The organism is Pedobacter psychrophilus (genome assembly GCF_001652725.1).
In the GTDB taxonomy this organism is placed as follows: Bacteria; Bacteroidota; Bacteroidia; order Sphingobacteriales; family Sphingobacteriaceae; genus Pseudopedobacter; species Pseudopedobacter psychrophilus.
Genome location: NZ_LWHJ01000022.1, coordinates 749,730 through 806,008, shown reverse-complemented (window position 1 = coordinate 806,008; position 56,279 = coordinate 749,730). Strand labels below are relative to the sequence as shown.

Annotated in this window: 50 protein-coding genes, 1 tRNA gene and 1 other RNA gene; 22 read left to right on the top strand and 30 right to left on the bottom strand. The window is 31.5% G+C overall.

Going from position 1 to position 56,279, the window contains the following annotated elements:
* Nucleotides 1–645 precede the first annotated feature (645 nt).
* The 6 genes from A5893_RS08415 to A5893_RS08390 form a co-directional block, all read right to left on the bottom strand.
* Entirely contained in the window at nt 646–1,503 is an 858-nt protein-coding gene (locus A5893_RS08415; protein WP_068822080.1) for an AMP nucleosidase, read from the bottom strand.
* A gap of 46 nt (nt 1,504–1,549) precedes the next feature.
* Nucleotides 1,550–2,791, bottom strand: coding sequence for an ATP-dependent Clp protease ATP-binding subunit ClpX (gene clpX, locus A5893_RS08410; RefSeq protein ID WP_068822079.1), 1,242 nt, complete (start codon nt 2,789–2,791; stop codon nt 1,550–1,552).
* The gene (locus A5893_RS08405) at nt 2,784–3,491 is read right to left on the bottom strand and encodes an ATP-dependent Clp protease proteolytic subunit (protein ID WP_068822078.1); all 708 of its coding nucleotides are present in this window, start codon (nt 3,489–3,491) and stop codon (nt 2,784–2,786) included. Before A5893_RS08405 ends, clpX begins: the two co-directional genes overlap by 8 nt.
* 166 nt (nt 3,492–3,657) lie before the next feature.
* Entirely contained in the window at nt 3,658–5,001 is a 1,344-nt protein-coding gene (tig, locus tag A5893_RS08400; protein WP_068822077.1) for a trigger factor, read from the bottom strand.
* Nucleotides 5,002–5,074: 73 nt separating this feature from the next.
* Nucleotides 5,075–5,156 (bottom strand) — tRNA-Leu (locus tag A5893_RS08395).
* A 208-nt stretch (nt 5,157–5,364) separates the two neighbouring features.
* Complete coding sequence (locus A5893_RS08390; protein ID WP_068822076.1) at nt 5,365–6,153, bottom strand: ABC transporter substrate-binding protein; 789 nt, start codon at nt 6,151–6,153, stop codon at nt 5,365–5,367.
* Nucleotides 6,154–6,178: 25 nt separating this feature from the next.
* Between A5893_RS08390 and A5893_RS08385 the strand changes: the two genes are divergently transcribed.
* Nucleotides 6,179–7,552 carry a hypothetical protein gene (locus A5893_RS08385; protein WP_068822075.1) on the top strand — a complete coding sequence of 458 codons (1,374 nt, stop codon included), beginning with the start codon at nt 6,179–6,181 and terminating at the stop codon, nt 7,550–7,552.
* A 45-nt stretch (nt 7,553–7,597) separates the two neighbouring features.
* On the opposite strand, the gene kdsA is transcribed toward A5893_RS08385, so the two are convergent.
* A complete protein-coding gene (gene kdsA, locus A5893_RS08380; RefSeq protein WP_068822131.1) occupies nt 7,598–8,407 on the bottom strand; it encodes a 3-deoxy-8-phosphooctulonate synthase in 810 nt (269 codons plus the stop codon).
* Nucleotides 8,408–8,644: 237 nt separating this feature from the next.
* On the bottom strand, nt 8,645–10,834 hold the full coding sequence (gene recQ / locus A5893_RS08375) for a DNA helicase RecQ (RefSeq protein WP_068822074.1): 2,190 nt from the start codon (nt 10,832–10,834) through the stop codon (nt 8,645–8,647).
* A gap of 95 nt (nt 10,835–10,929) precedes the next feature.
* Between recQ and A5893_RS08370 the strand changes: the two genes are divergently transcribed.
* Both A5893_RS08370 and A5893_RS08365 read left to right on the top strand, forming a co-directional pair.
* Nucleotides 10,930–11,895 (top strand): KpsF/GutQ family sugar-phosphate isomerase, encoded by a 966-nt coding sequence (locus tag A5893_RS08370; RefSeq protein ID WP_068822073.1) that lies wholly within the window; start codon nt 10,930–10,932, stop codon nt 11,893–11,895.
* 10 nt (nt 11,896–11,905) lie between these two features.
* Nucleotides 11,906–12,991: a mannose-1-phosphate guanylyltransferase gene (locus A5893_RS08365; RefSeq protein ID WP_068822072.1), complete on the top strand. Its 1,086-nt coding sequence runs from the start codon at nt 11,906–11,908 to the stop codon at nt 12,989–12,991.
* A gap of 62 nt (nt 12,992–13,053) precedes the next feature.
* Here A5893_RS08365 and A5893_RS08360 read toward each other — a convergent pair whose 3' ends face one another.
* Nucleotides 13,054–14,388, bottom strand: a complete 1,335-nt coding sequence (locus tag A5893_RS08360; RefSeq protein WP_068822130.1) for an NfeD family protein — start codon at nt 14,386–14,388, stop codon at nt 13,054–13,056.
* Between the two features lie 18 nt (nt 14,389–14,406).
* Here A5893_RS08360 and A5893_RS08355 point away from each other — a divergent pair, with 18 nt between their 5' ends.
* Genes A5893_RS08355 through A5893_RS08345 form a run of 3 tightly spaced genes read left to right on the top strand, consistent with a single transcriptional unit; the run spans nt 14,407 to nt 16,736 of the window.
* Nucleotides 14,407–15,156, top strand: coding sequence for a DUF4905 domain-containing protein (locus A5893_RS08355; RefSeq protein WP_068822071.1), 750 nt, complete (start codon nt 14,407–14,409; stop codon nt 15,154–15,156).
* A 16-nt stretch (nt 15,157–15,172) separates the two neighbouring features.
* On the top strand, nt 15,173–16,108 hold the full coding sequence (locus tag A5893_RS08350; protein WP_232456827.1) for a DPBB and LysM peptidoglycan-binding domain-containing protein: 936 nt from the start codon (nt 15,173–15,175) through the stop codon (nt 16,106–16,108).
* Nucleotides 16,098–16,736: a uridine kinase family protein gene (locus A5893_RS08345; RefSeq protein ID WP_068822070.1), complete on the top strand. Its 639-nt coding sequence runs from the start codon at nt 16,098–16,100 to the stop codon at nt 16,734–16,736. Before A5893_RS08350 ends, A5893_RS08345 begins: the two co-directional genes overlap by 11 nt.
* Nucleotide 16,737: 1 nt before the next feature.
* On the opposite strand, the gene A5893_RS08340 is transcribed toward A5893_RS08345, so the two are convergent.
* Nucleotides 16,738–18,183 carry a DUF2079 domain-containing protein gene (locus A5893_RS08340; protein ID WP_068822069.1) on the bottom strand — a complete coding sequence of 482 codons (1,446 nt, stop codon included), beginning with the start codon at nt 18,181–18,183 and terminating at the stop codon, nt 16,738–16,740.
* Between the two features lie 202 nt (nt 18,184–18,385).
* Between A5893_RS08340 and A5893_RS08335 the strand changes: the two genes are divergently transcribed.
* From A5893_RS08335 to A5893_RS08305, 7 genes are all read left to right on the top strand, one after another.
* Nucleotides 18,386–19,108, top strand: a complete 723-nt coding sequence (locus A5893_RS08335; protein WP_068822068.1) for a DUF4290 domain-containing protein — start codon at nt 18,386–18,388, stop codon at nt 19,106–19,108.
* A gap of 85 nt (nt 19,109–19,193) precedes the next feature.
* Nucleotides 19,194–20,498, top strand: coding sequence for a UDP-N-acetylglucosamine 1-carboxyvinyltransferase (murA, locus tag A5893_RS08330; RefSeq protein ID WP_068822067.1), 1,305 nt, complete (start codon nt 19,194–19,196; stop codon nt 20,496–20,498).
* 151 nt (nt 20,499–20,649) lie between these two features.
* Nucleotides 20,650–21,471 (top strand): DUF547 domain-containing protein, encoded by an 822-nt coding sequence (locus tag A5893_RS08325; protein ID WP_198342289.1) that lies wholly within the window; start codon nt 20,650–20,652, stop codon nt 21,469–21,471.
* 32 nt (nt 21,472–21,503) lie between these two features.
* Nucleotides 21,504–22,823, top strand: coding sequence for an NAD(P)/FAD-dependent oxidoreductase (locus tag A5893_RS08320; RefSeq protein ID WP_068822066.1), 1,320 nt, complete (start codon nt 21,504–21,506; stop codon nt 22,821–22,823).
* A 25-nt stretch (nt 22,824–22,848) separates the two neighbouring features.
* Nucleotides 22,849–24,387 carry a 4Fe-4S binding protein gene (locus tag A5893_RS08315; RefSeq protein WP_068822065.1) on the top strand — a complete coding sequence of 513 codons (1,539 nt, stop codon included), beginning with the start codon at nt 22,849–22,851 and terminating at the stop codon, nt 24,385–24,387.
* Nucleotides 24,387–25,091 (top strand): glycosyltransferase family 2 protein, encoded by a 705-nt coding sequence (locus A5893_RS08310; protein WP_068822064.1) that lies wholly within the window; start codon nt 24,387–24,389, stop codon nt 25,089–25,091. Before A5893_RS08315 ends, A5893_RS08310 begins: the two co-directional genes overlap by 1 nt.
* Before the next feature lie 15 nt (nt 25,092–25,106).
* Nucleotides 25,107–26,567: a cellulose synthase family protein gene (locus A5893_RS08305; RefSeq protein WP_068822063.1), complete on the top strand. Its 1,461-nt coding sequence runs from the start codon at nt 25,107–25,109 to the stop codon at nt 26,565–26,567.
* Between the two features lie 72 nt (nt 26,568–26,639).
* Here A5893_RS08305 and A5893_RS08300 read toward each other — a convergent pair whose 3' ends face one another.
* The 3 genes from A5893_RS08300 to A5893_RS08290 all read right to left on the bottom strand — a co-directional run bounded on the left by A5893_RS08300 (nt 26,640) and on the right by A5893_RS08290 (nt 31,161).
* Complete coding sequence (locus A5893_RS08300) at nt 26,640–27,227, bottom strand: LOG family protein (RefSeq protein WP_068822062.1); 588 nt, start codon at nt 27,225–27,227, stop codon at nt 26,640–26,642.
* Nucleotides 27,228–27,259: 32 nt separating this feature from the next.
* The gene (locus tag A5893_RS08295; RefSeq protein ID WP_068822061.1) at nt 27,260–28,153 is read right to left on the bottom strand and encodes an aldo/keto reductase; all 894 of its coding nucleotides are present in this window, start codon (nt 28,151–28,153) and stop codon (nt 27,260–27,262) included.
* A 98-nt stretch (nt 28,154–28,251) separates the two neighbouring features.
* Entirely contained in the window at nt 28,252–31,161 is a 2,910-nt protein-coding gene (locus tag A5893_RS08290) for a TonB-dependent receptor (RefSeq protein ID WP_068822127.1), read from the bottom strand.
* 312 nt (nt 31,162–31,473) lie between these two features.
* Between A5893_RS08290 and A5893_RS08285 the strand changes: the two genes are divergently transcribed.
* Nucleotides 31,474–31,917, top strand: a complete 444-nt coding sequence (locus A5893_RS08285; protein WP_068822060.1) for an RrF2 family transcriptional regulator — start codon at nt 31,474–31,476, stop codon at nt 31,915–31,917.
* A gap of 65 nt (nt 31,918–31,982) precedes the next feature.
* Here A5893_RS08285 and guaB read toward each other — a convergent pair whose 3' ends face one another.
* Entirely contained in the window at nt 31,983–33,452 is a 1,470-nt protein-coding gene (gene guaB, locus A5893_RS08280; protein WP_068822059.1) for an IMP dehydrogenase, read from the bottom strand.
* Between the two features lie 150 nt (nt 33,453–33,602).
* Here guaB and rnpB point away from each other — a divergent pair.
* From rnpB to A5893_RS08260, 4 genes are all read left to right on the top strand, one after another.
* Nucleotides 33,603–33,989: RNase P RNA component class A (gene rnpB, locus A5893_RS08275), an RNA gene on the top strand.
* Between the two features lie 91 nt (nt 33,990–34,080).
* Nucleotides 34,081–35,472: a sigma-54-dependent transcriptional regulator gene (locus A5893_RS08270; RefSeq protein WP_068822058.1), complete on the top strand. Its 1,392-nt coding sequence runs from the start codon at nt 34,081–34,083 to the stop codon at nt 35,470–35,472.
* 80 nt (nt 35,473–35,552) lie between these two features.
* Nucleotides 35,553–35,906, top strand: coding sequence for a tRNA-binding protein (locus A5893_RS08265; RefSeq protein ID WP_068822057.1), 354 nt, complete (start codon nt 35,553–35,555; stop codon nt 35,904–35,906).
* An 83-nt stretch (nt 35,907–35,989) separates the two neighbouring features.
* On the top strand, nt 35,990–37,105 hold the full coding sequence (locus A5893_RS08260; RefSeq protein WP_068822056.1) for an AI-2E family transporter: 1,116 nt from the start codon (nt 35,990–35,992) through the stop codon (nt 37,103–37,105).
* 68 nt (nt 37,106–37,173) lie between these two features.
* Here A5893_RS08260 and hemF read toward each other — a convergent pair whose 3' ends face one another.
* The 4 genes from hemF to A5893_RS08240 form a co-directional block, all read right to left on the bottom strand.
* Nucleotides 37,174–38,085, bottom strand: a complete 912-nt coding sequence (gene hemF / locus A5893_RS08255; RefSeq protein ID WP_068822055.1) for an oxygen-dependent coproporphyrinogen oxidase — start codon at nt 38,083–38,085, stop codon at nt 37,174–37,176.
* Between the two features lie 7 nt (nt 38,086–38,092).
* On the bottom strand, nt 38,093–39,889 hold the full coding sequence (locus A5893_RS08250) for a chloride channel protein (RefSeq protein WP_232456826.1): 1,797 nt from the start codon (nt 39,887–39,889) through the stop codon (nt 38,093–38,095).
* Nucleotides 39,879–41,102 (bottom strand): MFS transporter, encoded by a 1,224-nt coding sequence (locus tag A5893_RS08245; protein WP_068822054.1) that lies wholly within the window; start codon nt 41,100–41,102, stop codon nt 39,879–39,881. Before A5893_RS08245 ends, A5893_RS08250 begins: the two co-directional genes overlap by 11 nt.
* 99 nt (nt 41,103–41,201) lie before the next feature.
* Nucleotides 41,202–41,801, bottom strand: coding sequence for a fasciclin domain-containing protein (locus A5893_RS08240; protein ID WP_068822053.1), 600 nt, complete (start codon nt 41,799–41,801; stop codon nt 41,202–41,204).
* Between the two features lie 158 nt (nt 41,802–41,959).
* Between A5893_RS08240 and A5893_RS08235 the strand changes: the two genes are divergently transcribed.
* Nucleotides 41,960–42,496 carry an iron-containing alcohol dehydrogenase gene (locus A5893_RS08235; protein WP_068822052.1) on the top strand — a complete coding sequence of 179 codons (537 nt, stop codon included), beginning with the start codon at nt 41,960–41,962 and terminating at the stop codon, nt 42,494–42,496.
* Here A5893_RS08235 and A5893_RS08230 read toward each other — a convergent pair.
* The 10 genes from A5893_RS08230 to A5893_RS08185 all read right to left on the bottom strand — a co-directional run bounded on the left by A5893_RS08230 (nt 42,493) and on the right by A5893_RS08185 (nt 50,859).
* Nucleotides 42,493–43,317, bottom strand: coding sequence for an alpha-1,2-fucosyltransferase (locus A5893_RS08230; RefSeq protein ID WP_068822051.1), 825 nt, complete (start codon nt 43,315–43,317; stop codon nt 42,493–42,495). The two genes, A5893_RS08235 and A5893_RS08230, sit on opposite strands and share 4 nt — an antisense overlap.
* Before the next feature lies 1 nt (nt 43,318).
* Nucleotides 43,319–44,674 (bottom strand): flippase, encoded by a 1,356-nt coding sequence (locus A5893_RS08225; RefSeq protein WP_068822050.1) that lies wholly within the window; start codon nt 44,672–44,674, stop codon nt 43,319–43,321.
* Entirely contained in the window at nt 44,671–45,642 is a 972-nt protein-coding gene (locus A5893_RS08220) for a hypothetical protein (protein ID WP_198342288.1), read from the bottom strand. The genes A5893_RS08225 and A5893_RS08220 overlap by 4 nt, the downstream gene beginning before the upstream one ends.
* On the bottom strand, nt 45,639–46,529 hold the full coding sequence (locus A5893_RS08215) for a glycosyltransferase family 2 protein (RefSeq protein ID WP_232456825.1): 891 nt from the start codon (nt 46,527–46,529) through the stop codon (nt 45,639–45,641). The genes A5893_RS08220 and A5893_RS08215 overlap by 4 nt, the downstream gene beginning before the upstream one ends.
* Nucleotides 46,529–47,308, bottom strand: a complete 780-nt coding sequence (locus tag A5893_RS08210) for a glycosyltransferase (RefSeq protein ID WP_068822048.1) — start codon at nt 47,306–47,308, stop codon at nt 46,529–46,531. Before A5893_RS08210 ends, A5893_RS08215 begins: the two co-directional genes overlap by 1 nt.
* Nucleotides 47,309–47,361: 53 nt before the next feature.
* Nucleotides 47,362–48,258, bottom strand: coding sequence for a glycosyltransferase family 8 protein (locus A5893_RS08205; protein ID WP_068822047.1), 897 nt, complete (start codon nt 48,256–48,258; stop codon nt 47,362–47,364).
* A 75-nt stretch (nt 48,259–48,333) separates the two neighbouring features.
* Nucleotides 48,334–48,882 (bottom strand): hypothetical protein, encoded by a 549-nt coding sequence (locus A5893_RS08200; protein WP_068822046.1) that lies wholly within the window; start codon nt 48,880–48,882, stop codon nt 48,334–48,336.
* The gene (locus A5893_RS08195) at nt 48,882–49,220 is read right to left on the bottom strand and encodes an STAS domain-containing protein (RefSeq protein ID WP_068822045.1); all 339 of its coding nucleotides are present in this window, start codon (nt 49,218–49,220) and stop codon (nt 48,882–48,884) included. The genes A5893_RS08200 and A5893_RS08195 overlap by 1 nt, the downstream gene beginning before the upstream one ends.
* Nucleotides 49,221–49,222: 2 nt before the next feature.
* Nucleotides 49,223–50,347: a fused response regulator/phosphatase gene (locus A5893_RS08190; RefSeq protein WP_082911370.1), complete on the bottom strand. Its 1,125-nt coding sequence runs from the start codon at nt 50,345–50,347 to the stop codon at nt 49,223–49,225.
* Nucleotides 50,348–50,349: 2 nt separating this feature from the next.
* Nucleotides 50,350–50,859 (bottom strand): hypothetical protein, encoded by a 510-nt coding sequence (locus A5893_RS08185; protein WP_068822044.1) that lies wholly within the window; start codon nt 50,857–50,859, stop codon nt 50,350–50,352.
* 58 nt (nt 50,860–50,917) lie between these two features.
* Between A5893_RS08185 and A5893_RS08180 the strand changes: the two genes are divergently transcribed.
* The 3 genes from A5893_RS08180 (at nt 50,918) to A5893_RS08170 (ending at nt 54,551) form a co-directional block, all read left to right on the top strand.
* Nucleotides 50,918–51,829 (top strand): glycosyltransferase family 2 protein, encoded by a 912-nt coding sequence (locus A5893_RS08180; RefSeq protein ID WP_068822043.1) that lies wholly within the window; start codon nt 50,918–50,920, stop codon nt 51,827–51,829.
* Nucleotide 51,830: 1 nt separating this feature from the next.
* The gene (locus tag A5893_RS08175; protein WP_068822042.1) at nt 51,831–53,000 is read left to right on the top strand and encodes a glycosyltransferase family 2 protein; all 1,170 of its coding nucleotides are present in this window, start codon (nt 51,831–51,833) and stop codon (nt 52,998–53,000) included.
* A gap of 111 nt (nt 53,001–53,111) precedes the next feature.
* On the top strand, nt 53,112–54,551 hold the full coding sequence (locus tag A5893_RS08170) for a M20/M25/M40 family metallo-hydrolase (RefSeq protein WP_068822123.1): 1,440 nt from the start codon (nt 53,112–53,114) through the stop codon (nt 54,549–54,551).
* A gap of 178 nt (nt 54,552–54,729) precedes the next feature.
* Here A5893_RS08170 and A5893_RS08165 read toward each other — a convergent pair whose 3' ends face one another.
* Together A5893_RS08165 and A5893_RS08160 are read right to left on the bottom strand one after the other, a co-directional pair.
* Nucleotides 54,730–55,713 carry a WD40/YVTN/BNR-like repeat-containing protein gene (locus tag A5893_RS08165; protein WP_157687527.1) on the bottom strand — a complete coding sequence of 328 codons (984 nt, stop codon included), beginning with the start codon at nt 55,711–55,713 and terminating at the stop codon, nt 54,730–54,732.
* 39 nt (nt 55,714–55,752) lie between these two features.
* Nucleotides 55,753–56,184: a DUF2147 domain-containing protein gene (locus A5893_RS08160; RefSeq protein WP_068822040.1), complete on the bottom strand. Its 432-nt coding sequence runs from the start codon at nt 56,182–56,184 to the stop codon at nt 55,753–55,755.
* Nucleotides 56,185–56,279 lie beyond the last annotated feature (95 nt).

Sequence of the window (56,279 nt, the reverse complement as noted above, 5' to 3'; positions counted from 1 at the left end):
TCGGAATCGCTCCGATTGTGTTTCCCTTTTGTTCGGGGTGCAAAGATGTGGTTATTTTATTTAACTTCCAAATCTTTTTTTTTATTTTTTAAAGCCTTTCGGATTAAAAATTTCCGCTTTTAACGGGTTGCAAAAGTGTATTAATTTATTGTATTAAACAAATTAATTTAAATATATTTTTATGTCATGTTACATATAAATATCTCTAATTATTTAACTGTTTGCTGCTTATTTCAATATACTGCAATCCTTGCGTTTGCGGAGTGCAAAGATGTGGTTTTTAACTTTAAAACACAAGTCTATATTATCTTTTATTTAAAATATTTATTAACAAGATGATAATGTGATGTAATAATTTAAATAATGATATTATTCAAATACTGCATTCTAAGCATGGTTAAATTTTGAGCGAATCATTTGATTGCTATTTAATAAGTAACTTTTATAAATAGTGAGATAATTTAAAATATTTGGAAATTCTTATTTTATGGTACTGTATGATTACAACCAAGTTAAATTTATTATTCTTGAACAGTCTTCAACCAAATAAATCGGATGGTAATTGAAATGCCCCTTTTGAGAGGGGCATTGGATCAAGTTGAGGGCTACAATTACCGAAGAATGGTATCAGCACCTTCACAAAATCTAAAATTTAAGATGTTTAACTGTTTGTCCTTTATTAATGAGTTGTAATAGAGAATCTATTCCTATTCTTAAATGAGATTCGATATGTTCTGCTGAAGTTTTTGAAGAGTCGTTTTCTGCAGTTTTAACTCCTTCTGGAATCATTGGCTGATCTGAAACTAACAATATTGCACCAGTAGGTATTTTATTGGCAAAGCCAGTAACAAATACAGTTGCAGTTTCCATATCTACAGCCATTGCCCTTAATTCTTTAAGATATTTTTTAAACTCGCGATCATGTTCCCAAACTCGGCGATTGGTTGTATATACCGTACCCGTCCAATAATCACGAGAATGTTCTCTAATAGTAGTTGAAATTGCTTTTTGAAGTGCAAATGCAGGAAGTGCAGGCACTTCGGCAGGCAAATAATCGTTTGATGTACCTTCACCACGAATTGCTGCAATTGGTAAGATAAGATCACCTATTTGATTTTTCTTTTTTAAACCTCCACATTTACCCAAAAATAATACTGCTTTAGTTGTAATTGCTGTTAACAAATCCATCATAGTAGCCGCTAATGGGCTTCCCATGCCGAAGTTTATGATTGTTATTCCGTTTGCAGTTACGCTTTGCATTGGCTTATCTAATCCATATATAGGAGCATTATCATGCCATTCGGAAAATAATTGAACATATTTTGAAAAATTGGTTAGTAATATATACTGCCCAAATTCATTCAACGGTCGACCAGTATATCTTGGAAGCCAATTAGCGACAATGTCTTCTTTAGATTTTAATCCTTTTTTTATTGGTGACGAAACCTCTTTATGAGATTGACTTTCAGTTGGATTCTTCTTAATATCTTTTTCTTCGTTCATAAAATTATGTTTTAAAAAAAATCCCGATTCTATCGGGATTTTTGTGTTATGCTGCTTTTAATTTTTTAATGTCTGATTTTTCAAATTGCTCCCTGGCATAATTCAGATCTATTATTAGTTTTTTATCATCATGCTTTTGCGAGGGCATTTCAAACATGGCATCTATCATAATTGCTTCGCAGATTGAGCGCAATCCTCTTGCCCCTAATTTGAACTCCATTGCTTTATCAACAATAAACTCGAAAACGTCTTTTTTAAATTCTAGTTGAATATTTTCGTAACTGAATAATTTAGTGTATTGTTTAACCAATGAATTTTTTGGCTCTGTTAGAATACATAATAAGGTTTCCCTATCAAGTGGATTAAGGTGAGTTATTACTGGAACCCTGCCAATCAATTCGGGAATCATCCCAAAAGCTTTTAAATCTAATGGTGTAATGTATTTATATAGGTTTTTTAAATCAACATCATCATTATCAGCTTTAAATTTATAACCAACCGTTTGGGTTCTTAGTCTATTAGCAATTTTTTTCTCGATGCCATCAAATGCTCCACCACATATAAATAAAATATTATTGGTATTTACTGGGATCATTTTTTGATCAGGATGTTTTCTACCGCCTTGAGGCGGAACATTTACAATTGTTCCTTCTAAGATTTTTAATAATGCCTGTTGAACACCTTCACCAGAAACATCTCTTGTAATAGAAGGGTTATCGCTTTTACGAGCTACTTTATCAACCTCATCAATATAAACAATACCTCTTTCTGCTGCATTAACATCATAATCTGCAGCTTGCAATAATCTAGTAAGTATGCTTTCTACATCCTCACCAACATAACCCGCTTCAGTTAATACTGTAGCATCGCATATGCAAAAAGGAACATTTAAAATTTTTGCGATAGTCTTAGCTAGTAATGTTTTACCAGTGCCAGTCTCTCCTACCATCATGATGTTAGATTTTTCAATCTCTACTTCATCCTTACCAATTTTTTGATTTAATCTTTTGTAGTGATTGTAAACGGCAACAGCCAGTACTTTTTTAGCATCGTTTTGACCAATAATATATTGATCAAGGTGTTCTTTTATTTCTAATGGTTTTAGCAAGGTAAGCACAGGGCTCATATTTTTACCCTTTTTCAAGGTTAGCTCCTCTGCCAAGATATCATTTGCTTGTCCGACACATTTATCACAAATATGCGCATCTAACCCAGCAATAAGCATTAAGCTATCTTGCTTGCCAGCACCACAAAACGAACATTTTATATCTTTTTGATTTTTAGTCATTATTTTTTTCTGAATTTGCCACTAATATCTCATCAACCATACCAAAATCTTTAGCTTCTTCCGCTTTCATCCAATAATCTCTATCTGAAGCTTTCTCTACCCATTCGTAAGTTTGACCAGAGTGTTTTGAAATAATATCGTAAAGTTCTTTCTTCAGTTTTAGCATCTCACGCAAATTGATTTCCATATCAGATGCTACTCCTTGTGCGCCACCAGATGGTTGGTGAATCATGATGCGAGCATGAGGCAATGCAGCTCTTTTACCTTTTGTACCAGCACACATTAAAACTGCACCCATAGAAGCTGCCATTCCTGTACATATTGTTGCAACATCTGGAGAGATGAACTGCATGGTATCATAAATACCTAAACCTGCATAAACAGAACCACCTGGAGAGTTGATGTAAATTTGTATATCTCTTTTAGCATCTGCAGACTGTAAGAATAACAATTGTGCTTGGATGATATTTGCATTTTGATCATAGATTGCATCACCTAAAAAGATGATACGATCCATCATTAATCGAGAAAAAACATCCATTTGAGCAACGTTTAACTGACGCTCTTCTATAATATAAGGAGTCATTCCTTGAGGTCTGAATATTCCTTGAGTATTATTGATGTATTTATCTACATGTAAACCTCCAATTCTGTGGTGTTTTACAGCATATTTACGAAATTCATCTTTATCTATATTCATGTCTTATTGTTGTATTAGAATTTGTTTAATATTATAACGCCAAATTGAATAAATGTTTTGATAAATGCTAAAATGCTTATCAATTATAGGTAAAATTTTTGATTTTAATATATATGTAAAAGGCAACCTAAATAGGTTGCCTTTAAAAATTTACACCTTGTTTGGTTTACTTCAATTCTTGAAATTTATTATAGTCAATATCTTGCTTATCTAAAGTGATTACTGTCTTTAAGTAATCAAAAACTTTTTGGGCTTTTACTTCATCAAAAATACGATTTGCATTCTCTTTATCCTGTAAAAATTGAGCAGTATATTGACCTAACTGTTCTTCTGAAAGTGCCTGAGGACTATACATTCTGAATTGAGCATCTAATCTTATTTTTGCTAATTGATATACATCTTCATATTTGATTTCAATCTTTTGGTCTTTCATGATTTTGTTCTCAACCAATGTCCAACGTAAGTTTTTAGCAAAATCATTGTAACCGCTTTCTAATTCCTCATTATTAACTTCTTTATTTGCAACCTTTAACCAGCGTTTTAAAAATTCATCTGGTAAAGGCATTGTTGCTTTTTCTGAACCATATTTATATAAATCTGCAGCTAATTTTTTATCAGCATCCTGAGCCATCATTGATTCTAGCTCTTCAGTTATTTTTGCTTTAAATTCTTCCTCAGTTGTTACTGAGTTTTCTCCAAAAAGTTTGTCGAAAAATTCTTGATTTAAATCTGATTCTTCTAATCTGTTGATATTTTTTACAGTCAGTTTAAATTTAGATTCTGGAATAATTGGATTTTCTTCTTCTAGTTTTAATATTTTTATTAATAATTTTTGATCATCAACAGCAGTTACTAAATCAAAAGACTCAATAACATCTCCTTTTTTTAATCCGATAAGAGATTTTAATATGGTAGCATCTTTAACGGCATCTAACCTTAGAGAAGTAGTTACGTTGATTCCATTTTCAAACACAGAACCATCGGCGTTAAGCTGAATAAATTCTCCAAAAATCACATCTCCATCGGCAACAATTTCTGGATTGGTCATTTTACCATAGCTTCTTCTAATGCTTTTTGTACGAGCCGCTAATGTTTCATCATCAACTTTAATATTATATTGAGTTAATTTATCTTTAGCAGAAAATTCTACATTAACCTCTGGAGCTAAACCTAAATCGTAATTAAAAACAAACTCATCATTAAAATCCCAGTTAAATGAGGCATCATCCTGCTTAGGTAAGGGCTGACCTAATATTTCAATTTCGTTTTGTTGAATATAATTATTTACAGCTTCTGAGAGCATGGTATTTATCTCCTCTACCAAAATGCTTTTACCGTACATTTTTTTTACATGCGCTGGAGGAACCATACCCGGGCGAAAACCTGGAAGTTTCATTTTTTTTGCCTGATCCTTAATTTTTTTATTTACTGCCTCTTGATAATCATCTGGAGTAATTTTAACGGTAACAATTGAGTTTAAGTCGTCAGTTTTTTCCTGTGTAATATTCATTATGTGATATTTTCTTTTTCGGTTTGTGTGATACAAAAATCCCTCCCATTTTGTGGGAGGGATTGGATTTATGTGCGGAAGAAGGGACTCGAACCCCCACGCCGTGAAGCGCCAGATCCTAAGTCTGGTGCGGCTACCAATTACGCCACTTCCGCATTTAGGATTTTTCCAATATTAGGTGTTTCTAATTTGGATTGCAAAGATAGGATTTGTTAAGATTATTGCAAGAGATTAGATGGATTTTTTTTCGTGATTGCACCAATTTAAAAGATTTCACAGATTATGTTCTTGATTACACAAATTTAACGGATTTCACAGATTAGTTTCTTGATTTCACAGATTTAAAGTATCTCACAGATATAATTAAAAAGATTTCGGTAGATTTTGAAAATATGATACGGCTTTTAATAATCTGCTGCCATACCAACTAAACATTTCTCCATCCACCAATTTTATTTTTGCATATGGCCATATTTGCTGGAAATTTTTAATGTGTTTTTCTTTAAATGGATAAGGTTCGGACGAAAGGAAAACCACTTCTGGATTTAAGCCTTTTAACTCTAAATCTGAAAATGTAGGATATCTATTTTCTTTAATTAAGTTTTTTAATCCGCAATATTTAAGCATCTCATTAATAAATGTTTGTTGTCCGGCTAACATATTTGGATTTTGCCAGATGAAATATATTGTTGATTTAAGTTCGTTTTCATTTATACTTATATTATTAAAAAATTGTAGAATATTTTTAGAAAGATTTATTGATTCTTGTTTTTTATCAACCATCTCCCCTATTGTCTCAATCATATTTATTGCATCATCAATATTGAAAATATCACTCATCCAAACAGGAAATTCTTTGGTTAAAATTTCGATTTCTTCTTTTTGGTTTTCTTCTTTATTACCAATGATTAAATCAGGTTTTAATTCTCTTATTTTATTTAAGTCGAGATTTTTTGTTCCGCCTATTTTGGTTGTGTTTTTAAATTTATCTTTGGGATGAATACAAAACTTAGTAATACCAACAATATATTCATTTAAACCTAAATCAAACAGTAATTCTGTTTGCGAAGGAACAAGTGAGATTATCCTTTTTGGAGGAAAATTGATTTTGACGGTTCGATTTAATTGATCTTTAAACGTTTTTGTATTCATTTAATAATGATGGGATCAGCAATTAATGGATAAGATTAATAATAAATTTTCTTTTGGTTGGGTTTTCTTATCAGGATTAATAACCACTGGAATTCTAAATTTAGGATATTTTAATTCAGATAGAAAAGATATTCTTTCTATTTGGGTAGGATTCTCCTTTCTTTTCATATCCTACTTCATTATTTTATATAAGTTTAATAACCCATCTATGAGATGGCAAAATAATTATTTAGCCATAATCAGTAGAGTAATCTTACTATTCTCTGTCCCTATTTTGAGTGATGATTTTTACCGGTTTATTTGGGATGGCAGCCAAATATTACATGGAATTAATCCTTTTAGTTACACACCAAAAGAGTTGATGTCTTTTAAATATGATTGGGTGGATACTTTGTTATTCCAAAAGATGAACTCCCCAAATTATTTTTCTGTTTATCCTCCAATTAATCAAGTTATTTTTATGCTGAGTGCCATTCCCGGAAAAGGAAACTTATTAGGCTCGGTTGTAATTATGAGAGTTTTTCTCATACTTTTTGATTTTGGAAATATTTATTTTATCCGGAAGCTGTTAACTTATTTTAAAAAGGATGAAAGGTTGGTTTTTCTTTATGCTTTAAATCCATTAGTGATTATAGAGTTTATTGGTAATCTACACTTTGAAGTGGTGATGATATTTTTTACGTTGTGGAGTATTTGGCTTTTATTAAATAATAAATGGATTCTGAGCTCAGTGATATTAGGCTTGGCGGTTTGTACCAAATTATTACCAATTATTTTTCTGCCTCTTTTTATTAGATACATTGGATGGAAAAAAACAATTTATGCAGGTATTATTTGTGGATTTGTAGTCTTGATTTTGTTTTTACCTTTTATTCATAACCTAAAATTGTTAGAAAATTTAATCTCAAGCATTCAACTTTATTATGGAAAATTTGAATTTAATGGAAGTATTTATCAAATTTTAAAAGCAGTTGGATGGAAATTTTTAGGATATAATCCGATTGCTTTTACCAGTAAAATTTTGATTGGACTTTCATTAATAGGTTTCTTGATTTCTTATTTAAAAAGCAAGAACATTTTAGAAGGCATTTTTTGGGTGATGTTTACCTATTGTATATTTGGAGCAATTGTACACCCTTGGTACATTTTAATTTTAGTTGCTCTAACTCCATTTGTAAAATGGAGGTTTGCTTTGATATGGTCTGTTTTAATTTGCTTGAGTTATTACACTTATCGTGTTGAGCCTTATGATGAGAGTTTGTGGTTGGTTTTGGTTGAGTATATTATTTTAGGATTGTTTATGATTTGGGAGATTTTTTATAGTCGTGATACCACAGATTTTAAAGATTACACAGATTCAATGCAAAGTTTTAAAGGTGATGTAATCAAGAAAGATTAAACTTATTAAGTTGAATTTTTAATAAGCTTAATCTTTTTTTATTCTCTATAAAATTGATTGCCTTACTCTTATTAATTTTTTCAGTAAATCTTCCAATAAAGTTAAATCTAACATGTTTGCGGCGTCAGATTTTGCATTTTTGATATCGTCGTGGGTTTCAATAAACAGACCATCTGCACCAACTGCTATTGCTGCCTTTGCGATGGTTTCAATTAAAGCAGGTTTGCCGCCCGTAACTCCTGAAGCCTGATTTGGTTGTTGTAAAGAATGTGTGCAATCCATCACTACAGGTACGTTGAAAGATCTCATTTCTGGTATTCCTCTATAATCCACAATCAAATCTTGGTAGCCAAAAGTATTACCTCTATCGGTTAAAATAACATTGTTATTGCCACTTTCTATAATTTTATCAACTGCAAATTTCATAGAACCGGCGGATAAAAATTGACCTTTTTTCACATTTACAAATTTTCCTGTTTCTGCTGCTGCAACTAATAAATCTGTTTGTCTGCAAAGGAAAGCTGGGATTTGCAAAACGTCAACATAAGCGGCTGCCATTGCTGCATCCGTACTTTCATGAATATCTGTTACGGTTGGGACATTAAATTCTTTGCCGATTCTTTCAAGAATTTTAAGCGCCTTTTCATCTCCAATCCCTGTAAAGGAATCTTTTCTAGATCTATTTGCTTTTTTAAAAGAACCTTTAAATATGTAAGGAATTTCTAGTTTATCCGTAATGGTTATTATTTTTTCCGCTATCCTTAAAGCAATATCTTCTCCCTCAATTGCGCAAGGGCCTGCCATTAAAAAGAAATTTTGAGTATTGGTATATTTTAATTTGGGGATGTTTAACATCTTTTTAATGATTGAGGAATGAATTTTGAATGAATGAAGATAATAATGAATTTTGAATCTAATTATAGTTTTGAATTTTGTAGGATTTGCGTTAGGGATAGGAACGGCATCTTCGCCAGCAGTCGGACTGGCTTTTTTTGTTCTTACAAAAAAATAAAGTGGATAGCCCGTTAAAAACGCCCAAATTATTATTTTAAACATTTCCAGGATAGCCCAATAATATCCCTAATTAATAAATTAATTTCCTAATTCCGACATAAATTTAATGCGCATCAACTGTATTTCTTCTCTGTTGTAATCATCAGAACCCAATTCTGATAATGCATCATCTATTGAGTCTACTTCGGCTGTTTTAAAATAGTCAAAAACTTCGTCTTGCCTGTCTTCATCAATAACTTCATCGATGAAATAATTAAGATTAAGCTTTGTGCCTGAGCCCACAATAGACTCTACTTCTTTTAAAATATCCTCATAACTGATACCCTTTGAAGCTGCAATGTCTTCTAAAGATATATGCCTATCGATATTTTGAATAATGGAAACCTTTAGCGCAGACTTATTTGCAGTAGTTTTTACAACAAAATCTATCGGACGATCAATGTCATTATCTTCAACATATTTTTTTATTAACTCTATAAAAGTAGTACCAAATTTTGCGGCTTTCCCGTTTCCAACTCCAGAAATATGTTTTAGCTCATCCATATTAATTGGATAATGTGTACACATTTCGTCTAAGGATGGGTCTTGAAATATAACAAATGGAGGTAAGTTTTTTTGTTTGGCAATTTTTTTACGCAAATCTTTAAGCAATTGCAAAAGTTGCACATCAACTGCTCCACTTCCTTGTTGTGCAGCATTATCCTCATCGCTTTGTGCACTTTCCATTTCCCTATTCATGATGAAACGCAATGGATATGGACTTTCTAGAAATTTCTCACCAGATTTAGATATGCGCACTAATCCAAAATTATCAACATCTTTAATAATAAAATTATCTAATAAAGCTTGTCTTAAAACAGATTTCCAAAGTAGTAAACCTTGTTCTTTTCCAATTCCAAAAAACTCGCTTTGATGATGTTTATAAGATTGAATCTGAGCTGTTTCTAAACCTAAAAGAACGTTTATAATATATTGATCATCAAACTTATCTCCATTTTCTTGAATAAAAGTTAAGACTGTTTTTAAATAATCTTCTGCACTAAAATGCTCTTTCTTTGCCCTACAATTATCGCACATATTATTGCAGCCAACTTCATTAAAGTTCTCTCCAAAATAATGTAAAATCTGCTTTCTTCTGCAAACAGCAGATTCTGAGTAATCAATTACCTCTTTTAATATTTGTGTACCAATTTCACGTTCAGAAACCGGTTTATCTTTCATAAATTTTGCTAGCTTATCTACATCTTTCTCTGAGTAGAAAGCCACACAAATTCCTTCTCCACCATCTCTGCCTGCCCTACCCGTTTCCTGATAGTAGCCTTCCATACTTTTCGGGATATCATGATGAATTACATAACGAACATCTGGTTTATCTATCCCCATTCCAAAAGCAATGGTTGCTACAATTACATCAACATCTTCCATCAGGAATTTATCTTGAGTATCTGCTCTAACTTTTGGCTCTAAACCAGCGTGATATGGTAAAGATTTTATACCATTAATTGATAAGGCGTTGCTTACTTCTTCTACCTTTTTACGGCTTAAGCAATAGATAATGCCAGATTTACCAGAATGACTTTTAATATATTTTACAATTTCTTTAATTACATCTCTTTTTGGGCGTACATCATAAAATAAATTTGGCCTGTTAAAAGAAGATTTGAATAAGTTAGCATCCGTCATCCCTAAATTCTTCTGAATATCATATTGAACTTTAGGAGTAGCTGTAGCAGTTAAAGCGATTAAAGAAATATTTTCTCCAATATTATTTATTACTTGCCTTATTTTACGATATTCTGGTCTAAAATCATGACCCCATTCAGATATACAATGTGCCTCGTCAATGGCTACAAAAGAAATCGTTAATAATTTTAAAAAGTCTATATTATCTTGTTTTGTTAATGATTCAGGCGCAACATAAAGCAATTTTGTTTCACCGGCTAAAACATCTTCCTTAACTTTTAATATTTCAGATTTGTTAAGTGATGAGTTTAAAAAATGTGCAATATTATCACGACCACCAAAAGCTCTTAACTGATCTACTTGATTTTTCATTAAAGCAATAAGTGGGGAAATAACCAAGGCAGTTCCTTCACTCATTAATGCTGGTAATTGATAACATATAGATTTACCTCCGCCAGTTGGCATAATTACAAATGTGTCGTTTTTCTCTAAGATGCTGTTTATGATAGCTTCCTGATCGCCTTTGAAATTGTCAAACCCGAAAAAAGTTTGTAGGTTGTCTATTAAAGATTTTTTAATCTGCATTATTAAAGTCAAAAAAAACAGTCCATACTGATTTTAGACATCAAAATAACATATTTTTGTGAAATAATAATATTTTAATTATAAACTTTTACAATTTGAAATCAGTACAAGAAATATTAGAGGTTGCAAAAAAAACAATTTTAACTGAGGCAAATGCTATAGAACAACTTCTTAAGCAATTAAAACCCGATTTTGCACATCTAACTCTTGCCATATTAAACTTAAAAGGTAGGGTAATTATTACAGGTGTTGGAAAAAGTGCTATTATTGCTCAAAAAATAGTTGCTACATTTAATTCTACAGGCACACCCGCTATTTTTATGCATGCTGCAGATGCGATTCATGGTGATCTTGGAATTATACAAAAAGACGATCTTGTTTTGTGTTTATCTAAAAGCGGCAATACTTCTGAGATAAAAGTTTTGATTCCGCTATTGAAACAAGGAAATAACAAATTAGCTTGCTTTGTTGGTGATACCCAATCGTTTTTAGCCCAACAATCTGACTTCGTAATTGATGCAACTATAGAAACAGAAGCTTGTCCACATAATTTGGCACCAACCACAAGTACTACAGCTCAGATGGTTTTAGGCGATGCTTTGGCAATCTGTTTGTTAGAATGTAGATCATTTACAAAAGACGATTTTGCTAAATATCACCCTGGAGGAGCTTTAGGTAAAAAACTTTATTTAAAGGTTAGCGATTTATGCGCACAAAACGAAAAACCCGAGATAGAAATTACTGCTAATGTGAAAGAGGCTATTTTAGAAATTACTAAAAAAAGACTAGGTGTAGTAGCAGTTATTAATGGTAAAGAATTGGCTGGTGTAATTACAGATGGCGATTTAAGAAGGATGATGGAAACTTATAATTCATTTGAAAACTTAAAAGCAGTAGATATTATGAGTAAAAACCCAAAAACTATAGATGCCAATGAAATGGCTGTTAATGCTTTAGCAATGATGAAGCAATTTAACATTACTCAACTTATTGTAAAAAAAGATAATATATATAATGGAGTTGTACATTTGCATGATTTACTAAAAGAAGGAATTATTTAAACCAATTATAATGAATAAAAATAATTATGCTTTAATTATGGCCGGTGGTGTGGGAAGCAGGTTTTGGCCTGTTAGTCGTACTACGTATCCTAAACAATTTTTAGATGTTTTAGGAACCGGAAAAAGCTTGATTCAAAATACTTTTGAAAGATTTAAAAAAATTGTACCTGTAGAGAACATCTATATTTTAACCAACGAAAATTACTTTGATTTGGTTAAAGAGCAATTGCCAGAATTAATAGACAATCAGATAATTGGGGAACCAATTATGAGAAATACAGCTCCTTGTATTGCTTATGGTTGTTATAAAATTAAACAGTTAGATAAAGATGCCCAAATTGTTGTCGCACCTTCTGATCATTTAATTTTAGAGACTGAAAATTTTGTTAATATCATTAATAAAGCCCTGGTTGCCAGTAAAGAACATAAGTGTTTAATTACTTTAGGAATAAAACCTTCTCGTCCAGATACAGGTTATGGATATATACAATATTCTGAAGAAACGATTACTGATAATTTGCATAAAGTTAAAACCTTTACAGAAAAACCGTCTTTAGAAATAGCTCAAACTTTTTTAGATAGCGGAGATTTTTTATGGAATTCTGGAATTTTTATTTGGAGCGTAGGAGAAATTATTAAAGCTTTTGATACTTATTTACCTGACATGAGCGAGATTTTTAGAGATGGGAAATCTCATTATAACTCTAAATCAGAAAAAGAATTTATTCAGTCTGCTTTTCAAAAATGCACCAATATTTCTATCGATTATGGGATCATGGAAAAAGCGGATAATGTATATGTAATGCCATCAGAATTTGGATGGAGTGATTTAGGAACCTGGTCTTCTGTTTATGATTTGGCTGATAAAGATTACGTAGGCAACGCTGTCATTAATGCAGAAAAGGTGGTCATGTACAATTCATCCAATTGTATGGTAAATGTACCTCAAGATAAAGTAGTTATCTTAAACGGATTGCATGATTTTATTGTGGTAGAATCTAATAATATGTTGATGATTTGTCCAAGAAGCGAAGAACAACATGTTAAACAAGTTGTTGCGGATGTTAAACATAAATTTGGTATAAAGTATATTTAACAATATTAAAATCAAAAGGTCATTCTCTATAATAAGGAGAATGACCTTTTTTTATTCTACAATTAAGAAACCTTCCTCACCACCAAATTATAATTCTCGATTTTAGAGATAATAATATCGGTTCCATGATCAATATAACCATCATCAGAAACGGCATCAAACCATTCGCCATCGATATCTATCCTTCCAGAAGGACGCAAATCTGTTTTTGCAAAACCTCGCTTTCCTAACAATTCTATCCTTGGTTTTTTAACTTGATAACCTTCATTTGATTGCTGCTCATCATTTAAAACCAATCTTTGGAAAGCGCCAGACTTTAAAATATTTCCTCCAAAAATCACAGATAAAGCGATTGCTGCGATCATCGAAGCCAAAACAATTAAAAAAGATTGTGTTATTCGTTCGCTTCCGCTGATGCTGAGGTCAAAAAAGTCGTTTAAAATCAAGCTCATAGCTAATCCAATAATAATAAATATAATTCCCAAAATGCCTAAAACCCCAAATCCTGGAATTAAGAATATTTCTAATATCAACAAAACCACTCCCCCAACAAATAATAAAATTTCCCAATTAGCGGCTAGTCCTTCAACATAAAGTGGCGCAAAAAACAGTAATGACGCAACAATTGTTACCAAAAGCGCAAAACCAATTCCCGGTGCTTGCAACTCGAAATAAATTCCTCCAATAATTAAAAGTATTAAAATACTGCTTACGGCTGGGTTTGTTAAAAATCCAATAATAAAATCTACTGTGGTAGGCTGATATTCTGTTTTTTGAAAATTAGAAATCCCTTCTTTTGCTAAAACATCACTTATCGAGCTTGCTTCACCATTACAAAAACCATTTGCTATGGCTTCATTAGTGGTAAATGTTAATACTTTACCTTTCTCGTTGATATCTTTTATTTCCACATTAGGATCAACAAAAGCCTCTGCAATTTTTGGATTTCTTCCTTTTGCTTCTGCAGTTGTACGCATTAAGCCACGCATATAAGATTGATATTTTTCAGGTAAAACTTCACCATTTCCATTTACCACGCTTGCGGCACCAATACTAGCACCACGAACCATATAGATTTTATCACAAGCGATAGAAATTAACGCCCCAGCAGATGCTGCATTATTATCAATATATACTATCGTTTTCAAATTACTATTCAAAATTTTTGTGCGGATAGAATCGGCATAATCTAACAAACCGCCGTAAGTATTCATATCAATAATCATTACGGTGGCGCCATTTTGTTTTGCAGCTTCAAATGCTTTCTTAGTAGCTCGCCAAGCTGCAGGATTTATTTCTTCTTTTAAATTTAACTGATAAACCTTAGTTTGCGCCAAAATATTAGTGCTGCTAAAGCATATTATTAAAAATAAAATTCCATTAATTATTCTTTTCATAATTTTTGCATCAAAAAGATGATTTCCTCTAAATATACTGCAAAGCATTTACACTCACCCAAATCAAATCAAATTATTTGGAAAATAATTTTAGATGATGACAATGAAACAATAGTATGGGAAAGCAGAACGAATGATAAAAAAGTATTTTTTAATTCTTATGATTTTATAGGGCATAAATATCTCTTACAAGATTTTTATTTGGAGGATGATTGGCTTTTAAATATTCAAACTGTTAAAAATCAGATACTTTATCTTTCAGGTTTTGAAAGTGAATTTTCGCCTGTGCAAAAGGGAATAATCGCATTAGATTTAAAATCGAAAAAAGTTTTATGGCAAAATTTTAGCGTAACTCTGCAACAATTTACCCAGCAAGGATTGGTTGTTTTTGACCCAAGGGTTAATCCTAGAAAATATAAATTGTTAAATTCTGATAATGGCGAGTTAGTAGAAACTGTTGTTTTGGAAGATTTAATTTTTTTAAAATCTTTAAATAATGAGATTATTTTACCGAAAATTATTGATGAAAATTTAGATTTGGAAACTAAACACCAACTGTTTTATAAAGATTTAGAGATTTTATCAGGTTATAAACCACAAGGAAATCATTTTGACCAATACCTCATCGTTAAAAAAAACGATGCTGTTTTATTTGAAGACATCATTAACCAAGCCATAACAAAGAAGAGTTTTGATACGTTCTTTATCTGGCAAAGCAAACTGATTTTTATTAAAAACAAATCAGAAATTGTGAGTTATTTAGTATAATTGCAAAATTTTTAAAATGAATAAAAATCATTTCATGAATTATAAAAACCTCCTATTTTTTATATTTTTCTTGTCCATAATTTCTGTAAAAGCGAGTTCTTTTAGGGATTCTATTGGTGTGGAAAATCTAAATGGTAAAAAACTGATATTACACAAAGTAGAACCTAAACAAACTTATTACGCAATTGGCAGAAGATATGGTGTTAGCCCTCAGGTTATTATGGAATATAATAAAAATGCGAGTTTACAACCATCGGAAATAATAAAAATACCTACACAAATTCCTTTCAATAGCCCTCCTACAGTTTTTACTTCAACTCCTCCTAAAAAAGATAAAGAGACAGATAAAACTAAAGAAATAACACACAAAGTGACAGCAGGCGAAACGCTTTACAGCATTGCTAGTAAATATAATATGCGTGTGGATGATCTTAAACTTTTAAATGATTTAAAATCTAGCAGCTTAACTATCGGGCAAAAATTAAAAGTAATTTCTAACGAAAAAGTTAGCTTAACACAAGAAGTAGAAGTTAATGATAAAGGAAAACCACAAGTTGTTATCGAGAAAAAACCTGAATATAAGCCTGTAAATCCTAATAAAATTAAATATTTAGATTCTACTGATTCTCAGAGCAGTGTTGAAATTCCAAAAAACCGATACGGTATTACCGCCATGAATGATAAGGGTTTGGCAGTTTGGATTGATGATAATAATTTAGACGCTACTAAAAGCTATGCGTTACATCGTACAGCGCCAGTTGGAACTGTAATAAAAATCACAAATCCCATGACAAGCCGTAGCGTATTTGCTAAAGTTGTGGGCAGGTTTACAGAAAATGAGACCACAAAAGATGTAATTATTGTAGTTACAAAAGCTACCGCAGATGCCATTGGTGCTTTAGATAAAAGATTTTTAGTCAATATAACCTTCGGCGTACCGAATGAAAATTAAAAAACCTTACGTATTAGGAGTTGCCGGAGGAAGTGGTTCTGGAAAGACATTCTTTCTCAATTGTTTTTTAAATCATTTTTCTTCTGAAGAAGTTTGCCTAGTTTCTCAGGATGATTATTATATCCAAATGGGAGAAATGACGCCCGAAGAAAACCGTCTTCATAATTTTGATTTACCTACCTGTATAGAAGTTAATCAGTTTGAAAACGATGTTTTTGATCTATTGAATAATAAAACCGTTTATAAAAAAGAGTACACCTTTAACAATCCGCATGCAATCCCTAAAATTTTAGAGATTAAGCCCGCCCCTATTTTAATTTTAGAAGGTTTATTCATTTATCATTATGAAAAAATAGATGCCATTTTTGATGGTCGTATTTTTATTGATGCTGCCGCAGAGATTGCTTTAGAGCGTAGGTTAAAAAGAGATTTATTAGAAAGAGGTTACTCTGAAGATGACGTGATGTACAAGTGGCAAAATCACGTGATTCCTGCTTATAATGAATACTTATTACCACATAGAACAAGGTGTGATAATATCATTGAAAATTCTACCAATGAGTTAAAACATATTTTAGATATTACTGATGAGATTTCTAAAGATTTGAAAATGAAATTAGGGTTTTAATCTAATTCTTTTTTAAAATTATCAAGTCGTTATTTTCTATTAATACAGTATATGTACCAAGATTTTTTAATTCCATAATCTTCTGTTTATGCTCTTCTTCAGTAATAGGCCAAGTACTTCTATTTTGTTTAATTACTGCAATATATTTTGAATCTTTTATGATAGGAAAATGATACAAGTTACTCCGTTTATATAAATACGGCGATAAACAAGAACTCGTACTTACGCTAACATCATTTGGAATTAACTTTAAATCTTCTTTTATAGAATTGAGGTTTAAACCAGATTGATAATGTTTTAAACTCAGAATATTAGAATTTGCTTTGTAATCATATTCTCCCAAACTAAAACTCATACTTAAGAAAGTTGAAAATAAGGTTGTTACACAGCAAAAAAAGGCTATTTTTTTTTGCTGTGTAATTTCAATTTTACCAAGCCCTAATATAAAAGTGAAACTTAATAATGGAACAAATTCAATGCTGTATTGATGATAAATACCATAAAGACTAACATCACTAGATAGAAATTTTAAAGCTACAGGAACAAAAAACATTAGAAATAAAATTGGATTTTTATATAACAAAAATCCACCTGAAAATATCAAAAAACACATAAATATCAATTTCTGATAAGCAATACCTCCACCATTGAAATTGATATAAAAAGCTTTTAAAATGTTAACTGGGTGATTAAATAAATTGAGAACGATATCACCCAAAGAGTTACCCAAATGTGAAAATCTTAAAAACTGTAAATTTTGATCTGTATTTTGCAAACTAGGCATTACATAAAAGATTATTGCTAAGCTATAGATTAGCGATAAAATTGCTAGAATTGGGAATTGAGGATTAAATTTTTTATATTTCTTAAGATCTAATAAAAATAAAACACAGAAAATAAAAAATAACCAGATCCCAAAAGTTTCCATGCAAATCAGCATTAGAAAACTAGAAATAATCAATTGTGGATATTTTTTTTGATCAGCATATAAAAATATCCAAGGCAAGATCATTGATCCAATAACATTATTATGGAAATCAAAGGCTAAGGCAGCATAAATTCCCCAAATAAGATAAAACTGTAAAAGGCAATACTTTGCTAAAGTCTCATTTAATTTAATTTTTGAAAATTTATAAATTGGATAACCTGCCAAAGAAATTATTAATATTTGAATAACTGACGGGGTATAACTGCCAAAAATTAAGAAAATAGGATAATACAAATAAATAATCGGGCTAAAATGGGTTGCTAAAAATGGCATATTTATTCCATCAATTCCTAAAGTAAATAATGGGCTTTGCAAATTACCTATTTGATAAAGTGCCTGATTGACCATGCCTAAATCAAAAAATGTTCTTAAACTATAATGATTGACGATTGAGATCAAGGAGAATAAAAAGAAAAAAAGAAAACCTATTACAAACTTTTTATCTTTCAGTAAAAACATATATTAAAACGGAATTAATTTTAATAGCAAAAAAAGAATGCTAAATTTAAGACGTAAAATTAATAGTAGTTTTCATTTTTCTACAAACTATGAAAATTATAAAATAAATATTATCGTTAAAACCTCCAAGGTTTATTAAATTTACAGGCTAATTGCCAAATAGGTTTATCGCTTTCCTTTAAAAAGCTATTAAATTTCTAAAATGATTAATAACATAATAGACGATTTCGATTACAACACTTCTAGAGAAAAGCTGATTTTAGCAGAATACGGACGTAATGTGCAAAATATGGTGGAGTATATTGTGGCTTTGCCTACCAAAGAAGAACGTAATAGATATGCCCAAGTGGTAATTGATATGATGGGTTTTTTAAATCCGCATTTAAGAGATGTTCCTGATTTTAAACACAAACTTTGGGACCATTTACAAATCATATCTCAATTTAAGATAGATGTAGATTCTCCTTATGCTTCGCCTACCAACGAGGAAATGAATTTTAAGCCAGAAGCTTTATCATATCCACAAAAACGCATAAAATTTAAGCATTACGGACATACTGTAGAGTTGATGATTAAGAAGGCAAAGGAAATTCCAGAGCCTGATAAAAAACAACATATGGTTAATTCCATTGCCAATTTTATGAAAATGGCTTATACTTTATGGAATAAAGATCATGTTGCTGACGAGCAAATCATTTCTGATTTGAGAGATTTATCTAACGGAGAGTTGGATTTAACCAATGTGGTTTTAAATAAAGTAGAAATCAAACCACCAACCATTCATACTAATACAGGTAGCAGAACACAAAAAACTGGTGGCCGAGGTGGAAGTAGTGGAGGAAGTCGTCCGAGTAATAACAACAATAATAAAGGTCGCCAAAAAAGTTATTCAAATAACGGTGGCGGTGGCAGAAGGTCTAATTAATTTAGCCTATAAATTTATATAAATGTTCAATTTTAATCGATTGAACATTTTGTTTTTAAACCAATTTTAAAACCAATACAGCAATATGAATGCATTTGAGATTCGTGGAGGGAAACCTTTAAAAGGAGAAATTATCCCTCAAGGAGCAAAAAATGAAGCTTTACAAATATTATCAGCAGTTTTACTTACGAAAGAAAAAATTACCGTTAGTAATATCCCAGATATTAAGGATGTAAATAAATTAATTGAGCTTTTACAAGATTTAGGCGTAGATGTAAAAAGGATTTCTAAAGATACTTACGAGTTTCAGGCAGCAAATATAAATTTAGATTTTTTTCATTCTCAAACTTTTAAACAAAAAGGCGGAAGTTTAAGAGGATCTATCATGATTGTTGGACCCTTGTTAGCAAGATATGGTAGAGCAGCGATACCGAAACCAGGTGGAGATAAAATTGGAAGAAGACGTTTAGATACTCACTTTTTAGGTTTCGAAAAATTAGGAGCAAAATTTATTTACAATGCAGAAACTGGTTTTTTCAATATTGATGCTACCCAATTAAAAGGAACTTTTATTCTTTTGGATGAAGCATCTGTTACCGGTACAGCAAATATTGTAATGGCGGCTGTTTTAGCGCAAGGAACTACCTCAATTTACAATGCCGCTTGCGAACCTTATTTACAACAGCTTTGCAAAATGCTGAATAGAATGGGCGCAAAAATAACAGGTATTGGTTCTAATTTATTAACCATAGAAGGTGTTAGCGAGTTGAGCGGAACAGAACATCGTTTGTTACCTGACATGATTGAGATTGGTTCTTTTATTGGGCTTGCAGCTATGACTGCATCTGAAATAACCATTAAAAATGTTTGTTATAACGAGTTAGGAATTATCCCAGATACTTTTAAAAGATTAGGAATTCAAATGGAACTGCGTGGAGATGATATTTACATCCCGGCACAAAAAAGTTATGAGATTGATACTTTTATAGACGGTTCTATCTTAACAGTTTCAGATGCGCCATGGCCTGGATTTACTCCAGATTTATTATCAATTGTTTTGGTTGTTGCTACACAGGCTAAAGGTTCGGTATTAATTCATCAAAAAATGTTCGAGAGCCGTTTGTTCTTTGTTGATAAGCTAATAGATATGGGTGCACAAATAATTCTTTGCGACCCACACCGAGCAACAGTTATAGGATTAGATAAAAAATATCAACTAAAAGGTATAGAAATGACTTCTCCAGACATTAGAGCGGGAGTTTCTTTGCTAATCGCAGCGTTATCTGCATCTGGTAGAAGTACCATTTATAATATAGAACAGATTGAAAGAGGTTATCAGGATATTGATACAAGGTTAAAAGCTCTAGGCGCCGATATTAGAAGATTATAATTAAAGACTCTCCATAAGGAGAGTTTTTAATTATAGCTTTTTTGGCTTAAATTTTGAACAAAACTTTTTAATTATCGATAATAAAAATCTCTTTTTAATTAAAACCTAACATAGGTTTTAAACGTAATTGATTTAACTCATCAAATTTAAAATGGAAAAGATCATAATGAAAAAAGTTAAAATAATAGTTGCAGGATTATGTATAGTAGCAATTTCTGCCAGTTGTACCAATGGAACTACAAAAAATAAAGATAAATCCGCAGCAAGTCCTCAAGCAACAACTGTAAAAGAGAATTTAAAAGAAGATATAGCATCAATAAATCATTCTGCTTTTGATAAATTGTTAAAGAAAAATGTTTCAGATAAAGGTAAAGTTGATTATGCTGCCTTTGTAAAAGATAAAGCTTCTTTAGAGGATTACATTACCTTATTAACGAAAATCAATCCAGCAAAGCTTTCAAAAAATGAGCAAACCGCATATTGGATAAATGCTTATAATGCATCTGTTATAGATAAAATAGTAAGAAATTATCCAACTAAATCTATTTTAAAAATAGATGGAGGAAAGGCTTTTGATGTAATATTACCTTACAAATTTAATGGTGAATCTCTATCATTAAATGATATCGAAAAGAAAAAATTAATGGGCAGCGATTTATTTGATGGACGTATCCATTTCGCTGTTAATTGTGCAGCTGTATCTTGTCCAACTCTTCAAAACCAGGCTTATACTGCATCAAATATTCAAAGTTTACTAACATTAAATACAAAAGCAGCATTAACTAATCCTGCTTTTAATAAAATATCAGCTGATAAAGCTTCTTTATCTAAGCTTTTTGATTGGTATAAAGCAGATTTTATTAAAGCTGAAGGCAGTGTAGAAAACTTTGTAAATAAATACTCCAGCACAAAAATCAATAAAAACACAAATATTAGTTATATGGATTATAACTGGGATTTAAATTCGAAATAATAATTTTCATATATTTAAAGTTCAAAATTTATATGAAAATTGTAATTATTGGCAACGGGATTTCTGGAATTACCACAGCCAGATATATTCGCAAACAAAGCGATCATGAAATCTTAGTAATTTCTGCAGAATCTGACCATTTTTTTTCCCGTACGGCGCTCATGTATATTTATATGGGACACATGAAATATGAGCACACCAAGCCCTATGAGGATTGGTTTTGGAGCAAAAATAGAATTGAACTTAAAAATGCTTATATCCAAAACATAGATTTTGACTCTAAAAAACTTTTTACTGTAAAAGGCGAAGAAATTAGTTACGATAAATTGGTGATTTCTACCGGATCGATAACTAATAAATTTGATTGGCCTGGGCAAGATTTAAAAGGTGTGCAAGGAATGGTAACCAAGCAAGATGTGGAGTTGATGGAAGAAAATACAATAGGTGTTACTGATGCAGTTGTTGTTGGTGGAGGTTTGATAGGGATAGAGATGGCAGAAATGCTACATTCAAGAAATATTCATGTTCATATTTTAGTTAGAGATAACGTTTATTGGGGAGGCATTTTACCCAAGCAGGAAGCAGAATTAGTGGGAAGGCATATTGCAGAACATAAAATGAATCTGATTACAAAATCAGAATTAAAAGAGATTATTGGTGATGAAAATGGAAAAGTTAAATCCATTATAACTAAAGATGGAAAAGAAATAAAATGTGGTTTTGTTGCATTAACTGCAGGTGTAAGTCCTAATATTTCTTTAGTAAAAGATTCTAAATTAGAAACAGATAGAGGGATTTTAGTGAATGATTATTTAGAAACTAATATTAAAGATGTTTATTCCTTAGGCGATTGTGCACAGTTTAGAAATCCTAAAGAAAACCATCCGCCGGTAGAGCAACTTTGGTATACAGGCAAAATGCAAGGAAGAGCTTTAGCCAACACCATTTGTGGCACTAAAACCAAATATGATAGAGGGATTTGGTTTAACTCCGCTAAATTTTTGGATATAGAATATCAGACTTATGGTATAATGCTGAAAGAACCTTTATCAGATGAGGATACCTTTTATTGGGAGCATAAGGATGGAAAAATTTCTATGAGAGCAAATTTTGACAAAGCTGATGGTGCTTTAAGAGGTTTCAACTTTTTTGGTATCAGGTTTAAACAAACTGTTGCCGATGATTGGATTAGAAATAAAAAAGATATAGGCTATTGTATCTCTAATCTTAATAAAGGATTTTTTGATCCGGAATTCTACAAAAGCTATCATAAAGATATAGTAGAACATTTTAATAAGGTTCAACCTCAATATCAAGTAAAAATCGCAAAAAAGAAATTTTTAGTTTTTTAATCTCATTAGTTTATAATAATTAAACATGAAAATTATCCGTAATATCGGTTTAACCATATTCTTAATCTGTTTTGCAGTTTTTCTTTCTTTACCATTTTTAGGGAAATATAAGTTAACCGAAAAAACGTTTACAGAGAATTTTTCTGACGTAAACCAACAAAAAGTTTTAAAACCAGCTTTGAAAGATGTTTTTGATAAAGAATACAATAGTAACGTAGCGTTCTTTAATGATTACAACAAAGCTTTTGATGATGCAAACAAGGATTTTAGAGACAAAAAAGAATGGGATAAAGTAATTAATGATAATAAAATTTTAGATATCACCAAGAGTAGTAGCATTGGTTTTGTTAAAGATAACAGCACTCTTTTGTTTATTATCTGCTTTTTAATTAGTGCATTAGGAGGAATTATGTATATGGTTCCAGCACTTTTTATTAAGCCAGTAGCTGGTATTAAAAACGATTATATTTTTAAAAGAGGAATTACAAGTCGTGGAATAATTGCTTTTTGTTTTGCTGCGTTTTTAATTATTTTTTACATCTTTCTTTATCAAAAACCAGCTTATTTAAGCAATTGGGTTTTATTAATGGATGGATTAAGTAATACTTTAACAGGAGGCAATTCGTCGCAATGGTTCTTATATGGATTTTTATATTGCCTGGTGATGTCTGTTATGAGTGTTAGAATGTACATAAAATACAGAAACAATAATTATCAATTATTAAGAACTACTTCGGTATTGTTTTTCCAGATAGCTTTTGCCTTCATGATTCCGAATATTTTAACAAATCTACAGTTACCATCTATGGATTTTAAAAATATTTGGCCCTTAGATTATACCTTCTTTTTTGATTATAGATTAACAGAATTAACATCAAACGGAATGTTAGGTTATTGGATGTTGGGCTGGGGTATATTTTTAATTATTGTTGGCGTACCAGTAATGGTTTATTTCTTCGGGAAAAGATGGTATTGCAGTTGGGTTTGTGGTTGCGGTGGATTAGCAGAAACTTTAGGAGATCCTTTTCGCCAACTATCAGATAAATCTTTAAAAGCCTGGAAATTTGAAAGGATTATTGTGCATAGCGTTTTAGTTTTTGCAGTTGTAATGACAATCGCTGTCTTATATACCTTTTTTACTGGTTCTCCGAAACTATTAGGAATAGATACTTATTCTATCCGTCAGACTTACTCATTTGGTATTGGATTTATGTTTGCCGGGGCAATAGGAACAGGTTTTTATCCAGTAATGGGAAGTAGGGTTTGGTGTAGATTTGGGTGCCCTTTAGCTGCATATTTAGGAATTGTTCAACGCTTTAAATCGAGATTTAGAATTACGACTAATGGAGCTCAATGTATTTCTTGCGGCAATTGCTCCACCTATTGCGAAATGGGAATTGATGTAAGAGCTTACGCACAAAATGGCGAAAATATTATTCGCTCTTCATGTGTTGGTTGTGGAATATGCGCAGCCGTTTGCCCAAGAGGAGTTTTAAAGTTAGAGAATTTAGCCGAAGAAGGAAGGTTTGATGCTTACATTAGACCAGAAGAAAAAGCATTTTAATGATAGATAATATATCTGAAAGGAATATTTATGTAATTATTCCGGCTTACAATGAAGAGAAATCTATAGCCAAAGTCATTAATGATATCCCAAAAAATTTAGTTAAGGAAATTATCGTTAGTAACAACAATTCTAAAGATAATACTGCTTTAGAAGCTAAAAATGCTGGTGCAACAGTAGTTAACGCAAGTGATGCTGGTTATGGAAATGCTTGTTTAAAAGGGATAGAATATTTAAAAAACAAAGTAAAACCACAAGATATCATTGTATTTATAGATGGCGATTATTCTGATTATCCAGAAGAAATAAAAGAAATTATCGCTCCTATCGAAAAAAACAAGGCTGATTTAGTAATTGGTTCAAGAGCTTTAGGAATCAAAGAAAAAGGTTCTATGACTTTGCCTCAAGAATTTGGGAATTGGTTAGCCACAAGATTAATTGATTTATTTTATAAGGTTAAATTTACCGATTTAGGCCCGTTTAGAGCAATAACTTGGGGCAATTTATCTGTTATAAATATGCAGGATAAAACTTACGGGTGGACAGTAGAGATGCAAATAAAAGCCGCTAAACTTAATTTACGTTGTGTAGAAGTACCTGTTAAATACAGAAAAAGAATTGGTGTAAGCAAGGTATCAGGAACTTTAAAAGGCGTAGTTTTGGCAGGATATAAAATAATCTGGATGATATTTAAAAACTTGTAATTTTGCAATTCTAAAATGATTTGGCAAATTACCATATTAGCACTTTATACACTTTCACTAAGTATTATATTTATATTTAGTATAGGGCAAGCATACCTTATTTTTTCTTATTTAAGATCAAAAAGAAAAACGGATGTCGTCCCTGTTATGCCTCCTATAATTCCATTTGTAACCGTACAACTTCCACTTTTTAATGAATTATATGTTGTAGAGCGATTAATAAAGTCTGTATGCACCCTCAATTATCCAAAAGATAAATTAGAAATTCAAGTTTTGGATGACTCTACAGATTTATCTTTAATTGAGACCGAAAATATCATCAATAAAATGAAAGTTTTAGGTTTTGATATTGTTCATATTAAAAGAGAAAAAAATACTGGTTTTAAAGCTGGGGCTTTACAATTCGGTTTAAATATTGCCAAAGGCGAGTTTATTGCAATTTTTGATGCCGATTTTCTGCCTGAAAAAGATTTTCTAAAAAAATTGATTCCCTATTTTAACCAACCAAATATAGGCATGGTTCAAAGCCGGTGGGGACATATCAATAATGATTATTCTTTATTAACTAAAATTCAAGCTTTTGGTTTAGATGGGCATTTTACAGTAGAGCAAACAGGGAGAAATAAAGCCAATTTGTTCATGAATTTTAACGGCACTGCAGGAATTTGGCGTAAACAGTGCATTACCGAAGCTGGTGGTTGGCAACATGACACGCTAACGGAAGATTTAGATTTGAGCTATAGAGCGCAATTAAAAGGATGGGAATTTACTTATGTAGAAAACGTAGTAACACCAGCTGAGTTACCTGTAGAATCTAATGCTTTGCGTTCTCAGCAACATCGTTGGACCAAAGGAGCTATTGAGACCTCTAAAAAAATGATTAAGGAAATTTGGAGGGCGGACGTTGGTTTAAAAAAGAAAATTTTTGGAACGTTACACCTCATGAACTCTTATGTGTTCATCTTTGTTTTTATTACCAGTATTTTAAGTGTTCCTGTTTTAGTGATTAAGAGTTATAATGAAATAAGCCCAACCTATTTTAATTTAATGACTTTTTTTCTATTAGGATTTATAATCATAACGGTGTTTTACATTGTTGCCAGCATCTCTAAAAAAGAAAATATAAAAACTTTTGCTAAACTATATCCTATGTTTTTATCGGTTTCTATGGCATTAAGTTTCCATAACTCTATGGCGGTTTTAGAAGGATTATTTGGCTTTAAATCAGATTTTATAAGGACACCAAAATTTAACATTACAGATTTAAAGCAAAATTTTGAAGAGAATATTTACGTAAAACGGATTTTACCAAAAGCATTTTTTTTAGAGTTTGCCTTATTTATTTATTTCGCTTTTGGCTTAATATCGGCGTTTTATTTTAAGGATTTTGCTTTATTTCCCTTTCACCTCATGCTTTTTTCAGGATTTGGGATTTTAACCTTTTACTCATTTAAGCATAGTCTTAAAAAAGTTTAGCAATTTGTTATTGCCAGGAGTATCAACGTCGAAATAATCTGTTTATAATTAATATGATTTTTCGCTATAACCTCAAATTAAATTCCTGTCCTTAAACCACACTTCATCAGGTTTGGCTACAAATTCATTCATTTTTTTAATGATGATTATTGGATCACTTTCATCAATTACCAAATCTCTATTTATTTGTTTCAAGAAACGTTGCTCAACCATTACATCCATTTGTTTAAACAGGAAATCGTAAAATCCACCAACATTTAAAACTCCAATTGCTTTTTTGTGTAAACCTAATTGAAGCCAGGTAAGTACCTCAAAAAATTCTTCTAATGTTCCAAAACCTCCTGGTAAAATTAAAAATCCATCAGATAAATCGGCCATTTTTTGCTTACGCTGATGCATGTTTTCAGTAACAATCATCTCGGTTAAACCTTTATGACCAACTTCTTTATCCATTAAAAATTGAGGGATAATACCAATAGCTTCTCCCCCATTTTTTAATATTGCATCTGCAATTAAACCCATTACACCAACGCTTCCTCCTCCAAAAATCAATTTTATATTATTATCGGCCATTTCTTTAGCTAATATTTCTACAGCTTGTTTAAGATGAGGGTCTCCGTTAAAATTAGAACCGCAATAAACACAAAGGGATTTAATCATTTATTTTATTATTAGGTTTAAAACATTCAAAATTATCTTGATAATCTGGTACTATTATAAAGGTTATGCCAATCCTGACGGTCTAATTCTATATCAAAAGCGGCAACTATATTTTTAATCCTGTCCTTATTTCTGGTACCAATTAATGGTAATGCACCAAGTTTTAAAAGCCAGGCAACCGCAACAGATTCTATATTAGTATTATATTTTTCTGCTAAAATATTTAATTTCTCCCTAATCACAACTTCAGATAAATCCATACCAGTAGCAATCCTACCTTCTGCTAATGGAGCCAACGCAAACGGACGCATATATTTTTGTTTCATATAATCTATCTGACCGTTTTCTAAAGCATTTGTATTTAGTAAATTCAGCTCGACATGATTGGTAACTATAGGCAATTTTAGATAGGATGAAAGCAATTGATGCTGAAAAACATTAAAATTACTTAACCCAACAGTTTTAATTTTACCCTCTTGTTTTAACTTTAATAGTTGTGCTGCTGTTTCTTCTAAATCTGCAATTGGATCTAAATTGTTCAATAAGAAAACATCCACATAATCTGTTTTTAAATTTTTTAACGACTGATGTAAACACTCATTAATATGCTTTGCAGATGAATCCAAATAGCGGGTTTTAATATTTGGCTTTGAGGAATGAGGTTCGCATAAACCGCATTTTGTAAATAAAACAAGGTCTTCTCTTTTTACAGAACTTCTTTGGATTAGCTTTCCAAACTCCTCTTCACAAGAATAATTGCCATAAATATCTGCGTGGTCAAAAGTATTTATGCCTAGATCAAAACAAAAATTAAAAATCTCTTCCATTTTTTGAGGAAGCTCAGTTCCTAAATCGTTCCATCGGTAAAAACCGTAAACAGCTGGTGAAACTTTTGGACCTGCATCACTTAAATATATTTTTTCCATTTAATTAATTATAAGGGTAATGAGTTATATACTGAATTTAGTATTTTATTTATTAATCTGTTAATTTAAATTTAAATCAGTAAATAATTTATGTAATTCTACTTTAGCAATCCATCAAAGGTTACGGCCACATAATATAATGCACCTAAAGTTGGTCCACCTGCATATTGAACATATTTAGTATTTAAAATATCCGTTCCGCCTGCTTTAATACTTGCTTTTGCTTGAGGTATTTTATAGGTGAATTGAGCATCAAAAGTATTGAATGCGTTCACTTCGCCGTTAACCAAAGGGCTTTCCCATAAAAAAGCATTTTGCCATTTCCAAACTAAGTTAAATCCTAGGTTTTTAGCAATTTCTCGATTACCAAATGAAAAATTTGTCGACCAATTTGGTGTATTAAATCCAGTTACAAAAACATCTTTTTGTTTATTTTCAGAAATAGCGTTATAGCTTATGCTTCCCGAAACGGTATATTTTTGATAGAAATTAAAGGTTAAGCCTAAAGATGAACCGTAATTATTGTACTTGTTTTTAGCATTTGTGTAAACACGATATCTTGTTTGCTGTCTATCTCGATTTGCCCTAATCATTGCATAAACAGCTTCATCAGAACCAACAGAAACTTGTTGACCAAAGTTGGTAGTGTAAGGAACGGAAACTTCTACCTGACCCAAAAAACCATCGTATTGGTTTAAATAAGCATCAAGATCTACCACTAATTTATTATCAAGCAATACGCTTTTGTAACCTGCTTCTAAAGAGTTGATACGCTCTGGTCTGGTTGCAGAAAGATTGGTAATCTCTAATAAATTTCTGTTTTTTAGCGCCGCTTGTTGTTGTGTTAGGCCAGAAGCCACATCTGCGTTTAAAGCTGCATTAAAAACATCACTTGATGCTAATGTGTAAGAATTGTCTAAATAATTTAAACCTTGGTTAATATATGATAACCCTCCAACCCTTCTCACATTTCCGTTATTTACAAAAGATAAGGCCTCAAATAATGCAGGGAATCTATAGCCATTTTGTACTGATAATCTAAAATTATGTTTTTCTGCAACTGTATAAACTGCTGCAATTCTTGGGTTAAATTTAGCTTGGAATTCTGGATTATAATCTAACCTTAAAGAGCCAAAAAGTTTCAATTTTTCCTCAAAAAAGGTTTTGGTAACCTGCGCAAATCCACCAAACTTTTTGTAGTAAACATTACTACCAAAAGTTCCATCGGCTAAAGGTGTATTTCTATCTGCTACAGGTCTAGAAAAATCAACAAAGTTATTCCCATCCGGGATAACTTCATAAATCCTGGCATCTCCACCAATTAATAAATCAAAATATTTTACTTTATCAGATAAATCCCACTGTGCATCAGTATGGTAAGTCCTACTCCTTTGACTTAATGCAGCACCACCTGTTGCTGGCGCACCTGTAATCACTGCTCCATTATCCCAATTATTAATACCAATGATGGTGTTTTTTAAATTATTAAAAGCTGGTGTTCCAGGTTCTACTCTACTTGCATCTGCAGCTGCTCTTCCTATTTTTAAGGCCTCTACCAACAAAGTTCCTGAGTTTAGCGCATTTTGTAATGCTGTTTTATATTTTGCCCCCCAAACGCTATTTGTACCTCCACTAGAAATTTCTAGATTATCTACTAAAGGCTTTATGTTATAAGAGTCTCCAGTATTTTCTATAGACACGTAAGATTTTACAAAATAATGAGTCCCTTTTAATTCTAGTTTATGGTTTTGAACGTTTACATTATCCATCTGGATTTTATTTCCTCGTTGAAAAAGACCATCTAATTTACCATAGCGATAGCTATAGGATAATTCTGCATTTTCATTAAAACGGTAGTGTAAAGCAGCATCAAATTTTATATTATCTACTTTAGGATTGGTAACATCTTTTTCCCAATATCCAGTTCGTCTCACTAAAATACTTTGATTTCCAGATCTCCCAGGAATGTTTAAACCACTCAACGTAACTGCATTGCTACCATTATCATCCCCATATTTATTCCATGCATCATAAGCAGGATTATCGGCATCTGCATTTAATTCAGGAAATTTTGGGTTTGCAGTATTTAAGCTATTAGGGTTTTGATTGGTAGTTGTGTTAGATAGCCAATCCGTTCCCCTCAAATAATCTACGTTAAATTTAAATGCTATTTTATTGTTAAATGCCTTAGCATACCTAACTGCGGTTTCTGTAAGAGCGCTTAAATCTCTACCAGTTCCACCACCAACATGGTTTAGTCCTGTTTTTTGATAAACACTAAGCCCTTGATAATAAAACGGACTTTTAGTCAATAAATTCGCCATTCCGTTTATGGCATTCATCCCATATAAAGCAGAAGCTGCTCCTGGTGTAATTTCTACGCTAGCGATATCGAGTTCTGTAGGGCCAATTGCATTTCCCAGTGGAACGCCTAAAGTTCCAGCTTGCATATCAACCCCATCCACTAATTGTACAAACCTAAAATTATTTGGAATGTTAAATCCACGTGTATTAGGCACTTTAAAAGTTAAACTTGATGTTGTCATCTGTACGCCTTTTACATTTTCCAGAGCATCATAAAAACTTGGAGCAGGGGATTCTCTTATTGCCCTAATGTCTAATTTTTCTATTGCCACTGGCGATTTTAAGATACTTTCTTCTACTCTAGAAGCAGTTACAACAACCTCTTGGCCCAATTGAGATTGAGTTATCAATGCGATTTTTAATTCAGAACCCGGTCCTTTAATTTCAAATTCTTGTGATTTGAACCCTAAGCTTGTTACTATCAAACTAAAAGGATAAACTGCTTTTGTACGCAATTGGAATTTACCATTTGCATCAGTTGAAGTTCCGTTCACTGTATTTTTAATGCTAACACTTGCTCCCGGCAACGGAAGCAGGTCTTCTTGATTGATGATTGTTCCGGAAATGATGATGAAATTGTTTCCTTGTGCTTTTGCACCCAAGGTTATTAGAATAATAAAAAGTGTAAAGTAAGCGTGTTTCATTTTTGATTTTTTAAGATTTTTAATGCTATTGATTTGCTTTTTTAGATTAATTGACATCAACAACATCGACCGCTTCTGTAAGATATTTCTGTTAAACGATGAGCAATTTTAAGTATCATATTTAAAGTCTACTAATTTAGTCGACAATAATACGAACATTATTTTATAATAAAATATAAAATCTACTGATTTAGTAGATTAATAAGAAATTTGTGTGTTTTATTTTGGTAATGTTCTCATAAACAGATTTTTAATTTGATTAAAAAATTATTAGATAAAAGATGCTATTTTTGATATCAAACGGATTATCATTTGATTACCAAAAAAACAAAATATGCCATCAAAGCTTTAATTGCCCTTGCGGGAAGTAAGGATAATAAGCCTATGTTAATTGCAGAAATTGCAAATCAAGAAAATTTACCAAAAAGATTTCTTGAATCTATTTTACTAGATTTAAAACGAGCCAAGGTTTTAAATAGTAAAATGGGTGCTGGCGGAGGTTATTTTTTGATGCAAAATTCAGATGAAATAAAAGTTTTAGAAATTATTAGAATTTTGGATGGCCCAATTGCTTTATATCCTTGTGTGAGTATAAATTTTTATCAACGGTGTGAAGAATGTAAAGATGAACTTACCTGTAGTATCAGAAAGATGATGCAAAAAGTGAGGGATGCTTCTATCGATATTTTAGGAAATACCAGTATTGCTGATTTGCTAAAAAAAGAAGTGGAAATGGAAAATGAAAATAATGAATAAGAGAATGAATGAATTTTAGAAGGATTAATTATTCTATCATCCACTCATTCCATAAATCAAAATTATTATCTACTGTAGTTCGGAGCTTCTTTAGTAATGGTAATATCATGAGGGTGAGATTCTCTTATTCCTGAAGCTGTAATTCTAACAAATTGAGCATTTTGTAGAGCATCAATATCTTTAGCACCGCAATAACCCATGCTTGCTTTTAACCCACCTAACAATTGGTGCATCACTTCAGCTAATGTTCCTTTGTAAGGTACTCGGCCAACAATTCCTTCCGGAACTAATTTTTTAATATCATCTTCTACATCCTGGAAATAACGGTCTTTAGAACCAGATTCCATCGCTTCAACAGAACCCATACCACGATAAGATTTAAATTTTCTTCCTTCGTAAATGATAGTCTCTCCCGGAGATTCTTCTACACCGGCAAATAAAGAACCTGCCATAATAGAACTTGCGCCTGCGGCAATTGCTTTTGCGATATCACCAGTATATTTTATGCCACCATCTGCGATAACCGGAACGCCTGTTCCCTGCAAACCTTTTGCAGCTTCATAAACAGCATATAATTGTGGAACTCCAACTCCAGCAATAATTCTTGTGGTACAAATAGAACCAGGTCCAATTCCAACTTTTACACCGTCAGCACCTGCATCTGCTAATGCTTTTGCGCCAGCGGCGGTTGCCACGTTTCCGGCAATTACCTGTAAATCTGGATATTTAGCTTTAACTGCAATCAATTGATTAATCACTCCTTTAGAATGTCCGTGAGCGGTATCAATAGCAATAACATCTACTCCTGCCTTAACCAAAGCATCTACCCTTTCCATCGTATCATGAGTTACACCAACGGCGCCTCCAACTCTTAATCTACCATGCTCATCTTTACAAGCTTGTGGAAAATTTTTGAATTTTTGAATATCCTTAAAAGTGATTAAACCACTTAGTTTTCCATGAGCATTTACAACCGGTAGTTTTTCGATTTTGTAATCTTGTAAAATTAATTCTGCTTGTGCTAAATCTGTTCCTTCTGGTGCAGTAATCAAATTTTCTGAAGTCATAACCTCAGAAATTTTTTGCGACATATTTTTTTGGAATCTTAAATCACGATTAGTAATTATCCCAACTAAAACATTGTCTTCAGAAACCACTGGAATACCTCCAATTCTATATTCCCTCATAATTTTAAAAGCATCGCCAACTAAAGCGTCTTTATGTAAAACTACGGGATCTTGAATCATTCCACTTTCAGAACGTTTAACTCTGCGTATTTCATCGGCTTGAGCCTGAATGCTCATGTTTTTATGAATCATGCCGATTCCACCGGCTTGGGCAATTGCAATCGCTAAATTAGAATCGGTAACGGTATCCATTGCTGCTGAAACAATAGGAACATTCAATTTTATTTTTTTGGTTAAATAACTGGAAGTATCTACTTCGCGGGGCAAAACTTCAGAATAAGCGGGTACTAAAAGTACATCGTCATAAGTTAAACCGTCGGCTAAAAATTTTGTGGGATCAAGTTGCATAGCAAATAAATTAGGGTACTCTATTTGCCGCACAAAGATAGATTTTTTTTGGTTTTATTTTGATTAAAGTTTGATAGAGATATTAAATGATTGTTAATTTTAAATATCATGTAACCTCAACATCCAGAAATATTAAATCCCTACCTTTACAACGCAAATTGCTCTATCGCTGTTCGCATTAATGCGGAGAGAGGAAAGTCCGGGCAACACAGGGTACCTTGCTTCCTAACGGGAAGGCGCTATTTATTGGCGACAGAAAGTGCTACAGAAAATAAACTACCGATAAGCAATTATCGGAAAAGGTGAAAATGTGAGGTAAGAGCTCACGACTTTGTATGGCGACATGCATCGTGGTAAACCTCAGGGGTTGAAAGACCAAATAAGTCTCGATTCTGGAGCGTCCCGTTCCAATTGTTTATTCAATATCGAGATGGGTAGGTCGTTAGATCATAATAGCAATGTTATGGCAAGATAAATGATAGAGACATACTGATTAATTCAGGATGACAGAACCCGGCTTACAAATTTGCATTTTTTAAGCATTTGAAAGTCTTGTAATTAATTACAGGACTTTTTTTGTTTTAAAAACCGTCTATATTTGTATACAATTTCAAACCTTAAACAAACTATGGCTAAAATTTTAATCATTGATGATGAACGAGCAATTAGGAATACATTACGTGAAATCTTAGAATATGAAGACTATAAAGTTGATGACATTGATAATGGAACTGATGGCTTAGAAATGATTAAAAATATCGGATACGATTTAGTATTGTGCGATATTAAAATGAATAGAATGGATGGAATGGAAGTTTTAACTTCTGCTCAACAAAGCCATCCGGATGTACCTTTTATCATGATATCTGGTCATGGGACGGTAGAAACTGCAATTGAAGCCTCTAAAAAAGGAGCATTCGATTTTATATCTAAACCACCTGATCTTAATAAACTTTTAATTACAGTACGTAACGCTTTAGAACGAAAAGTTTTAGTAACCGAGACCAAAGAACTTAAACAAAAGGTAAGTAAATTTAAAACTCGTGAAATTTTAGGTAATTCTAATGCAATACTTAAAGTTAAAGAAACGATTGACCGAGTTGCACCTACAGATGCCAGGGTATTAATTACTGGAGCTAATGGAAGTGGAAAAGAATTAGTTGCAAGATGGTTGCATGAAAAATCCAACCGGGCAAGTGGAACCTTAATTGAAGTTAACTGTGCTGCTATACCATCAGAATTGATAGAATCTGAGCTTTTTGGTCATGAAAAAGGATCATTCACATCTGCTATCAAACAAAGAATTGGAAAGTTTGAACAGGCTAGCGGTGGAACCATATTTTTAGATGAAATTGGAGATATGAGTTTATCGGCGCAAGCCAAAGTTTTAAGAGCATTACAGGAAAACAAAATTACACGTGTTGGTGGCGAAAAAGAAATTGAAGTAAATGTGAGGGTAATTGCTGCAACTAATAAAGATTTATTAAAGGAAATTGATGCAGGGAACTTTAGAATGGATTTATACCATCGCTTAAATGTTATACATATCCATGTTGCTCCTCTAATCGAAAGAAAAGATGATATTACGATGCTTTCTGAAACTTTTTGTGAGGAAATCTGTACGGATTATGGAATGCCAATAAAGAAAATTACCGCTGGTGCCCATGAAGCACTTAAAGCTTTGCCTTGGACAGGAAACATTAGAGAATTGCGTAACGTGATAGAGCGTTTGATAATTTTAAGTGAGAAAATAATTACTGAAGATGATGTAAGGGCATTTTCTAATCCAACTGGAAGTATTTATAATCCCACAAATCATATTGAGAATACAAATTCAGGCTTTGATTTTGATAATTTTTCTAAATTTCAAGATTTTAAAGACAATGCCGAAATGGAATTCATCAAATTTAAACTAGAAAAAAATAATTGGAACGTTTCTAAAACTGCTGAAGATATTGACATACAACGCAGTCATCTTTATAGTAAAATAGAAAAGTTTGGGTTAAAAAGAACCGAATAAATTCTTTAATTCGATAATCAAAAGCTCCAGCATTATTAAATTCAAACTTTTAATGCTGGAGCTTTCTTATTTAAATATAGATGCAAAACATAACTGATAAATTATTAATCAATTGGGATGATTTTTCTAAAATTGACATCAGAACCGGAACTATTATAAAAGCAGAAATATTTGAAGAAGTAAAAAATCCTGCAATTAAGCTTTGGATTGATTTCGGAGCGTTAGGCGTTAAAAAATCTTCTGCTCAAATCACAAAGTTTTATAAACCTGAAAGCTTAATAGGTAAACAAATAATTGCTGTTGTTAATTTCCCAATAAAACAGATCGCTAATTTTATGAGCGAGTGTTTAGTATTAGGTAGTGTTGATGATGATAAAAACGTAATATTATTAAGTTCTGATAGTTTAGTCAAAAACGGATTGAGGATAAGTTAAAAATCAGTTTTTATAAATTTTGATTTACATATTAATTGGCATGAGTTTAGCAATTCCAAGTAAAAAATAATAGAAAACCAAATATGGAGCAAGACAAATACTTTCCCAGAACCGCAAAAAGATCATTAGAATTATTAGGCTTATTTTTAATAGGATACATTTTTTATATAGGAAGTGGTATTATAATGCCTATACTAATGGCATTTTTTTTAAGTATGATGTTATTGCCTATTTTTAGGTTTTTCAGAAATAGGAAATTTCCAGAACCTATTGCTATCATCATTCCAATACTTGTATTCTTAGTATTTATCGCTTTGCTATTGTGGTTTTTCACTGCACAAATTCAAATTTTAATCGGAGATTTTCCACAGATTAAAGAAAACATGAATGTGCATTTAAATTCTCTCAGTAAATGGATAAACGGTTTTACAGATTACTCCACTAAAGAACAGATAGAAATAATTAAGGAACAAAGCAATAAGATTTTAACCAACACAGGCACTATATTATCTGGTGTAGCTGGCTCTATTTCTGGAGTGCTTATTTTTTTTGGTTTACTTCCGATTTATATCTATTTGATATTATTCTATAAAAACCTCATTTTAAAATTTATTATAATGTGGTTTGATAAGGCTCAAATCCCTAAGGTAGAAGACGGTTTGAGTGATATGGAAGAAATCATAAAAAGTTATTTGTTAGGGTTATTAATCCAAATAACTTACATCACAGTTTTATTAGGTGGCATTTTATGGATAATTGGAATTAAACATGCGTTACTTATTGGAGTTTTGTTTGCATTATTAAACTTAATACCCTACGTAGGTGCATTAATAGGAAACATAATGGGTGTGTTACTAACCATCAGTTCAACACAAGAAACCTGGCCAATATTTACAGTTTTGATCGTAATAGCAGTTGTTCAGTTTTTAGATAATAATATTTTAATGCCTCGTATTGTTGGTTCTAAAGTTAAGATTAATAGTTTGAGCGCCATTATTGGGATATTGCTCGGGGGTACATTTGCAGGCATATCAGGGATGTTTTTAGCACTGCCCATTATTGCAGTCCTCAAGATTATATTCGATAGAGCAGAAGGATTTGAGAAGTGGGGGGTATTACTTGGAGATGAACGTCCTGATGGAAATCCAATGGGAATAAAAAATATGGCTGAAAAAACTGAAAAAGGCGTAAGCGGATAATATTTTATTATCATATGTTTAAATGGAAAAACTCATACTGAGTTTTTCCATTTTTTTTGATTGTGGATTTATTCACCTACCCAATCAATTCCCTTTTTTAATAGAGAATTCGTTTTAGCCTCTAAGCTTTGTGGATTATCCTTATAATCATAGACCCAAGAAGCCATAGGTGGCATGCTCATTAAAATTGATTCTATTCTTCCATCGGTTTCTAAACCGAATTTTGTACCAGAGTCATAAACTAAATTAAACTCAGCATAACGGCTTCTACGTTGATATTGCCATTGCTTTTCTTCTAAAGTGAAATGTTTCTCTCTGTTTTCTTTTACCAATTCTGCATAGATTGGTAGAAAAGAATTACCTATTGCTTTAGAGAACTCAAATATTTGTTGCCATGATATTTCGGTATTAATCGGTGTAAGCCTATCATAAAAAATACCACCAATTCCACGGGTTTCATTTCTATGTTTGATGAAAAAATAATCATCGGCCCATTTTTTAAATTTTGGGTAAAAATCTAAACTGTAATTATTACAGGTGTTTCTTAAATGCTGATGAAAAAATCTGGCATCTTTTTCAATTACATAATGTGGGGTTACATCAATTCCACCCCCAAACCATTGCATAGTTTCATCTCCGGTTTGCATCTCAAAATAACGGATATTCATATGAATTATGGGTACCCATGGATTGTGAGGATGTAAAACTATTGAAACACCTGTAGCAAAAAAATCTTCTTCATCTGTTTTAAAAGCCTTTTTGATAGTTTCTGGCAATTTTCCGTAGACGGCAGAAAAATTAACTCCACCCTTTTCTATCAAAGCTCCATTTTGTATTACTTTGCTTCTACCGCCACCACCGCCTGGACGTTCCCAATTTTCTTCCTCAAACAAAGCTCCACCATCTAAGGCTGTTAATCCTTGTACTATACTAGATTGTATATTTTGATAAGCATCAGAAATTTCTTCTTTATTGATCATTAGCAAATTAGCTTAATGTTAATCTTAATTTATTTCTATAAGCCGATAAGAACCTAGTTTTAGAGATAAAACCAACAAAATCTCCTCTATTAAAAGCTGGCAAATACCATAAATCTGCTTCTTCAAATTTATTAATAATTTCTACCACAGAGTCTGCGGTGTCTACCTGAAACTTGGTTTTTGAAATCAACTCTTTAACTGATAATGTTTGTTGTAATTCTGGATCTAATAAAACCTTCCTTACCTTATCAAACAAAATAAACCCAACGTATTTATCATTATTATCCTTACAAACTATAATGTTGCGATTGGATTGTCTGATTAAAATTAGCAACTCGCCTAATGAACTATTGGAATTAATCACTTCAAAATCAGTATCAATTATTTCTTCAGATTTTATTAATCCTAATAAGTTTTGATCATAATCTTCAGTGAAAATCTGCTTTTGTGCAACCAAATGCTTTTTCTCCATAGAATAAGGTTCAAAAATTTTAGCAATGGCATAAGCCGATGTTGATACCAGCATTAATGGCAAAATTAAATCATAACCTCCTGTAATTTCTGCAATTAAAAAAATCCCCGTTAAAGGGGCATACATCACACCACTGATAACCCCACACATTCCTACCAAAGTAAAATTGCTAACTGGTAAAATGTGAATATTTAATTTGTTGTTAACTGCTGCAAAAAAGTAACCACTAAAAGCACCAGCAAATAAAGAAGGAGCAAAATTACCTCCGCTACCACCGCTAGATACTGTTAGTGAATAGGCAAAACTCTTAAAGAGAAATATTAATCCCACAAATATGATCAATGCCCAATCACCCAATTGAGGAATATCAAAAAAACTTTTTGTAATGATATCATGAGCATTTCCGGATGCTAATGTTTTTACACTGCTGTAACCTTCACCAAATAAAGGCGGGAAAATAAAACACAAAAATGCCAACAATAAACCTCCAAAGATTGCTTTAGAATAATCATTCCATTTAAATTGTTGCTTAAACAGATTTTCTATTTTCATAGTAGATCTGGAGTAATAAACAGAGACTAAACCTGTAAAAATTCCAAGGAGTATATAGTAGAACACGTTTTGATAATCAAATTCCTCAAGGCTTTTAAACTCCAATAAAATACTATCATCTAAAATGATTTTGGAAATTAATGCGCCACAAACTGCAGAAATAATTAAAGGAATAAAATCCGAAAATACTACGCCAACCAAAATAACTTCAATGGCAAACATCATTCCTGTGATAGGTGCATTAAACGCTGTTGCAATGCCAGATGCGGTTCCGCAACCTATTAACAAAATCCTTTCTCTGTAACTTAACTTATAAACTCTGGCAAAATTAGAACCAACTGCGCCTCCTGTCACGGCTATCGGACCTTCCAAACCAGCAGAACCTCCAAAACCAACAGTTAAAGCACTAGCAATAACCTGAGAATACATTTTGTACCTCGCCATTATCCCTGAACGTTGGGCAATGTCAATCAAAAGATTTGAGATTCCTTTACCATCTTTTCCGTTTAGAAAAACTTTAACTACCCAAACAGTTAATAAAATACCTAATAAGGGAAGAAATAAATTTAAATAAGGATAGTTGAAAACTTCTAATTGGGCATCTATTATAATATGAAGTTTATGTACGATAGACTTTAAAATAACAGCTAAGAAACCAGTTGTTATTCCTACTAAAATACCTGATAAAATAAGAAATTGATTTCTGCTTAAATGATCATGGAGATATTTAATTAAAAGCGTATGGTGCTTTAAAACACTTATGATTTTGTTATTCCTCAATGTAATCTAAATCTTTTCCGTAAGTTTCTTCTAGGTTATAAACCGATACGAAAGCAATAATTAAAGTAGAAACCCCAACAATTAGAGCGGCATTTATAATACCAAAAGGAGTTTTAAGCCATTCAAAACTTAATGTTACTAAAACCACTGATCCTCTTATAAAATTTGGAACCGTTGTGGTAACTGTAGATCTTAAATTTGTTCCAAATTGCTCGGCTGCAATAGTAACAAAAATTACCCAAAAACCTGTAGAAATTCCTAAAAGAACGCATAACCAATGGTATGTATTGGCAGAAATTCCTTTAGAAAATAAAAATAATAAAACACTAAAAAGTGTTGCAAATAAAAATATAACAACAATCTTTTTTCTAGTTTTAAATATCTGGCTTAAGAAACCTGTTAACAAATCTCCTAAGGAAATTCCTATATATGTGAATAATATGCCTTTACCAGCGCTTAATGGTTCTGTAGCACCCATCGCTTTACCAAATTCTGGTGCAAAAGTGATTAGAATTCCTACTACAAACCAAGTAGGTAGGGCAATTAAGGTACAATTAATATATTTTTTAAACCGACACCAATCATTAAAAAGCATTAAAAAATTACCTTTACTTACTTTTTTATCTTCAATATTTTTGTAGAGCGAGGATTCCATCACTCCAATTCTTAAAACTAAAAGGATAAGACCCATTCCGCCTCCAACAAAATAAGCAGTTTGCCATTGAAATTCTCCACCCACCAATCCTGCAACAACAGCTCCCATTAAACCAACTGCTGCAACAATCATGGTACCGTAACCTCTGTTTTCTTTGCTCATTGTTTCGGCAACTAAGGTGATTCCGGCACCAAGTTCCCCCGCTAAGCCCACTCCTGCTATAAATCTTATAATTGCATAAGTATTAATATCAGTAACAAATCCATTTGCAATATTTGCTAAAGAATACATTAGAATAGAACCGAATAATACTTTTAATCGACCCATTTTATCACCTAATATTCCCCAAAGGATACCACCAATCAACATTCCAATCATCTGTGAGTTAATCAGTTTTACACCAACAGATAATAGATCATTATCTGCAACCCCAATTCCTTTTAAACTTTGTACCCGAATTACAGAGAATAAAACCAAATCATATATATCTACAAAATAGCCTAGAGAAGCTACTACAATCAGTAAAACTATATTTTTATTGATGGTTGGACTATTCATAAAATCGTTTGTTTAGGTGGGATGAAATTACGATTTCTTCTAAACAAAAAAAGCGTTCCGAAATATTTCGGAACGCTTTTCAAAATTAATCAAAAGAAATTATTTTGTTGGAGGTAATAAAACCGCATCAATTACATGCGTTACTCCGTTGCTAGAAATTACATCAGCAGTTGTTACTTTTGCATCTCCTACCATAACTACACCGTCCTTAATAGAAACTTTTAGTTTTTGTCCTTCAACTGTAGTTAATTCCATACCATCTTGTAAATCAGCAGCTTTGTAAGAACCTGCAACTACGTGGTAAGTTAAAACTTTAGTTAAATCTGCTTTCATAGCAGGCTTTAATAAATTATCAACAGTTCCTGCTGGTAGTGCAGCAAATGCTTCATTAGTTGGTGCAAAAACAGTAAATGGTCCAGTTCCGCTTAAAGTTTCTGCTAAACCTGCTGCTGTAACTGCAGCAACTAAAGTAGTATGATCACTTGACATCACTGCGTTTTCAACAATATTTTTAGACGGAACCATCATAGCACCACCAACCATAACACCTTCAGTTGCCATAGTGTCCATTTCAGTTGCTGATGAGTCCATTGCCATAGAATCTTTGTTTTCTTCTGCTTGCTTGTTGCTGTTACATGCAGTAATTGATGTTGCAACAACAGCTGCTGCCATCACAAAGTTTAAAATTGATTTTTTCATTTTTTGAATTTTTTTAGTTTTAATTTTTGTTTCACTAATTAGTAGTACGTTATAATCATTGCAACAGTTTTTTAGTAAATAAGTTTTATTTTAAAAACTTTAACTCAAAAACATTTTTAATAATTTGAGGTTTAGAGAAAAGCGTATTATGTTATTGTATGAAACAAAATAAGTTTTTGGTAGGGAACAACGTACTTGATCACCTTTGCACCGAGTGCGCTCTTATTGGAGGTACAGCAATTATCGTTACCGAAAAAAATATCACTCCTTTTATAGGTTTATACGCCAGAGTTTTATCATTATTAAATATTTGTGGAATAGAACATATTACCTATCAATGTGATAAACAAGAAGCCCGTTTTTGTGATGCAGAAAATGCGATAGCATTGGCTAAAAATAAACGAGTTAATTTAGTTATTGCTTTAGGTTGTGAGTCAATTATGGATATATCTAAAGCTATTGCAGTAGGTTATTATGTTAATCATGCGGTCAGTGTATTTTATAATGATGATAAAACAGTTCCGAATAATGCTTTGCCAATATTTAACATACTAACTAATAGTTTTTTAAAAAACGAGAATTCTAGTATTTCTTTTTTTAGTTGCGATATAGAAGATAAAACTCTAAAAAATCTATCTTCTGATTATATCCTTCCTAAAGTGTCTTTCCTAGATTTGGATTACGTTGTAGCTTAGCTAAAATTCACATCACACCATTCAAATTTATCGGTCATCACTCCGCGTGGATGCTCCTTTGCTATTTTAAAACCGAACCAGTTTTTGGGTGCATAAACCTTATTAGCCTTAGGGCTTAAATAACATGCCCACCAAGCAAAAGTGCTGTTAGAAATAATGCTAATGTCTGCATTTTGGATAATTTGAAAATCAATGATTTCATTATTTGATGAAAATATAAAATTGGTTTGGGCAGGGAAATATCTTCTTACATGATCCATGTCATCGCTCACAAAAATCACTTTATACTTTTCTAAATTTTCAATTGCATTTAAACGCTCCTTAAAATATTCCATTGGTAAAGAAATGTCTCGTTTTCTTCTTTCGCCGTAATTCATATAATCCGTTCTGCGGATATGTACCACTACAATTTTATGATTAGCAAACAATTCGCCATATTGATTTTGGAAATCATCTATATAAACTTTTTTTAATTTAAATGATGGTTTAGTAGATAATTGCTCATAATAATAAGCTGATTGAAAATATCCCCTGTAAAGGGAATTATTTTTTATTTTAAAAGGTTTTGGAACTATCCAATTATGGATAAAGACCGTTTTTAATTTGAATAAGAATGGCAAAATCCGTGTAACCGCAGAATATGCTTTTGAACCCATCAAAAGATTATCATTTCCTTCTAATTCAAAATATTTTTGTATGTAAGCATGATGAGGATTTGAAAAGAAAACATTTTTATCGAGCTCTCTTTGCTGAACATATTTAAGAAATACATATTGAAACAATTGATTTCCTAATCGTCCATCAAACCTAATTGCTATCATACTATAATCTAGATTTAATTTTCTTTAAAACCGGAATAAAATAATCTTTGTAAAACTCGGGATAAAATCTAAAAGCGTAAACAAAAGCATGATAAAATTTTACACCTAACTCTCGCCATAAAATAACCTGAGCGATGATAAAACCTACTATATTAGAAATTAAAGTGGCATATGCAGCTCCTAATAATCCTATTTTTTGGATTAAAAAAAAGTTTAAAATTAAATTGGTACTAGCGGTTATTAAAACTATGTAAAATGTGGTTTTTGTTTTACCAATAGAATCTAAAATAGTTCCAAATTGCCTTCCAAATGGAATTAACAAACAATATAACAAAGTAACTCTCAGTAATTCTACGGCATTGGTGTATTTATCGCCTGCTAAGATGTATAAAATTAACTCGGGGAAGCAGTAAATAAAAATTAAACCCGGAATTAAAATGGCCAAAATAGTTCCTACAGATTTTTCATACAAATATTTAATAGCATCTCTTCCTTCGGTTTGCATACGCATGGCGCTTTGAGGAAAAACAATGTTGGCTACAGCCGATGTAGGAATGTCTATTAAATTCACAATTTTTACGGCAACGTTAAACACACCTGATGCTATAGGATCAATCATTTTACCTAACATCCATTGATCTACAGTACCTGATAAAATAGAACTTAGTGAGGTACCAAATGCGTATTTGCTATAAGCAAACATGGTTTTAATCCATTCTACAAAAATACCTTTTGCAAACTTTAAATATTTTTTTGTGTACAAGTAAGCGATGATAGCACTTGCAACCGAACCTACAATTTGTACTATTACCAATTGGTATAAATCCATGTGGATTTTAAAAACAAAACAATAAAATACAAAGGCAAAATAAATAGCTTGAAATGTGGTGTTTGAGACAAAAACACCTTTAAACTTAAAATTTGCTTGTTCTATACAATTAAACTGGGTTAAAAATCCGTTGAGGATATATACCAAACTAAATAAATAGAAAAGTACTTTTAACTCGGGAGCATTTAAATAATTTGCTAAAAAATTGCCAAATAAGAATATCAATAGCACGCAAAAAGCCGAAATTGCAATATTGATGTGTAGCGCAGCAGTCATGATTTTTGGCTTATCTACTTCTTGTGCTCCAGATAAAAACTTGATTAAAGCCGATTTAATTAAACCATCTCTTAAAATATTCAGAATAGTTATGGCCGACATGTATAAAGCCCATAAGCCAAACTCGTAAGTAGAGAGAATCCTGACCAAAAAGAAGAAACTTCCTGTTCCAAAAGCAACGCTTGCAAAATTTTGAAAGGTGGTAATTACCCCAGATTTTAGCCAATAGCGCTTATTTTCTGATTTACTCATGAATTTGCAGCGTATATTTTCACAAAATTCATTAACTCTTCATCGTTTTTAGCATGATAAATTTTTGCATTAGAAAGTTTAGGAAACAACTTTTGGTAACATCCAAAATGATGTTCTGGACCTTTTTTAGAAAGAATAATATTTGAGCCCTCAAAACAACTTGCTAATGCGGCTGTACCTCCATGTATAGAAATAAATTTATCGGCATTGGCATAAACACACATTTGAAAATGATTGTAATTTTTAGCTTTAATTTTGTTCTCAAAAAATAAATCATCCATTAAAACTATAGCCGGATAATTCTCTTTTATCCAATCATATTCATTTAAATCGTTTACTTCGCTGGTATCTGAAGTAATATTTTTTGCCTTAGGGCGATTATAAACGATTTGATATTTTTCTCCCAATGAATCAAAAATATATTGTAAAGTTTCTATACTAAAAAAACTAATTGGCGGTCCGTCCCATTCTGTATTGTAACGATTTGCGACCATTAAAATAGGTTTATCGAAAATATAAATATCATTTTTAAAATGGGCTTTATAAGGCACTTTTTCCCATTTCTTCATGTCGTAATCTTGACTGTAAAGAATTCTAGGTGTTTCGTAATTGTAATTTCCTTCGTTGGTGCGTACATCAAAAACTTCCTGATGGTTGGGAGAGAAAAAATACATTTCAGAAGTAAATTTTGCTGCTTCTGTTTTTAGCAAAGTACCATTTTTAAAATGCCAATAAGCAAACGGAATTACAAATTCTAACTCGGGAGCAAACTCACCATTAAAGGAAATGGTTTTATATTTCTTTTTGAAAATATAATCCCTAAAAAAATATTTCCATTGAATGAATTGGCAATAATAAGTATCTCTATAATAATACCTAACATCATGATGGAGTTTGCCAAAGCGCAATCTCACATACAAACTGATTAATTTAGTAATGATATTATTAGGTATGTGCTGTCGATTCAAATTTTATTACCGTTTAAATATTCAGATAATCTTTTTGTATGAAGCTTAAATCTATGATTAAAAGCTTTTAAAATACCTCCTTCGGCCAATAATCTTCTTGATGATGTAAATACCCTTGCATTTGTATCAATGATTAAATGTAAATCTCCAGATTTCATCAAGTTAACGGCCATTCTTCCATCTTCAGATTCATCAACGTAATCATCGCTTCCTAAAATATTGTCGAATTTACGAACATTTTTTACCTTAAAACCACCATTTTCTAATCCCACTGCAGTTTTAAAACCCATATTGAAACCTAAAAAATTGATGTGCTCTCTTTTTCTTTTCCTGAGTCTAATGATAATTCCGGCCAACCTTTCATAAACCCAAAAGAAAAAACGTTCTCCTTCCCTTTCGGGGATAAAAGCATATCTAGCGTAAACACCAACAATTTTCTCTGAATCTTCCAATGGTTTTACCATCGTATCAATCCATTTTGGTGGATAAAAAGTGTCAGAATCTGCACAAAGATGATATTTCCCTTTAGCGTTTTCTAAACCTACTTGCCTTGCGTAAGTGATGCCCTGTTGAGGTTGAAATAAACTTTTTATGCCTAATTCATCTAAAATTTTTTGTGTTTCATCGGTTGAATTATTATTGACAACAATCAACTCCACTTTTTTGTCAGTCTCACTTGCTGATAGTGACGATAGTGTCCTGAAAATGTTGTTTTCTTCGTTCCAAGCAGGGATTATAATAGATATTTCTGGTTCAGATGATTGCAATTTACTTAAGCCTGTTTTTATTGCATTAACCTCATTTATATTTAAATCAGAAAAACTCCTATTTATATATTGATGTGGCTTTAACCAACCTGGCAAACTGAAAGGCGCTACATACATCATTATCCTTTAAGTTTATAAATTACTAAATCGATATTAAATCTCAGATAACGATAAACCTCTCTTAATTTATCCACTAAAAAACTATTGTTATTTCTCCAAAAGTTACGTTTAACAGTACTTGGCTCTTGGCTTGTATTTTCCTGATCAATCAGTTCGTTTATATTTTCATAAAAATAAACCTTTGGTTTTTTACTTAAAACCTGCATCATCATTTTGTATTCTGTACGATCAGATTTTATTCCTTCTTTATACCTTCCAAATTTTTCAAAAAAGTTGCTTCTACGTAAATGTGGATGGTCGCTATAAACATAAAATTTTCTATAACCTTCCCAAATATTTAAGGATTTAAAAACAACTTTTCCAAAACCGCCCTTAATATCTTTTAAAAATGGATATTTAAAATAGGCGTAAAACCTTACCAAATCTAAATCTGGTTCTTGTTGCATAAACTGATGAGCCAATTTTAATTTCTCTACAAATTTTGGTTTCGGTATAAAATCTTCTTGTATGTACAATGTATAAAGCGTCTTAACAGCGTCTTGCCCTTTATTGATGTTATTTCCCAACCCTCTATTTAAAGGCGCTGTAATCAGCTCAAAATTAAACAGTTGTTGCAATTCTTTTACGTGATTTAGATGTTGTGGGTTACTTGCATCATCAGAAACTATAATATTACCAAATTGCATTTCTAATGCTGCAAAAGTTTTTAAGAGTTGCTCTAAAGATTTACTTCTATTGTAATGCGTAATTAATAAAGTAATATCATTAAAGATAGTCATGAATTATAGGAAGTTACAATTAAAACTTTACCTCAAAGTAAGATAAAAATCTTTTAAGGCAATACAACTTTTAATTTTTTCTTGAATTTGATCATCGCTTTATGAAGCAATCTATAAAAATCACTTTTTAAAGGCATTCCTTTCCAGGGTGTTTTGTCTAGATATTTAAAAAATTCTTTTCTAAACTGCTCATCAGATTGGTATGATTTAAAAAAGGGTTTAATATCTAAGAAGTGAATACATTTTGGTTTGGGATGGTAATTATTTGCAAACCAATTCCACATGGGGTCAATCTCTAACCAATTTTGTGCAAAAACCACATTTAAACCATATTGATCTGCATAATTAACATGTTCTATATGATCATCCATTGCTTTAAATACCTTTTGTGGGATATTTTCTAAACGCCATTTCTCGCAATCAATAATCATCAAACCCGAGTTAAAATATTTTGCATCTGCTGGCAAACCTAATTCTTTATAATTTGGAATCCCGCCCCAAGCGCAACCTACTGTTTTGCCAACATCCAAAACTGCAGCCATGGTGTATCCTTTTAAATCTATATTCCAAAGTTCTGAAACATCATCTTTTACAATCATATCAACATCAAAATAAAGGAGTTTTTTGATCTCGATATCTAAAATATATGGCGCAAATAATCTTAAATAAGCAGTTTTTGGAAAAGCGGAATTATCTTTCGGGAATTTCACATTCTCAGGAAAAACATTTTCAGCATCAATCCATTTTAATATAATTTTTGGTGAATTGCTTACTGATGCGTTTACTTTATTTTGATTTTTTGAGGATATTTTATCGTTTAAAATATAAAAAACAATTTCTTCGTCGCTTTTATGATTTTCATCTATTGATTTTATTAAAGCTGCTAATAAAACCACATAACCATTATTACTGGCTAAGGCTATATGAATTTTATCTTTTTGAGTAGTCATTATAAATAGATTATGCGAAAATATAAAATCCTTATCATTAAATAAAGAATATATAGCAAGCCGGAATTGCTGTTTTTAAAGTTTGAAGATCACCTCAAAAATGTTTTGGGAAAGTACTTTATTATAGTTGTAATGAAAAGTATCACAACATTGTTTAATAATCATCAAACCAAAATTTTCTGGAACTTCGTCTATAGAAAGGTAATCTATTACAGGAGGTTCTAAAAATTCGATTTGGTTTTTGGTTTTGATATTGATAAAAAGCGTATAATTATTTCCTAAACGAGCATTAATTTTTGAAGGTTCTGTAAATGGATCAATAGGAAAATCGTAATGCTGATCGGTATCTACATCTTTAAATGTAAAACGTTGCCCGCTATCTATTTTTTTGACAACAACTTTATCAGGATAACATTGGATATCTATATAAGAAACCACTTTACAATGCTTCATTGCATTTGTAAGAAGTTCCATAATGGCTAATTTAAACTTGGCAGTTCTTTTAAAATCATTACCTAATGAAGAATTTTCGATAGCAAATTCTAAACATTGATCTATAAATAATCTGTAAGATGTAATTTGAACGGGAATTTCTAAAGTAAGATTACCAGTTTTAACCACCATTATTTCAAACTCTTTATTGCCTCTTCGGTATTATCATAAATTTTAAAAACCTTATCTAAACGGGTCATTTCAAATAAAGCCATAACATCATTACTGATATTTGCTAAAGCAATCTCTCCTTTTTTAGAAAGCACTTTCTTAAGTCCAGCGACCAAAGCGCCAATAAACGAACTATCCATATAGAGAACATTGTTTAAATCAATCACCATTTTAGGTGATACATCTGCACAATTATCATATATAAAAGCTTTAAACTCATCAGATTCATTTAAACTTGCCTCAACTAAAGACAATTTTATAATGGTAATGTCTCCAGAAATTTCTTTTGTAAAATTCATTTCTATATTCTTTTAATTTGTATTAAACTACAATCATCTACCTGGTATTTTTCTTTATTAAATATACCAGCAGTGATTTCATCAAATGTTTTGTTTGCAGATAATAATGTTTCTAATTGATTGATAAACAAATTAATATCAGTTTTTTTAACACCATTTGCTTCATAATCTATTACTCCGTCTGATAATAAAAAAAGCTGATCATTTGCTATAGTGCTGATATTTTGTTCGTTAAAATTCCCATTTTCAAAAAAGCCTAACAACAAGCCTTTAGATTTATATTGCTCAATTTTGTTTGTCTCAGTTTGATATTTCAATAAAGGCAAATCACTTGCACCAGAATAGGTTATTTCACCTTTCTCATCATCAATTAAAACCAAACTTAAGGTAGAGTAAATATCATCCAGAAAATCATCAACATGGATTACCTGATTTATGCGCTGCATAATTTTGGCAACAGATAAATTTCCATCAAAAACACATAACCGAATAGCAGATCTGATGTATGACAAAAATGTGAATGAAAAAAACCAGGCTCCCCATTTTTTTCCCATTACATCTCCTAAAACTAAAAATGTAAACCGATCATCAATTCTTATCAAATCAATAAAATCGCCACCGGGATGATTTTGAAAAGTTTGATGGAAAATTTCAATCTGAAAATTTTTAAGTTTTAAATTTTTGGTGGGTACATTTTTAAGGTTTAACCTATCGGCAACCATTTTTAATTCATTAACAGATTGGTCTTTCTGGTCTTTTACGGTATCTAAAATATTATTGATTTTTGCGATTAATTGCTCTTTCGGAATCCCTTTTGGGATATAATCAATCGCTTTTAATGAAAGTCCCTTTTCTATAAAAACTTCTTTGTTATGCGCTGTTAAGAATAAGAAAGGAATGTTTTGATATTTTTCACTACTTAACAGGATTTCTTTAAACTCAAATCCATCTAACTGATCCATTTCTAAATCAGAGATAATTAAATCTGGGACATTGTCTTTAAGAATATCCATTGCATCTAAAACTGATTGTGCTTTGGTAACTAAAAAACCTGCACTTTCAAGCATTTTTTGCAATAGCATTAGCTGTATTAGCTCATCATCTACAACTAAAATTCTCTTTTCCACTGTTAGTATTGTTCTGCGAATTTGAAATATCCCTTAATAATAAGAAAAACCCCTGTTAATATGACTATTAAAGAAATTAAATCCATTAAAGTAAATCCATCATTAGTTGTAAAATGGAAGATAGTAAACATTTCGAAATATGCAGGAGAAGGTAAAATAATCATAGCAAAACCTAAAGTTAGCATCACTATCCCAATTAAACCTTGAATAATGAATTCTGAATATCTTTTTATAGCGATAGATTTCACAACCTTAGTATCAATAAAATTGGATTGTAAAATCAAATCTATTTTATCTAATTTTTCTAATCTTGTCAGTTCATCATCATCTACCTTTTTAAACTCTGCAATTAATTCTGGCTCACTTAATTGTGTTCCTACTTCGATATTTGTTTTATCGGTGAATTTTATTCCATTAGAATTAATTTCCCCATTATTTAATAAAAAAATAAGTTCGTTCAATTTGCTCTCAACAGACTTTTCTTGTTTTCTTAACGCAGAGCTATTTTCCATATCTTAAAATGTTTTTTTACCTATTAAAATTATTCTATTTTGTCACTCAATATTATATATGAAATCAGTTTCTATCATAACCGTAAATTTTAATCAGCCAAAAGCAACTTGTGAGTTACTTTTATCAATTAAAAAACATTACGGTAATAATGTGGAAGTTATATTGGTTGATAACGCTAGTGATGAAAATTTTGAAAGCGAATTCAAGAACATAATTTCTGATTTAGTCTTTATTCGTTCAAAAGTTAATTTAGGTTTCGCTGGAGGTAATAATTTTGGAATTTCTTTTGCCAAAGGCGATTATTTGTTGCTTTTAAATAATGATACCGAGATACCAAAAGGTTTTATAGAAACCTTAGTTGAGGAATTAAAGAGTGATGACAAAATTGGTTTACTTTCTCCATTAATTCTTTATGATGATGATAGAAGTATCATACAATATGCAGGATATACGCCTTTAAACTATATTACAGCAAGAAATTCTCAAATTGGGCAATCAGAAAAAAATAAAGGCCAGTACAATGGAGTTACCAAAGAAACAGGATTTTGCCATGGTGCAGCTGTAATTTGTAGAAAAGAATATTTAAATGAAGCTGGCTTAATGGATGAAAATTATTTTCTTTATTACGAAGAATTAGATTGGTGCGAAAAGTTTAAAAAAGTTGGGAAAACCATCAACTTTACTGGTAAAACTCATATTTTCCATAAAGAATCTATCACAGTTGGGAAAGAAAGTGCTGTTAAAACTTATTTTATAACGCGAAATCGGATGTTATTTATCCGTAAGAATACCTCAACATTTAACACTTTTTTATTTACAATTTATTACGTTTTAATAGCATGTCCTAAAGCAATTATTAGTTTAAGAAACAAAGGGCGTAAAGATTTAGTAAAATGGGTAATAAAAGGTTTGATGTGGAATTTCACTCATCAAAAAAATAGTAAAGACTTAGGTTTTAAGATAAATTAATATGATTATTCTTTTTTGGATTTGTCTGTTTATCATTTTCTATACATTTTTAGGATACGGAATTTTGCTTTATATCATTATCCGTATAAAAAGATTATTTTCAAAACCATTTATATTTAATCAAACCACAACGCTACCATCCGTTGCCTTAATTATTGCCGCTTACAATGAAGAAAGTATCATTAAAGAAAAAATTGAAGACTGTTTAGCGTTAGATTATCCAAAAGAAAAATTAAGAATTATTTTTATAACTGATGGCTCTTCTGACAAAACTCCAAAAATAGTTGCAGAAAATAATGCTGTTGAATTATTGCATATAGAGGAAAGAAACGGCAAAATGGCAGCCATTAAAAGAGTTATTCCTTTCATTCAAGAAGATATTATTGTTTTTACTGATGCTAATACTTTTTTAAATCCTAAAGCCATTAAAGAATTGGTAAAGCATTATGAAAATCCAAAAGTAGGTGCTGTTGCAGGAGAAAAAAGAATTTTAGTAGCTGATTCAGCAGATGCAAGTGCCGCTGGGGAAGGTTTCTATTGGAAATATGAATCGTCATTAAAAAAATGGGATTACGAACTATATTCTAATGTTGGTGCCGCTGGTGAGTTATTTAGCATCAGGACAAATCTTTACCAACCCGTGGAAAGTGATACCATCATAGACGATCACATGATTGCTATGCGCATTGCTGAAAAAGGTTACATTATTGCTTACGAACCAAATGCTTATGCATTAGAAACAGCTTCGGCTGATAGTTATGAAGAATTAAAAAGAAAGATTAGAATTGCAGCAGGCGGCATTCAATCTATCATGAGATTAAAAAAATCTGCTAATCCATTTATAAACCCAATATTAACATTTCAATATATCAGTCACAGGGTGTTAAGATGGGCAATTACACCTTGGTTAATGATGTTGGTTTTAATTTTAAACTTTATTATTTGTTATCAAAATCCACAATTACATTTATACCAAATCATTTTATTAGGGCAGATTTTATTCTATATCGCTTCTTTAATGGGATATATTTTAGAAGGTAAAAAGATGAAAATTAAAATATTTTTTATTCCGTTTTATTTTAGTTTAATGAATTATGCTGCAATGGCGGGGGCAATTCGTTATTTTAAAGGGAAACAATCTGCCGCCTGGGAAAAATCAAAAAGGAGATAACCTTTAATTTATTTGAACAAGCTTAAAGCAAATGGCATAAAGCTTAAAGCAAAAAATTAATGTTTGTGATTTCATTTAATTACATTCTAAATAAACTAATTATTATAAATGATGAAAAAGCTTTTAAAAATTATCGGAGTTTTATTTCTCATACTTATAATCATCATTCTTTTTAGAACATTAACTTTTAAGAGCAAACAGGTAAAAGTTCATTTAGCCCCAAAAATTAGTTTAAACGATTCTTGCATTAATCACCTTCAAAAAGCAATTAATTTTAGAACAATTTCTTATGATGACTCAAAAATTGATAGTAGCCAGTTTATAGGTTTTCAAAAATATTTAATAGAGGCTTATCCGTTGGTTTTTTCTAAAATGAAATTAGAAAAAGTAAATGATCTCAGTTTGATTTTACATTGGAAAGGAAAATCGGCGAAAGTCAAACCAATAGTTTTAATGGCTCATCAAGATGTTGTACCCATTGAAAAAGCAACTGAAAAAGATTGGGATGCGTTGCCATTTTCTGGGACTGTAAAAAGCGGATTTATTTATGGAAGGGGCACAATAGATGATAAAGGAAGTTTAATAGCTATTTTAGAAAGTGCCGAATTATTGTTAAAACAAGGTTTTATTCCATTATCAGATATTTATTTTGTGATTGGCCATGATGAAGAAATAAGCGGATTGAGGGGAGCAAGAACAATTGCTAATCTATTTAAGGAAAGAAAAATTAAACCAGCTTTTATTTTAGATGAGGGCGGAATTATTACCGAATACAAAGTACCAGGATTAAACAAAACGGCTGCAGTTGTGGGCATTGCAGAAAAAGGTTATCAAACTTTAAAACTAAAAATAAAAATCCCTGGCGGACACTCTTCTATGCCCGAAGAAAGAACAGCAATTGATGAAATGGCTAAAGCGGTTGTGAAATTAAAAGAAAATCCTTTTCCGGCAAAATTGACCCCAATAGTTCAAAATTTCTTATCTTTTGTTGGTCCTGAAATGCCGTTTATAAGTAAGATGGCAATGGCAAATCAATGGTTATTTTCATCGATTATTAAAAGTTCTTATGCTAAATCCGGAGCAGGAAATGCTACTATAAGAACTACAACTGCAACTACAATATTCAATTCTGGGATTAAAGAAAATCTGATTCCTGGGGAAGCAACAGCAACTATAAATTTTAGAACACAACCTGGAATAACGCAAGAGGATGTCATTAACCATGTTAGAAAAGCCATTGATAATAATGAAATAGAAATTATCCCTATTGGAAAAGGAAATTCTCCAACACAAATAGCTGATATTAATGATGAAAGTTTTAAATATATCCAAACAACTATTGGTAAAATAAAACAGGATATAATTGTTGCCCCATATTTAGTTTTAGGAGCAACTGATAGTCGTTACTTTTCTGAAAATACATCACAAATTTTCAGATTTACACCATTTACAGACCCAGAGGGTTTTCATGGAGTTAATGAAAGAATTAAGATTTCGGAATTTAAAAACGGAATTAATTTCTATTATTTGTTGATGAAGGATTATAAATAGTTTTTTCTGCCACTAATGCACCAATTTACACTAATCTAGTTTTGATTATCAAATGTAAGCTCTGCTTGTGAGATGCTTTGTTGCGTCAGCATGACGGGATGGAAATTCAGTTTAAATCCTGTTAATCTTATAATCATGAAAATCAAGATTCAGATATTTTTCACTTATCCAAAAAAACTCATTTCTTCTCCACCTTAACGATTTTCCCTTTACTTCCAGCCATCAAAATCAAATTCTCTTTTTTAGCTTTTCTGCAAACGTTAAAACTTTCTTTATTTAAATTAATCCAAGTTAAACCGTTATCTAAAGAATAATCTGTTCCAGAAGTTCCGGTGGTAATTAACTTATTTTCTCCAATAAACTCTAAGCAAGATTTATATCCTAAAGGAGATATTGCTGGAGATTTCCATTTCATATCTTTAAGATTAGCATAAAAGTAGTTAGCTGTTGATGATTTATCTTTTAAATAATCGCCACCGGCAATAAAGATTTGATTTCTATTGATAGCTAATGAAAAGCACCCTTGTGAAGGTTCGCCTTGTAAAATTGGCAAATCTAGGTTTTTCCAATTGTTGCCTTTATCATTAGAAACGTAAAGTTTTGATTTTAGCCCACCTGTGGCGATATATACATTGTTTTTAAAAGTTCTAATGCTGGTACCGCTGGCAGCAAATCCTCCCTCGCCTTTGGCTAATTGAATGTTTGCTTTTGAAGATATATTTTGCCAAGTTTCACCAGCGTCTTTAGTAATTAAAATTTGCATTAAGCCATCAATTGCATCACCAAAAATAATTCCCTCTTTTTTGTTCCAAAAATCCAATCCATCTAAAAAGATTTCAGCATCATTATTTTGATAAACGGTTTTCCATGATTTTCCGCCATCAATTGTTTTTAAAATATAACCTGGCGAACCTGCACTTACAATTATAGCATCGTCTTTAGAAAACGCTTCAATATCCCTAAAATCAATTTTCTCAAATCCTTTTAATTGTTTCCAATCGAAATGATTTCCATCAGTAGTTTTAGCTATCCAACCATTACTTCCAGATAACCATGCTATATGATTATTTACAACTGATAAGCCTCTAATGCTAGAATTTTTACCACTATCTAATGTAGAGGTCTTAAAATATTGAGCCCCGGTTTTTTGAGAAAATGCCAAGGCTATCAAAAAAATATTAAAAAATAATTTCAAATTGTCTTATTTTACTCGGGTCCAAACATCAGTTCTTCCAATTAAAGAAATCCCCATATATCCCCTAACGTTTAATTTATCATTTCCATTCATAGTGATTTTACAACTATAAATTTTACCAGATTTTGGGTCATAAATAGTTCCATCCTCCCAAGTTCCATCATCAAAAGAAAAATCATTTAAAATTTGTAAACCTAAAATAGGACGATTTTTAAGGTTAGCACTTGGATTATTTGTATCAACTTTAGCTTTTCCATTTTCATCTTTTGGATTCTTTAACCAAACTAATTTCCCATCGTAGGTGCTGCCTTTCTTGTAAATTTGAATATGTGCATCACCATCTTTATTTAACCATTTGCCAACAATTGCATCAGCAGATTGCGCAAAAATTATTGTCGTAGCAAATAACATTGCCATAATCAAAAATAATTTTTTCATGATTTTTTGTTTGTGTAAATAATTGGTAACGTAAATTAAAACTTTACTTTGAGATAACGAAAGTTATAACATTTAATTTCATTGTAAAAACCTTT

Excerpts from the sequence above, each read along its gene's own strand:
- A5893_RS08365 (WP_068822072.1), top strand. The coding sequence starts at position 11,906 with ATGAATAAAAATAATTATGCTTTAATTATGGCCGGTGGTGTGGGAAGC.
- A5893_RS08335 (WP_068822068.1), top strand. The coding sequence starts at position 18,386 with ATGATTAATAACATAATAGACGATTTCGATTACAACACTTCTAGAGAA.
- A5893_RS08320 (WP_068822066.1), top strand. The coding sequence starts at position 21,504 with ATGAAAATTGTAATTATTGGCAACGGGATTTCTGGAATTACCACAGCC.
- A5893_RS08260 (WP_068822056.1), top strand. The coding sequence starts at position 35,990 with ATGGAGCAAGACAAATACTTTCCCAGAACCGCAAAAAGATCATTAGAA.
- A5893_RS08405 (WP_068822078.1), bottom strand. The coding sequence starts at position 3,491 with ATGAATATAGATAAAGATGAATTTCGTAAATATGCTGTAAAACACCAC.
- A5893_RS08315 (WP_068822065.1), top strand. The coding sequence starts at position 22,849 with ATGAAAATTATCCGTAATATCGGTTTAACCATATTCTTAATCTGTTTT.
- kdsA (WP_068822131.1), bottom strand. The coding sequence starts at position 8,407 with ATGTTAAACATCCCCAAATTAAAATATACCAATACTCAAAATTTCTTT.
- A5893_RS08185 (WP_068822044.1), bottom strand. The coding sequence starts at position 50,859 with ATGGAAAATAGCTCTGCGTTAAGAAAACAAGAAAAGTCTGTTGAGAGC.
- A5893_RS08415 (WP_068822080.1), bottom strand. The coding sequence starts at position 1,503 with ATGAACGAAGAAAAAGATATTAAGAAGAATCCAACTGAAAGTCAATCT.
- A5893_RS08200 (WP_068822046.1), bottom strand. The coding sequence starts at position 48,882 with ATGGTGGTTAAAACTGGTAATCTTACTTTAGAAATTCCCGTTCAAATT.
- A5893_RS08350 (WP_232456827.1), top strand. The coding sequence starts at position 15,173 with ATGAATAAAAATCATTTCATGAATTATAAAAACCTCCTATTTTTTATA.
- A5893_RS08160 (WP_068822040.1), bottom strand. The coding sequence starts at position 56,184 with ATGAAAAAATTATTTTTGATTATGGCAATGTTATTTGCTACGACAATA.
- A5893_RS08340 (WP_068822069.1), bottom strand. The coding sequence starts at position 18,183 with ATGTTTTTACTGAAAGATAAAAAGTTTGTAATAGGTTTTCTTTTTTTC.
- A5893_RS08385 (WP_068822075.1), top strand. The coding sequence starts at position 6,179 with ATGGATAAGATTAATAATAAATTTTCTTTTGGTTGGGTTTTCTTATCA.
- A5893_RS08295 (WP_068822061.1), bottom strand. The coding sequence starts at position 28,153 with ATGGAAAAAATATATTTAAGTGATGCAGGTCCAAAAGTTTCACCAGCT.
- murA (WP_068822067.1), top strand. The coding sequence starts at position 19,194 with ATGAATGCATTTGAGATTCGTGGAGGGAAACCTTTAAAAGGAGAAATT.
- A5893_RS08245 (WP_068822054.1), bottom strand. The coding sequence starts at position 41,102 with ATGAATAGTCCAACCATCAATAAAAATATAGTTTTACTGATTGTAGTA.
- tig (WP_068822077.1), bottom strand. The coding sequence starts at position 5,001 with ATGAATATTACACAGGAAAAAACTGACGACTTAAACTCAATTGTTACC.
- recQ (WP_068822074.1), bottom strand. The coding sequence starts at position 10,834 with ATGCAGATTAAAAAATCTTTAATAGACAACCTACAAACTTTTTTCGGG.
- A5893_RS08355 (WP_068822071.1), top strand. The coding sequence starts at position 14,407 with ATGATTTCCTCTAAATATACTGCAAAGCATTTACACTCACCCAAATCA.
- A5893_RS08225 (WP_068822050.1), bottom strand. The coding sequence starts at position 44,674 with ATGAGTAAATCAGAAAATAAGCGCTATTGGCTAAAATCTGGGGTAATT.
- guaB (WP_068822059.1), bottom strand. The coding sequence starts at position 33,452 with ATGCAACTTGATCCCACAAAATTTTTAGCCGACGGTTTAACTTATGAC.
- A5893_RS08240 (WP_068822053.1), bottom strand. The coding sequence starts at position 41,801 with ATGAAAAAATCAATTTTAAACTTTGTGATGGCAGCAGCTGTTGTTGCA.
- A5893_RS08235 (WP_068822052.1), top strand. The coding sequence starts at position 41,960 with ATGAAACAAAATAAGTTTTTGGTAGGGAACAACGTACTTGATCACCTT.
- A5893_RS08215 (WP_232456825.1), bottom strand. The coding sequence starts at position 46,529 with ATGATGTATGTAGCGCCTTTCAGTTTGCCAGGTTGGTTAAAGCCACAT.
- A5893_RS08310 (WP_068822064.1), top strand. The coding sequence starts at position 24,387 with ATGATAGATAATATATCTGAAAGGAATATTTATGTAATTATTCCGGCT.
- A5893_RS08180 (WP_068822043.1), top strand. The coding sequence starts at position 50,918 with ATGAAATCAGTTTCTATCATAACCGTAAATTTTAATCAGCCAAAAGCA.
- A5893_RS08270 (WP_068822058.1), top strand. The coding sequence starts at position 34,081 with ATGGCTAAAATTTTAATCATTGATGATGAACGAGCAATTAGGAATACA.
- A5893_RS08390 (WP_068822076.1), bottom strand. The coding sequence starts at position 6,153 with ATGAATACAAAAACGTTTAAAGATCAATTAAATCGAACCGTCAAAATC.
- A5893_RS08345 (WP_068822070.1), top strand. The coding sequence starts at position 16,098 with ATGAAAATTAAAAAACCTTACGTATTAGGAGTTGCCGGAGGAAGTGGT.
- clpX (WP_068822079.1), bottom strand. The coding sequence starts at position 2,791 with ATGACTAAAAATCAAAAAGATATAAAATGTTCGTTTTGTGGTGCTGGC.
- A5893_RS08170 (WP_068822123.1), top strand. The coding sequence starts at position 53,112 with ATGAAAAAGCTTTTAAAAATTATCGGAGTTTTATTTCTCATACTTATA.
- A5893_RS08360 (WP_068822130.1), bottom strand. The coding sequence starts at position 14,388 with ATGAAAAGAATAATTAATGGAATTTTATTTTTAATAATATGCTTTAGC.
- hemF (WP_068822055.1), bottom strand. The coding sequence starts at position 38,085 with ATGATCAATAAAGAAGAAATTTCTGATGCTTATCAAAATATACAATCT.
- A5893_RS08305 (WP_068822063.1), top strand. The coding sequence starts at position 25,107 with ATGATTTGGCAAATTACCATATTAGCACTTTATACACTTTCACTAAGT.
- A5893_RS08230 (WP_068822051.1), bottom strand. The coding sequence starts at position 43,317 with ATGATAGCAATTAGGTTTGATGGACGATTAGGAAATCAATTGTTTCAA.
- A5893_RS08325 (WP_198342289.1), top strand. The coding sequence starts at position 20,650 with ATGGAAAAGATCATAATGAAAAAAGTTAAAATAATAGTTGCAGGATTA.
- A5893_RS08195 (WP_068822045.1), bottom strand. The coding sequence starts at position 49,220 with ATGAATTTTACAAAAGAAATTTCTGGAGACATTACCATTATAAAATTG.
- A5893_RS08205 (WP_068822047.1), bottom strand. The coding sequence starts at position 48,258 with ATGACTACTCAAAAAGATAAAATTCATATAGCCTTAGCCAGTAATAAT.
- A5893_RS08210 (WP_068822048.1), bottom strand. The coding sequence starts at position 47,308 with ATGACTATCTTTAATGATATTACTTTATTAATTACGCATTACAATAGA.
- A5893_RS08265 (WP_068822057.1), top strand. The coding sequence starts at position 35,553 with ATGCAAAACATAACTGATAAATTATTAATCAATTGGGATGATTTTTCT.
- A5893_RS08290 (WP_068822127.1), bottom strand. The coding sequence starts at position 31,161 with ATGAAACACGCTTACTTTACACTTTTTATTATTCTAATAACCTTGGGT.
- A5893_RS08175 (WP_068822042.1), top strand. The coding sequence starts at position 51,831 with ATGATTATTCTTTTTTGGATTTGTCTGTTTATCATTTTCTATACATTT.
- A5893_RS08300 (WP_068822062.1), bottom strand. The coding sequence starts at position 27,227 with ATGATTAAATCCCTTTGTGTTTATTGCGGTTCTAATTTTAACGGAGAC.